Annotated in this window: 49 protein-coding genes and 1 pseudogene (2 of these 50 running past the window's edge); 24 read left to right on the top strand and 26 right to left on the bottom strand. The window is 67.3% G+C overall.

The genetic code is table 11. From position 1 onward, the window contains the following. Positions 1-115, top strand: partial view of a methionine biosynthesis protein MetW gene (gene metW / locus ASD87_RS24545; protein ID WP_056327562.1) — the end only. Its footprint begins 500 nt before the window's first position; 115 of the gene's 615 nt are visible here — the last part of the coding sequence; the start codon falls outside the window, past its left edge; the stop codon is at positions 113-115. 47 nt (positions 116-162) lie between these two features. Next, entirely contained in the window at positions 163-1,470 is a 1,308-nt protein-coding gene (locus ASD87_RS24540) for a muropeptide transporter (protein ID WP_230964960.1), read from the top strand. A gap of 64 nt (positions 1,471-1,534) precedes the next feature. On the opposite strand, the gene ASD87_RS24535 is transcribed toward ASD87_RS24540, so the two are convergent. Beyond that, the gene (locus ASD87_RS24535; RefSeq protein ID WP_056327561.1) at positions 1,535-2,398 is read right to left on the bottom strand and encodes a universal stress protein; all 864 of its coding nucleotides are present in this window, start codon (positions 2,396-2,398) and stop codon (positions 1,535-1,537) included. Between the two features lie 223 nt (positions 2,399-2,621). Between ASD87_RS24535 and ASD87_RS24530 the strand changes: the two genes are divergently transcribed. Continuing rightward, positions 2,622-3,260 (top strand): trimeric intracellular cation channel family protein, encoded by a 639-nt coding sequence (locus ASD87_RS24530; RefSeq protein WP_056327560.1) that lies wholly within the window; start codon positions 2,622-2,624, stop codon positions 3,258-3,260. Between the two features lie 151 nt (positions 3,261-3,411). Next, positions 3,412-4,083, top strand: a complete 672-nt coding sequence (locus ASD87_RS24525; RefSeq protein ID WP_056327559.1) for a GntR family transcriptional regulator — start codon at positions 3,412-3,414, stop codon at positions 4,081-4,083. Positions 4,084-4,105: 22 nt separating this feature from the next. On the opposite strand, the gene ASD87_RS24520 is transcribed toward ASD87_RS24525, so the two are convergent. Genes ASD87_RS24520 through ASD87_RS24505 form a run of 4 tightly spaced genes read right to left on the bottom strand, consistent with a single transcriptional unit; the run spans position 4,106 to position 7,066 of the window. After that, on the bottom strand, positions 4,106-4,873 hold the full coding sequence (locus tag ASD87_RS24520) for a LamB/YcsF family protein (protein ID WP_056327558.1): 768 nt from the start codon (positions 4,871-4,873) through the stop codon (positions 4,106-4,108). Positions 4,874-4,886: 13 nt separating this feature from the next. Further along, positions 4,887-5,879: a biotin-dependent carboxyltransferase family protein gene (locus ASD87_RS24515; RefSeq protein WP_056327557.1), complete on the bottom strand. Its 993-nt coding sequence runs from the start codon at positions 5,877-5,879 to the stop codon at positions 4,887-4,889. Continuing rightward, positions 5,876-6,610 carry a 5-oxoprolinase subunit PxpB gene (gene pxpB, locus ASD87_RS24510; protein ID WP_155721864.1) on the bottom strand — a complete coding sequence of 245 codons (735 nt, stop codon included), beginning with the start codon at positions 6,608-6,610 and terminating at the stop codon, positions 5,876-5,878. The genes ASD87_RS24515 and pxpB overlap by 4 nt, the downstream gene beginning before the upstream one ends. A gap of 24 nt (positions 6,611-6,634) precedes the next feature. Continuing rightward, a complete protein-coding gene (locus tag ASD87_RS24505) occupies positions 6,635-7,066 on the bottom strand; it encodes a VOC family protein (protein ID WP_056327555.1) in 432 nt (143 codons plus the stop codon). Positions 7,067-7,211: 145 nt separating this feature from the next. Between ASD87_RS24505 and ASD87_RS24500 the strand changes: the two genes are divergently transcribed. Continuing rightward, a complete protein-coding gene (locus ASD87_RS24500) occupies positions 7,212-8,141 on the top strand; it encodes a LysR family transcriptional regulator (RefSeq protein ID WP_235512814.1) in 930 nt (309 codons plus the stop codon). 42 nt (positions 8,142-8,183) lie between these two features. Here the strand turns inward: ASD87_RS24500 and serA are convergent, their stop codons facing one another. The 9 genes from serA to phoB all read right to left on the bottom strand — a co-directional run bounded on the left by serA (position 8,184) and on the right by phoB (position 17,383). Then, on the bottom strand, positions 8,184-9,383 hold the full coding sequence (serA, locus tag ASD87_RS24495) for a phosphoglycerate dehydrogenase (RefSeq protein ID WP_056327553.1): 1,200 nt from the start codon (positions 9,381-9,383) through the stop codon (positions 8,184-8,186). Between the two features lie 108 nt (positions 9,384-9,491). Then, positions 9,492-9,950 (bottom strand): DUF411 domain-containing protein, encoded by a 459-nt coding sequence (locus ASD87_RS24490; protein ID WP_082586421.1) that lies wholly within the window; start codon positions 9,948-9,950, stop codon positions 9,492-9,494. Positions 9,951-9,993: 43 nt separating this feature from the next. Beyond that, positions 9,994-10,938: a copper resistance protein B gene (locus ASD87_RS24485; RefSeq protein ID WP_056327552.1), complete on the bottom strand. Its 945-nt coding sequence runs from the start codon at positions 10,936-10,938 to the stop codon at positions 9,994-9,996. Between the two features lie 3 nt (positions 10,939-10,941). Continuing rightward, the gene (locus ASD87_RS24480; protein WP_056327551.1) at positions 10,942-12,675 is read right to left on the bottom strand and encodes a copper resistance system multicopper oxidase; all 1,734 of its coding nucleotides are present in this window, start codon (positions 12,673-12,675) and stop codon (positions 10,942-10,944) included. 1 nt (position 12,676) lies between these two features. Beyond that, the gene (locus ASD87_RS24475) at positions 12,677-13,162 is read right to left on the bottom strand and encodes a plastocyanin/azurin family copper-binding protein (RefSeq protein ID WP_056327549.1); all 486 of its coding nucleotides are present in this window, start codon (positions 13,160-13,162) and stop codon (positions 12,677-12,679) included. Between the two features lie 73 nt (positions 13,163-13,235). Further along, positions 13,236-14,627: a heavy metal sensor histidine kinase gene (locus tag ASD87_RS24470; RefSeq protein ID WP_056327547.1), complete on the bottom strand. Its 1,392-nt coding sequence runs from the start codon at positions 14,625-14,627 to the stop codon at positions 13,236-13,238. Then, on the bottom strand, positions 14,624-15,313 hold the full coding sequence (locus ASD87_RS24465) for a heavy metal response regulator transcription factor (RefSeq protein WP_056327546.1): 690 nt from the start codon (positions 15,311-15,313) through the stop codon (positions 14,624-14,626). The genes ASD87_RS24470 and ASD87_RS24465 overlap by 4 nt, the downstream gene beginning before the upstream one ends. Before the next feature lie 51 nt (positions 15,314-15,364). Next, positions 15,365-16,672: a phosphate regulon sensor histidine kinase PhoR gene (phoR, locus tag ASD87_RS24460; RefSeq protein WP_056327544.1), complete on the bottom strand. Its 1,308-nt coding sequence runs from the start codon at positions 16,670-16,672 to the stop codon at positions 15,365-15,367. Between the two features lie 12 nt (positions 16,673-16,684). Beyond that, the gene (phoB, locus tag ASD87_RS24455; RefSeq protein WP_006227196.1) at positions 16,685-17,383 is read right to left on the bottom strand and encodes a phosphate regulon transcriptional regulator PhoB; all 699 of its coding nucleotides are present in this window, start codon (positions 17,381-17,383) and stop codon (positions 16,685-16,687) included. A 161-nt stretch (positions 17,384-17,544) separates the two neighbouring features. Here phoB and ubiE point away from each other — a divergent pair, with 161 nt between their 5' ends. From ubiE to ASD87_RS24425, 6 genes are all read left to right on the top strand, one after another. Then, entirely contained in the window at positions 17,545-18,321 is a 777-nt protein-coding gene (gene ubiE / locus ASD87_RS24450; RefSeq protein ID WP_056327543.1) for a bifunctional demethylmenaquinone methyltransferase/2-methoxy-6-polyprenyl-1,4-benzoquinol methylase UbiE, read from the top strand. A 177-nt stretch (positions 18,322-18,498) separates the two neighbouring features. Next, a complete protein-coding gene (locus tag ASD87_RS24445; protein ID WP_056327541.1) occupies positions 18,499-19,509 on the top strand; it encodes a Tim44 domain-containing protein in 1,011 nt (336 codons plus the stop codon). A 179-nt stretch (positions 19,510-19,688) separates the two neighbouring features. Beyond that, entirely contained in the window at positions 19,689-20,327 is a 639-nt protein-coding gene (locus ASD87_RS24440) for an SCP2 domain-containing protein (protein ID WP_056327539.1), read from the top strand. 3 nt (positions 20,328-20,330) lie between these two features. Then, on the top strand, positions 20,331-21,884 hold the full coding sequence (ubiB, locus tag ASD87_RS24435; RefSeq protein ID WP_056327537.1) for a ubiquinone biosynthesis regulatory protein kinase UbiB: 1,554 nt from the start codon (positions 20,331-20,333) through the stop codon (positions 21,882-21,884). 182 nt (positions 21,885-22,066) lie between these two features. Further along, positions 22,067-22,945, top strand: a complete 879-nt coding sequence (locus ASD87_RS24430) for a ferritin-like domain-containing protein (RefSeq protein ID WP_056327535.1) — start codon at positions 22,067-22,069, stop codon at positions 22,943-22,945. Between the two features lie 19 nt (positions 22,946-22,964). Beyond that, positions 22,965-23,453 (top strand): adenylyltransferase/cytidyltransferase family protein, encoded by a 489-nt coding sequence (locus ASD87_RS24425; protein ID WP_056327533.1) that lies wholly within the window; start codon positions 22,965-22,967, stop codon positions 23,451-23,453. 611 nt (positions 23,454-24,064) lie between these two features. Here the strand turns inward: ASD87_RS24425 and ASD87_RS24420 are convergent. The 6 genes from ASD87_RS24420 to ASD87_RS24395 form a co-directional block, all read right to left on the bottom strand. Next, positions 24,065-25,396 (bottom strand): TolC family outer membrane protein, encoded by a 1,332-nt coding sequence (locus ASD87_RS24420; protein ID WP_056327531.1) that lies wholly within the window; start codon positions 25,394-25,396, stop codon positions 24,065-24,067. Between the two features lie 80 nt (positions 25,397-25,476). Further along, entirely contained in the window at positions 25,477-26,157 is a 681-nt protein-coding gene (locus ASD87_RS24415) for a protein-L-isoaspartate O-methyltransferase (RefSeq protein WP_056327622.1), read from the bottom strand. 157 nt (positions 26,158-26,314) lie between these two features. Further along, complete coding sequence (gene thiD / locus ASD87_RS24410) at positions 26,315-27,157, bottom strand: bifunctional hydroxymethylpyrimidine kinase/phosphomethylpyrimidine kinase (protein ID WP_056327529.1); 843 nt, start codon at positions 27,155-27,157, stop codon at positions 26,315-26,317. Beyond that, positions 27,154-27,957: a thiazole synthase gene (locus ASD87_RS24405; RefSeq protein ID WP_056327527.1), complete on the bottom strand. Its 804-nt coding sequence runs from the start codon at positions 27,955-27,957 to the stop codon at positions 27,154-27,156. The genes thiD and ASD87_RS24405 overlap by 4 nt, the downstream gene beginning before the upstream one ends. A gap of 139 nt (positions 27,958-28,096) precedes the next feature. Then, positions 28,097-28,969: a cobalamin-binding protein gene (locus ASD87_RS24400; RefSeq protein ID WP_056327621.1), complete on the bottom strand. Its 873-nt coding sequence runs from the start codon at positions 28,967-28,969 to the stop codon at positions 28,097-28,099. 194 nt (positions 28,970-29,163) lie between these two features. Beyond that, positions 29,164-31,209, bottom strand: coding sequence for a TonB-dependent receptor (locus ASD87_RS24395; RefSeq protein WP_056327525.1), 2,046 nt, complete (start codon positions 31,207-31,209; stop codon positions 29,164-29,166). A 453-nt stretch (positions 31,210-31,662) separates the two neighbouring features. Here ASD87_RS24395 and metH point away from each other — a divergent pair, with 453 nt between their 5' ends. After that, on the top strand, positions 31,663-35,436 hold the full coding sequence (metH, locus tag ASD87_RS24390) for a methionine synthase (protein WP_056327620.1): 3,774 nt from the start codon (positions 31,663-31,665) through the stop codon (positions 35,434-35,436). Between the two features lie 43 nt (positions 35,437-35,479). On the opposite strand, the gene iaaH is transcribed toward metH, so the two are convergent. Next, positions 35,480-36,934, bottom strand: coding sequence for an indoleacetamide hydrolase (iaaH, locus tag ASD87_RS24385; protein ID WP_056327523.1), 1,455 nt, complete (start codon positions 36,932-36,934; stop codon positions 35,480-35,482). A gap of 151 nt (positions 36,935-37,085) precedes the next feature. Between iaaH and ASD87_RS24380 the strand changes: the two genes are divergently transcribed. The 4 genes from ASD87_RS24380 to ASD87_RS24365 are packed head-to-tail and all read left to right on the top strand — an operon-like array spanning position 37,086 to position 41,647. Continuing rightward, on the top strand, positions 37,086-37,808 hold the full coding sequence (locus tag ASD87_RS24380; protein WP_056327619.1) for a FadR/GntR family transcriptional regulator: 723 nt from the start codon (positions 37,086-37,088) through the stop codon (positions 37,806-37,808). Continuing rightward, the gene (locus ASD87_RS24375) at positions 37,808-38,845 is read left to right on the top strand and encodes an L-idonate 5-dehydrogenase (RefSeq protein WP_056327618.1); all 1,038 of its coding nucleotides are present in this window, start codon (positions 37,808-37,810) and stop codon (positions 38,843-38,845) included. Before ASD87_RS24380 ends, ASD87_RS24375 begins: the two co-directional genes overlap by 1 nt. 52 nt (positions 38,846-38,897) lie before the next feature. Further along, on the top strand, positions 38,898-40,109 hold the full coding sequence (manD, locus tag ASD87_RS24370; RefSeq protein WP_056327522.1) for a D-mannonate dehydratase ManD: 1,212 nt from the start codon (positions 38,898-38,900) through the stop codon (positions 40,107-40,109). Beyond that, entirely contained in the window at positions 40,097-41,647 is a 1,551-nt protein-coding gene (locus ASD87_RS24365) for a mannitol dehydrogenase family protein (RefSeq protein ID WP_056327520.1), read from the top strand. The genes manD and ASD87_RS24365 overlap by 13 nt, the downstream gene beginning before the upstream one ends. 36 nt (positions 41,648-41,683) lie before the next feature. Here the strand turns inward: ASD87_RS24365 and ASD87_RS24360 are convergent, their stop codons facing one another. Continuing rightward, a complete protein-coding gene (locus ASD87_RS24360) occupies positions 41,684-42,454 on the bottom strand; it encodes a class I SAM-dependent methyltransferase (protein WP_056327519.1) in 771 nt (256 codons plus the stop codon). 125 nt (positions 42,455-42,579) lie between these two features. On the opposite strand from ASD87_RS24360, the gene ASD87_RS24355 reads away from it, so the two are divergent. Further along, positions 42,580-43,404: a helix-turn-helix transcriptional regulator gene (locus ASD87_RS24355; protein ID WP_056327517.1), complete on the top strand. Its 825-nt coding sequence runs from the start codon at positions 42,580-42,582 to the stop codon at positions 43,402-43,404. Positions 43,405-43,441: 37 nt separating this feature from the next. Here the strand turns inward: ASD87_RS24355 and mutY are convergent, their stop codons facing one another. Beyond that, on the bottom strand, positions 43,442-44,524 hold the full coding sequence (mutY, locus tag ASD87_RS24350) for an A/G-specific adenine glycosylase (RefSeq protein ID WP_056327515.1): 1,083 nt from the start codon (positions 44,522-44,524) through the stop codon (positions 43,442-43,444). 226 nt (positions 44,525-44,750) lie between these two features. Between mutY and ASD87_RS24345 the strand changes: the two genes are divergently transcribed. Beyond that, the gene (locus ASD87_RS24345; RefSeq protein ID WP_056327513.1) at positions 44,751-48,365 is read left to right on the top strand and encodes an indolepyruvate ferredoxin oxidoreductase family protein; all 3,615 of its coding nucleotides are present in this window, start codon (positions 44,751-44,753) and stop codon (positions 48,363-48,365) included. A 597-nt stretch (positions 48,366-48,962) separates the two neighbouring features. On the opposite strand, the gene glpK is transcribed toward ASD87_RS24345, so the two are convergent. Next, positions 48,963-50,489, bottom strand: coding sequence for a glycerol kinase GlpK (gene glpK, locus ASD87_RS24340; protein WP_056327511.1), 1,527 nt, complete (start codon positions 50,487-50,489; stop codon positions 48,963-48,965). Further along, entirely contained in the window at positions 50,476-51,930 is a 1,455-nt protein-coding gene (locus tag ASD87_RS24335; RefSeq protein ID WP_056327509.1) for a DHA2 family efflux MFS transporter permease subunit, read from the bottom strand. Before ASD87_RS24335 ends, glpK begins: the two co-directional genes overlap by 14 nt. Positions 51,931-52,028: 98 nt before the next feature. Here ASD87_RS24335 and ASD87_RS24330 point away from each other — a divergent pair, with 98 nt between their 5' ends. From ASD87_RS24330 to ASD87_RS27535, 4 genes are all read left to right on the top strand, one after another. Next, positions 52,029-52,217, top strand: coding sequence for a DUF3460 family protein (locus tag ASD87_RS24330; RefSeq protein ID WP_056327507.1), 189 nt, complete (start codon positions 52,029-52,031; stop codon positions 52,215-52,217). Positions 52,218-52,233: 16 nt separating this feature from the next. Beyond that, positions 52,234-53,124, top strand: coding sequence for a ScpA family protein (locus ASD87_RS24325; protein ID WP_056327505.1), 891 nt, complete (start codon positions 52,234-52,236; stop codon positions 53,122-53,124). A 34-nt stretch (positions 53,125-53,158) separates the two neighbouring features. After that, on the top strand, positions 53,159-54,013 hold the full coding sequence (panC, locus tag ASD87_RS24320; RefSeq protein WP_056327503.1) for a pantoate--beta-alanine ligase: 855 nt from the start codon (positions 53,159-53,161) through the stop codon (positions 54,011-54,013). 136 nt (positions 54,014-54,149) lie between these two features. Next, positions 54,150-54,512 (top strand): response regulator transcription factor, encoded by a 363-nt coding sequence (locus tag ASD87_RS27535; protein ID WP_056327502.1) that lies wholly within the window; start codon positions 54,150-54,152, stop codon positions 54,510-54,512. A gap of 209 nt (positions 54,513-54,721) precedes the next feature. Here ASD87_RS27535 and ASD87_RS24310 read toward each other — a convergent pair whose 3' ends face one another. Beyond that, entirely contained in the window at positions 54,722-55,504 is a 783-nt protein-coding gene (locus tag ASD87_RS24310; RefSeq protein WP_056327500.1) for a copper resistance protein NlpE N-terminal domain-containing protein, read from the bottom strand. Between the two features lie 203 nt (positions 55,505-55,707). Between ASD87_RS24310 and ASD87_RS24305 the strand changes: the two genes are divergently transcribed. Together ASD87_RS24305 and coaE are read left to right on the top strand one after the other, a co-directional pair. Further along, positions 55,708-56,559, top strand: coding sequence for an A24 family peptidase (locus ASD87_RS24305; RefSeq protein WP_056327498.1), 852 nt, complete (start codon positions 55,708-55,710; stop codon positions 56,557-56,559). 10 nt (positions 56,560-56,569) lie between these two features. After that, positions 56,570-56,618, top strand: a pseudogene (gene coaE / locus ASD87_RS24300) (dephospho-CoA kinase); its annotated part runs 594 nt beyond the window's last position; the annotation flags it as partial.

The following is a 56,618-nucleotide window of genomic DNA, read 5'->3' as shown; positions in this document are numbered from 1 at the left end:
CGGCGAAGTGGGCCTGCGCATCCTGGAGCGCGCCACGTTCAACGAAGGCAAGGAAGTGAAGGCGTTTCCCAGCTGGCGCAGCACGCTGGCGGTATACCGCTTCGCATCCCCCTGACATTCCGACACGCATCCTCCTGACGGCGCGGGGCAACAGGCCCTAAAATGCCGGCACGCCCGCGGCCAGCACCTGCGACGCCGCCGGCCAAGTCTCAGGAGACCGTCATCACCGCTGTATCCAACGTCTACACCAGCCCGCGCGTTGCCCCCTTGCTGGTCCTGGGCTTTGCCAGCGGGCTGCCGCTGGCCCTGACCAGCGGCACATTGCAGGCCTGGGCGACCGTCGAAGGCGTGCCGCTGCAGGAAATCGGTTTCCTCACCCTGGTAGGCACGGCCTACACCATCAAATTTCTCTGGGCGCCGCTGGTGGACCGTTTTGCGCCGCCGCTGCTGGGCCGGCGACGCGGCTGGATGCTGGTCACGCAGGTGCTGCTGGCGGCGGCGATCCTGGCGATGGGCGCGCTGTCGCCGTCGTCGGCGCTGATGCCGCTGGCGCTCTTGGCCGTGCTGGTCGCCTTTCTTTCCGCCACGCAGGACATTGCCTTCGATGCCTATTGCACGGACGTGCTGCGCAAGGAGGAACGCGGGGCGGGCGCGGCCATCAAGGTCATGGGCTACCGGCTGGCCATGATCGTGTCGGGCGGCCTGGCGCTCATCATGGCGGATCAATGGATCGGGTGGGGCAACACCTACATGGTGATGGGCGGGCTGATGCTGCTGTGCGCGCTTGCCACGCTGTGGGCGCCCGAACCCGAACACGTCGCGCGCGCGCCCCGCAGCCTGCGCGAGGCGGTCGCCGAACCCCTGCATGAATTCTTCACGCGCCGCGGCGCGCTGTCGGTGCTGCTGCTGATCGTGCTGTACAAGCTGGGCGACGCGTTCGCCGGCGCGTTGTCCACCACCTTCCTCATCCGCGGCGCGGGCTTCACGCCCACCGAAGTGGGTACGGTGAACAAGGTGCTGGGACTGGCGGCGACGATCATCGGCGCGCTGGCGGGCGGATCCCTGATGGCGCGGTGGGGGCTGTACCGGTCGCTGATGGCCTTCGGACTCTTGCAGGCGGTGTCGAACCTGGCGTACTGGCTGATCGCCGTCAGTCCGAAGAACCTGTGGCTGATGGCCACCGGCGTGGGCATTGAAAACCTGTGCGGCGGGCTGGGCACGGCGTCTTTCGTGGGCCTGTTGATGGCCCTGTGCCGCCAGCGGTTCTCGGCCACGCAATTCGCGCTGCTGTCGGCGTTGTCAGCCGTGGGGCGCACCTACCTGGCCGGGCCGCTGACGCCGCCGCTGGTCAATCACCTGGGGTGGCCGGGGTTCTTCCTGCTGACGGTGGTGATCGCCATCCCGGGGCTGGTGCTGCTGAAGATCCTGCGCGGCACGATCGACACCATGGAAAAGCAGGGCGACGCGTAGCGCGTAAGTTGAAGGCAGGCCAAAAAAAGGCGGCGCGTGGGCGCCGCCTTTTGCTTGGCCGGGATTACTCTTCGCCGCTCAGCCGCACGATCAGCACGTCGCTGGGCAGGGATTCCAGCAGCCGCTCGGCCACGCTGCCGATGGCGGTGCGCAAGATGCCGGTGCGGCCATGGGTGCCCGTGACGACCAGGTCGGAGCGGTGGTTGAAGGAGTAATCGGCCAGCACGGTTTCGGGCTGGCCGGCTTCCAGCACCACCTTGGTCGGGCGGCCCTTGGGCAGTTCGGGCGTTTCGGCGATGAAGCGCTCGGCGCACTGTTCGGCGGTTCGGTAGAGGTTGTCCACGACCGCGTCGTCAGGCTTGGTCACGCCCTGAAACGGCACTTCGTAGGCGTTGAACAAGGTGATGTCGGCATTGGGCACCAGTTGCAGCGCGGCGCGCAGCGCCTGGCGCGAGCCGTCCGAGAAATCGGTGGCGACCAGCACGTCGCGGTAGGGGCGGCGCGGACGGTTCTTGACGACTAGTACGGGTTGGCGCGCCTGGCGGGCCAGTTTTTCGACGGTGGTGCCCAGCAGCAGCCGGCCCAGCGTTTCCTGGCGGGCAATGCCGGCCACGATCAGCGAGCAGCCGAAGGCGTCGGCGGTTTCCATGATGCTGGCGACGGGCTCGCCCTTGGTGACGACGACTTCGGCGGGCACGTTGGCGGCGGCCACGTCTTCGGCCAGTTCACGTTCGACGAGGGCCTTGTGGTCGGGCGACAGGCGGCGCCATACCGGCGTGGTGAGCGGCGTGGCATGGGATTCCATGACATGCAGCATGATCAGCTTGGTGTTCAGTTCCTTGGTCAACTGCAAGGCGCGGTCGAGGGCTCGGTCGCCGCGCGCACTGAGGTCGGTGGCCAGAAGGATGGGGCCAACTTGCTGTGTCATACCTAATCTCCCGGTTACGGCCAGAGAGGCGGCTCCCGCGTCCGCGCTGCCTGGCCCAATAGCGCCCGGTCGGGCACGTCTCCATTGTCTCGCCGCGAAACGAGATGGGGCTTGATCGCAATCAACACAGCTCCGAGGGTACGGGATGATGCGCGCGCAGGCAATGGCGCGCCCGCCGGCAAGGCTCAATACAATGAGGCCTGCCAACGCTACCGCCCAACCCATGTTCACCGATCTTTCGCCCGCCCTGCTGCACACGCTGTACCTGGTCGCCATCGTCGCCGAAGCCATGACGGCGGCCCTTTCGGCGGGGCGGCGCGACATGGACTGGATGGGCGTCTGCATCATCGCGTGCGTGACGGCGCTGGGCGGCGGTTCGTTGCGCGACGTGCTGCTGGGGCACTATCCGCTGACGTGGGTCGTGCATCCCGAATATCTGTGGATGACGGGCGGTGCGGCGATCCTGACCGCGCTGATCGCGCCGGTCATGCGCCGGCTGCGTAGCGTGTTCCTCTTGGCCGATGCGCTGGGGCTGGTGGCTTTCACGGTGATTGGCTGCCAGGTCGCGCAGATGATGCAGCTGCCGATCACAGTGGTGCTGATCAGCGGCATGATCACCGGGTGCGCCGGCGGGGTGCTGCGCGATGTGCTCTGCAACGAGGTCCCGCTGCTGTTCCGCAAGGAGCTCTACGCCAGCGTGTCGCTGGTGACCGGCGCGCTCTATCTGGGCTCGATGGCGCTCGGGCTGTCGGCCAATGCGTCGGTGCCCATTGCGCTGGCGGCGGGTCTGACCATGCGCCTGATGGCCCTGCGCTTCAATTGGCAAATGCCCAAGTTCGTCTACCGCGACGATTGGCACTGATCCCCCGCATCCTCAGAAAACGCCGTCCCTCGCGGGCAGGCACACGGCCGTCTTTTGAGTGTGAAACATTATTTCTACTTGTGTTTCAAGAGATTTCGAGTATCTTGTCACGGTCTCATGTCATGCGTAGTCGCAGTAAAAGGGGAGCCGATTGGACGTCAAAGCGCCCGCCACGATTCCGTATTTCCTACAGGAACAGATTCGTGAGTTGATAGTGAACGGCACTATCCGGCCCGGACAGCCGTTACGGGAACAGGAACTGGAGCAGCGCTTCGGCACCAGCCGCAGCCCCATCCGGGAGGCGCTGCGCCTGCTGGAGCTGAGCGGCCTGGTCACGCACATCCAGCGCAAGGGCTTCCGGGTCACGCTCTATACCGAAACCCAGATCCGCCATCTGTACATGCTGCGTGCGGAACTGGAGGCGTATTGCATCCGGCAGGTCGCCGAGATGCCCGACGTCGGGCCGCTGGTGGCCGAACTTGGCACGTTGCACGAGGCCATCGTCGCCGCGATGGGCCGTCAGGACGCGCGCGGTTTCATCTCGGCCTCGCGCGACTTCTATCTGGCCGCGGCGCGCTACACCGGCAACGCGCCGTTGACCAGCATGCTCAGCAAACTGTACGAACAGATCGAACCGCTGGGCTACATGCTGGCCCGGCAATCGCTCGAAGCCAATACGATCCCGTCCTACACGGAAGGCATCATCCAGGCGCTCGGCAGCCGGGATTTCGACCGCGCCGCCGGACTGACCCGCAAGTACGTGGTGGAAGTGCTGCCGGAGATCCTGGGCGCTTACCGCGAGGCGTCGCTGGACGCCGCGTAGGAAGAGGCCTGCGCCCGGGCCTTCAAGCCCGGGGCGGCGTGCGCACCTCGATGCCGGCCTGCGTCAAGGCGCGGCGGATGCCGTCGGCAAAGACCAGCGCATTGGGCTGGTCGCCGTGAATGCACAGGGTGTCGGCCTGCACCGGCACATCCTTGCCGTCAACCGACCGCACCAGGCCTTCGCGCGCCATGCGCACGACCTGTGCGACCGCGACGTCCACGTCCTCGATCATGGCGCCCGCGCGCGTGCGCGGCGTCAGCGAGCCATCATCCTGATAGGAGCGGTCCGCGAAGACTTCGCTGGCGCACGCAAGGCCGATGGCGCGGGCCGCGTCGATCAGCTTGCTGCCGGCCAGTCCGTACAGGATCAGCGACGCATCCACATCCTTGACCGCCTGGCAGATCGCCTTTGCCAGCGGCTCATCCTTGGCCGCCATGTTGTAGAGCGCGCCGTGCGCCTTCACGTGATGCAGGCGGGCGCCTTGCGAGGCCGCGACACCCGCCAGCGCGCCGATCTGATAGACGACGATGTCGTAGGCTTCGTCGGGGCTGATCTGGATGACGCGGCGGCCGAAACCGGCCAGGTCCTGCAGGCTGGGATGGGCCCCCAGCGCAACGCCCCGGGCCAGCGCGGCGGCCACCGTCTTGCGCATGGTGGCCGGATCGCCGCCATGGAAACCACAGGCAATGTTGGCTGAGCTGACGTACTGCAGCACGGCCGCGTCGTTGCCCATGGTCCAGGCGCCATAGCTTTCGCCCATGTCGCAGTTCAAGTCGATGCGGGTGGTCATGGCGGTTTCCTTTCTAGTTCAGCAGCGCGCGCAGCGGTGCAAGCGCGTCGTGCAATTGCGCAAACGCGCGTTCGCGCTCGCCGTCCAGGCGCTGCGCCTCGTCCAACTCGATCCGCTGGAAACGCAGCACCTGGCCGGGTGCGGACTGCGCCAGCGCGGGCAGGTCCACGGTGGCGATCTGCGCGATCTTGGGATAGCCGCCGGTGGTCTGCCGGTCGGCCATGAGAATGATGGCTTCGCCGCCCGAGGGCACCTGCACCGTGCCAAAGCAGGCGGCCTCGGACAGCATCTGCCGCGGCTGATTCATGGTCAGCGGCCGGCCAAGCAGGCGGTAGCCCATGCGGTCGGACTGCGGACTGATGCGAAATTCGGATTCCAAAAAGGCGCGGCGGCTGGATTGCGAGAATTCGGGCCAGTGCACGCCGGGCAGGAAGCGGATGAATTCGCGCTGCTTGTTGCCCAGCGCCGCGGGCAGGTATACGCGCACCTGCCACAGCGCCTTCTGCAAGGCGGCGGTATCGCAGTCCGGCTCCAGCGGGCGGCGCAGCGGAACGACGTCGCCCTTGGCCAGCGCGCGCCCCTGAAAACCGCCGAAACCGCTGCGCAGATACGTGGTCTCGCTGCCCATGACGGGCGTCAGCGCAAAACCGCCATGCACGGCCAGATACGCGCGCACGCCCGTTGCGGGCCGCGCCCCGAAGGCCAGCACGTCGCCGGGCCGCGCGATCAGCGGGCGCAGTTGGGGAATGTCCTGGCCGTTCAGCGTGGCGCCCAGGTCGGCGCCGGCCAGCGCAAAACAGGCCGGCGCGTCAAAGCGCAGCGTGGGGCCCGTCAGCGTGATCTCCAGCGTGGCCGGATCGCCTTCGTTGCCCGCCAGGGCATTGGCCAGCCGATGGGCGCGTTCGTCCATGGCGCCGGCCGCCGGAATGCCCTGATGCTGGTAGCCTTCGCGCCCGCGGTCCTGGAAGCTGGACAGCATGCCGGGCTTGATCACCGTCACGCTCATGGCCGGCTCCCCCGGATGCGGTCGAATTCGTCGGGCGTAATCGGCACGAACCGCACCGTGTCGCCAGGCTGCAGGAGGGCCGCGGGTTCCCGCGCGGGGTCGAACATGACGAGCGGCGTGGCGCCGATGATGTTCCAGCCGCCCGGCAGCCGGTTCGGGTAGATCACGGTTTGCCGGTTGGCGATGGCCACCGCGCCGGCAGGCACGGCGGTGCGCGGCGACGGACGGCGGGGAATGTTCAGTTTTTCGTCGTGCACGCCGAGATAGGCGTGGCCGGGCGCAAACCCCAGCATGAACACCATGCTGCGCGGTTCGCTGTGCAACCGGATGACGTCTTCGGGTTTGATTCGGGCCGCGCGCGCGACCTCTTCCAGGTCGGGGCCGTGTTCGCCGCCATAGCAGACGGGGATGTCGACCTCGCGTCCCCCCGCGTCGGCGGTCGGGATGCCCTCGGCAAGCAGGGCCTGGATGTGCTCGGAGAGCGCCGCGTACGTGGGCCCTTCGCCATGTCCGCCCGGCCGGTAGTGCACGGCCACGGCGACGAAGGAGGGCACCACGTCGGTAACGCCCGGCAGCCGCGCGTCGCGCAGCTTGCGGGCCGCCGCCAGACAGGTCCGGCCAATGGCGGCATCGATGCGCTCGCCGAAGGAGACGATCAGGCAGCGGTCACCCTGGGGCAGGATGCGCCAGCGGGTTTCGGCCGGAGAAAGCGAATTGGAATTGACGTTCAACGGCACGAAACCTGTAGTGACGGGTTACTTGGCGAACAACGAATCCATGTTCTTGAACGCCTTGAATTCAAGCGCATTGCCCGACGGATCCAGGAAGAACATGGTGGCCTGCTCGCCGACCTCGCCCTTGAAACGGATGTAGGGCTCGATGACGAATTCGGTACCGGCGTCGGTCAGGCGCTTGGCCATGGCTTCCCATTGTTCCATGGAAAGCACGGCGCCGAAATGGCGCACGGGCACATTGTGCGAATCCACCGCGCTGGTTGCCTTGTGGCCGCATTCGCTGGGCGCCAGGTGCGCCACGATCTGGTGGCCGTAGAAATTGAAGTCGATCCATTCGGACGAGCTGCGGCCCTCCGGACAGCCCAGCTTTTCGCCATAGAAGGCGCGGGCTTCGGCCAGGTCCCGCACGGGGAAGGCCAGGTGGAACGGCGGCAGGTTGGTTTGAGCGGACATGCAAGGCTCCCGGTCAGGCAAAAGAGGGTTATTCAGTTCAGCGAACGCCGCAATGTGTCGGCGTTATCACCAGGGCATAGTTTAGGTATTGTTTTTTTTATAGCAAAACGATATTTTTCGAGTCTTAGCATCGAAAAAATTGATTGTGCTCAAGGAATTCAAGACCTTTATTGCCGTGGCGCGGGACGGAACCTTTACCGGGGCCGGTGTCCAGCTTGGCCTGACGCAATCCGCGGTCAGCGCCCAGATCCGGCGGCTGGAGGAATACCTGGGCGTCGAGCTGTTCGACCGCGGTCCGCGCGCGGCGGCGCTCAACGCCCACGGGCGGGACATGCTGCCGCAGGCCGAGGAGCTGGTCGCCATGGCCGAGCGCATGGCGGCCTCGGCTGGCGCCGCGCACGTCAGCGGGCTGCTCCGCATCGGGGCCATCGCCTCCGTGCAGCAGGATCTGCTGGTCCATGCCGTGGGCGAGTTCCGCGCGGTCTATCCCGATGTGCGCGTGCGCATCGTGCCCGGCGTCTCGCTGTCGCTGCTGGGCCAGGTAGACGCCGGCGAAGTGGACCTGGCCGTGCTGATCCGCCCGCCCTTCGCCCTGCCGCCCGAACTGGGCTGGCAGCCGCTGATGACCGAGCCCGTCATGCTGGCCCTGCCCGAATCCATGCCGGTCGCCCCGTGGCGGGAGCTGCTGGCGACCCAGCCCTTCATCCGCTACGACCGCGCCTCATTCGGGGGCCGCGTGGTCGACGTGTTCCTGAAAAAGCACCGCATCACCGTGAACGAGGCCGTGGAGCTCGACGAGATCGAGGCGATCGCGGGGATGGTGCGGCATGGCCTTGGCGTGGCGCTGCTGCCGCGCCTGCGGCGGCTGGACATGACGGGTCTGCGGCTGCTGCCGCTGGGCGAACACGCGTTTCATCGCGAGATCGGCATCATCGGCCGGCTGCCGTTCGACGCAGGCAGCGTGCGCGAGAAGATCGCGCAGTGCCTGCACCGGGCGGCGGCTGAGCCGGATGGGCGTGACGGGCATGCATTGGTACGGTGTCTGACACCGTTCCAGGCAACTGCCGGGCAATAAAAAAGCCCCCGAAGGGGCCCTTGCTGCCTGGCGCTTGCTGCTTTACAGCCGGTCGCAGCGGACCGTGATCGGGTGATCGCGCAAGGCGGTCATGACGATGTCGTCGACCTGGCCTTCCACGTCGGTGATCACGTAGCCGATCTGCCCGCGTGTCTGCAAGGTCTGGCTGACGATGTTCAGGCCGTGCTGCGCCATCAGGTTGTCCAGCGTGCCCAGCGCGCCCGGCGCGTTGCGGTGCACGTGCAGGATGCGCGTGCCGCCGGCCTGCTCAAGGAAAGGCAGCTCGGGGAAATTGACGGCGCCCTTGGTGGTGCCGGCCTGCAGGAAGCGCACGAGTTTTTCGGCCACTTCGCGGCCGATGTTCTCCTGGGACTCTTGCGTGCTGCCGCCGATGTGCGGGGTCAGGATGACGTTGGGCATGCCGATCAGCGGGCTGGCCAGCGGTTCATCGGCGCTCTTGGGCTCGGTGGGGAACACGTCCAGCGCGGCGCCGGCCAGATGACCGGATTTGAGTGCTGCGTGCAGCGCGGCGATATCCACCACGGTGCCGCGCGAAGCGTTGATCAGGATCGCGCCACGGCGCATGCGGCCGATGGTCTCGGCGTTCATGATGTTTTCGGTGGACTTGCCGCCGGGCACGTGCAACGTCACCACGTCGGCCTGCTCCAGCAGTTCGTTCAGCGTGCCGGCGGGCCGGGCGTTGCCCAGCGGCAGCTTGGCTTCCACGTCGTGATAGATGACGCGCATGCCCAGGCTTTCGGCCAGCGTGCTGATCTGCGAGCCGATGTTGCCGTAGCCGACGATGCCCAGCGTCTTGCCGCGGGTCTCAAAAGCGCCCGCGGCGCTTTTATCCCAGTGGCCCAGATGGATGCGGGCATTCTTTTCGGGAATCCGGCGCAGCAGCAGGATGGCCTCGCCCAACACCAGTTCGGCCACCGAGCGCGTGTTCGAGAACGGCGCATTGAAGACCGGAATGCCGCGCTGCATGGCGGTGTCCAGGTCGACCTGGTTGGTGCCGATGCAAAAGCAGCCCACCACGCGCAGGTCGGGGTTGCCGGACAGCAGGGCGGCATCCAGGTGCGTGCGAGAACGGATCCCCGCCACTTGCACGCCGCGCAGGGCGTCGTGCAATTGCGCCGGCGGCAGAGCCGCGGCATGCGTGACGATATCGGTGTAGCCGGCGGCCTCGAAGACGGCGCGGGCGCTCGGGTGGATGTTCTCGAACAGGACGATTTGTGCCATGACTGCCAAGGGGTGGGTGAGAAACGCTTTTATTTATTGTGGACCATTTTTGCTGCGGTGCAAGGAGTAGCCATTGAAGCGTTGTGGATGAATTGTTTCAGGCCAGCCTTAGCGATAGGCCTGAAAAACCTGGGCGCCGCCACGTTTGTCGACCAGCACCACGTCGTGCGGCGTCTTGCGTCCGCCGTATTCCGGCCCGTCCATGCCGGGCGATCCGAGCGGCATGCCGGGGGCGGCCAGACCCGCTGCGTCGGGCTTTTCCAGCAACAGTCGGCGCACGTCGCTGGCGGGCACGTGGCCTTCGACCGCATAGCCCTCGACCATCGCGGTGTGGCAGGAGCCGTAGTTGGACATGCCCGCGTTGCGGCGGATGGGCCCGGTGTCGTCGACGTCATGCGTGGTCACGGCAAAGCCGTTGTCGCGCATGTGCTTGACCCAATCCTCGCAGCAGCCGCAGGTAGGCGTCTTCCAGACCTCGACTTTCACGGGCGCCTGCGCGGCGGCAATCGCGGGGATGCTGAGGGCCGCGGCAAGGACGAGGCGGCGCGTAAGACGGGAAACGTTCATGATGCTCCGGGGGATAAAGGGGGGATGTTCAGGCGCGGGCCGGTCAGAACCAGAACTGCACGCCCGCGATGACAGCAGCCTGCGATCGGCCTTCGCCGGCGTCCGAGGCATAGCTCGCCGTCTGGCCGAACTTCCGTTCAAAGGATACGCCAACGTAGGGGGCGAATTCGCGCGTGACCTCGTAACGCAGGCGCAGGGACAGGGATCCCTGCGACAGACCGGAACCGATGCCGCGTTGCGGGTCGTTCTTGCCGTAGACGCTGGCTTGCAGTTCGGGCGTGAATATCAGGCGCTGGGTCAGCAGCAGATCGTACTCGGCCTTCAGCGCCAGGGCGCTGCGGCCTGACGGGCCGGCATAGGCGGTGGCCGTCAGTTCGATGTTGTAGGGCAGCAAGCCCTCGACGCCGACCGCGGCCCAGTTGCGCTTGGGGCCTGCGCCGATATCCCGGCGCGCACCCAGTTGCAGATCCCAGAAGGGCGAGATGGCGTGGCTCCAGAAGGCCTCGACCTTGCCGTCCGACCCGCCGCCGCTTTGGCGCTCGCCCTCGCTCTTGACGAGCAGGCGGTCCGTGGCGGTGCCGAACCAGAAGCGGCCATCCCATTCGAGCGCGTTCTGCCCGTCGCGATTGCGCGATGCGCCGAATTTGTCGAACAGCACCTGCCACGTGGGCGCGTTGTCCATCATGTGCGGATGGATGCCGTAGCTGTCGTAGCCGCGCGGGCCTTCGCCATCGCTTGCAGGCAGGCTGCCGACGGGCGGAGCGTCTGCGGCGGGCGCGTCATGGTTCGCCTCTGCATGGTCCATTCCCTGGTGGCTTTCCGGGCTGTCCGGTGACGGCGCCTGGCCATGGTCCATCGAGCCGTGGTCCATCCCGGTCATGCCGGCATGATCCATTTGTGACGCTTGCGCCGCGGCCAGGGGGGGCGTCAGCGCGAGGGCGATGGCGCAAAGGGCCGGCGCGTGTTTCTGGAAACTGATCGGCTTCATCGTTTACTCCACCACGACCGCCCTGAACATGCCGGCCTCCATGTGATACAGCAGATGGCAGTGGTAGGCCCAGTTCCCACGCGTGTCGGCGCTGACGCGATAGCTGATGCGCTGCGCCGGGTTCAATGAGATCGTGTGCTTGCGGACCTGAAACGCGCCGTCCGGGGATTCCAGGTCGCTCCACAGGCCGTGCAGATGGATGGGGTGCGTCATCATCGTGTCGTTGACCAGCACGAAGCGCACGCGCTCGCCGTGGCGCAGCACGATGGGCCGCGCGTCCGAGAACTTCACGCCGTTGAACGACCACATGTAGCGCTCCATGTTGCCCGTCAGGTGCAGCTCGATCTCGCGCGAGGGCGCGCGGTTGTCGTCGGGCTCCCGCACCGACCGCAAGTCCGCATACGTCAGCACGCGGCGGCCGTTGCCGCGCAGTCCGGGGCCGGGATCGTCCAGGCGCGTCGACACCACGTCAGGCAGCATGGAATTGCCCACGCCGCGCTCGGCGGGATAGGGGTGCCTGACCTCGACCATGCCACCCTGGTCCGGGTCCGCGCCCGTGTCCGCGCCGTGCCCGGCGTGTCCGGCCGGCATCGGTTGCGACCCGCTCATGTCGTGGGCCATGCCCATGTCCATCATGCCCAGCACCTGCACACGGTCCATCTCGGGCACGCTTGCCTGCATGCCGGCGCGGGGCGCCAGCGTGGCGCGTGCATAGCCCGATCTATCCATGGCTTGCGAGAAGATCGTGTAGGCGCGGTCCTGTGAAGGTTCCACGATCACGTCATAGGTTTCCGCGACGCCAATGCGAAATTCCTCGATATCGACTGGGCGGACATCCTGGCCATCGGCGGCCACGACAGTCATCGTCAGGCCCGGTATCCGGACGTCGAAGTACGTCATGGCCGAGCCGTTGATGAACCGCAGCCGCACCCGCTCGCCCGGCTTGAAAAGGCCCGTCCAGTTGGCCGCGGGCGTGGCGCCGTTGGTGAGGTAGGTGTAGGTTGCGCCGGACACGTCGGCCAGATCCGTCGGATTCATGCGCATGCGTTCCCACATCAGCCGGTCGGCAAGCGCCGCGCGCCATCCCTTGTCCCCGGCGTTGTCCGCCAGGCTTTGCATGCTGGGCTGGATGCGATTGTAGTAATCCGGCATCACCTTCAGCTTGTCGAACACGCGCATCGGGTCTTCGTCCGTCCAGTCCGACAGCAGCACCGTGTAGTCGCGGTCGGAGGCGATGGGATCGCGGTGGCGCGGGTCGATGACGATGGCGCCGTACAGGCCCGTCTGTTCCTGAAATCCCGAGTGGCTGTGATACCAGTAGGTGCCGCTTTGGCGCACGTCGAATCGGTACGTGAACGTCTGGCCGGGGTCGATGCCGGCAAAGCTCAGGCCGGGCACGCCATCCATGCCGGTGGGCAGCAGGATGCCGTGCCAATGGATGGAGGTCTGCTCGCGCAGCCGGTTGGTGACGTGCAGTGTCACCGTATCGCCCTCGCGCCAGCGCAGCAGCGGCGCGGGCAGGCGGCCGTTGACCGTGGTGGCCACGCGCGCGGCCCCCGTGAAGTTCACGGGCGTCTCGCCGATCTCCAGGTGAAACTCGGTGCCGCGCAGTTCGGCGGCCGCGGCTGCGCCGGACTGGGCCGATGCCCGGCGCCAGCCGCCCAGGGCGGCGAGCGCGCCGCCGGCGGCCAGGCCCTGCACGAAGCGGCGGCGGGTCGTGAGCGTGTGCGCCGTCATGTCACAGCACCGAGACGGCGCCCTTCATGCCGGCGCCGTAATGGCCTGGCTCCAGGCAGCCGAAGGACACCGTGCCGGCCTTGCCGAAGCGCCAGACGATCTCGCCGCTTTTGCCGGCGTCCAGCGACACCGCGTTGGGTTCATCGTGACGCATGCCGGGGTCCTTCATCATCATGGCGTAATGCGCCTTCAGGTCGGCGTCGGTGCCCAGCACGAGTTCGTGCCGGATCTTCCCGGAATTGCGCACGTTCAGCCGCACGGTCTCGCCGGCCTTGACATCGATGCTGGCGGGCGTGAAGCGCATGGCGTCGGTCATGTCGACGTCAATGGTGCGCGTGACGCGGGCGGGATCGCCCGGCGCGCCGATGGGCGCGGCCGCCGCGGACGGCGCGTGGCCGCCGTGCGCATGGTCGCCTGCGGCGAACGCGGCGCCGGACATCATCAGCGCCAATGCGGCGGCGCAAGTGCGTAACTGGGTGCCTTTCACGGGAATCCTTGCAATGGGAATGGGCGTGATGACACTGTAGGAAGACCGGGGTGACCCGATCCTGTCGCGCAGATTACGTTTTTGTAATGTTCGCGGCCGGCGCCGGGTTGTTGAAGGTGATGCCGACCACGGTGCCGGCGGCGCCGGACGCCGCATCCACGTCGCCGCCATGCATGCGCGCAATGGCGCGGACGATGGCCAGGCCCAGGCCGTGACCTTCGCTGCGTGGCGCGCGCGTCTGGCCGGAGCGGAAAAAGCGGTCGAAGATCCGGGGCAGGTCCGCGGCCGGGATCGGCGTGCCGGGGTTGTGGACCGTGACCCGCGCCCCGCGCGCGGTGGGGGTGCACGTCAGCACGATCTCGCCGCCCGGGGGCGTCGCCTTGATGGCGTTGGAGATCAGGTTGGCCAGCGCGCGGCGCGCCAGCCCCCGGTTGGCGGCCACGGTGGCGTCGCCCACACAGCGCAGGCGCACGGCGTGTTCTTCCAGCGTGGCCTCGTAATATTCGGCCACCCGCCGGGCTTCGGCGGCCAGCGACACCGGCGCCAGGTCGGCGGCGCGCTCGCCGCGGTCGGCCCGCGCCAGGAACAGCATGTCGTTGACCAGCGTCTTCAGGTCTTCCAGTTCTTCCAGGTTGGATTCCAGCGCATCTCGCAGCTCGGCCGCATCGCGCGGCGACGACAGCATGACCTGCGTGCCATTGATGAGGGTCGCCAGCGGCGTGCGCAGTTCGTGCGCCACATCGGCGTTAAAGCCCTCCATCTGCTGGTAGGCGGCTTGCAGCCGGTCCAGCGTGCGGTTGAAGGACCGCACCAGTTCATGCAGCTCGCGGTCGGTGTCTTGCAGCGGCAGGCGGCGCGCCAGATTGTCGGGCTGGATGGCCGCGGCCTGCCCGGACAGCCGCCGCGCGGGCGCCATGCTGCGCCGCACGGCCCACGCGGCCAGGACGACCGTCGCGCCTACCCACAACGCGCAGATCAGCGCCAGCGCCGTGCCGTAGGCATAGAGGAATTGCGCGCTGGTGCGCGTGCTGACCGCCACGGTCAGTTGCGCCCCGGGCAGGATGCGATCGTTCATGGCAACGCGCAGGCCGCGCATGCGCCCGCCATCCGGCGTCTGCAAGAGGACCTGCCGGCCATCCGTGGTTTCCAGCGTTTCGGGCGCGGCGCCGCCATAGACGGCCTGGCCCTGCGCGTCCACGATCCAGATGCCAAGCTGACCCTGGCCCGCGCGCATCTGATCGAAGGTGGCCGCCAGGTCGTGCAAGCCGCTTGCGCTGTTCTGCATGTCGATCAAGTGGTCGATGAGCTCGAGCTTGCCGCTGACTTCGGTGATCTCCTGGCGCTCGACTTCGCGCTTGAGCGCCCAGAAAAGGGTGGCGCCCGCCACGCTGGAAACGAACAGCGCGATGGCGCCCAGCAGCAGCGTCAGCCGCGCCTGCATGGAGCGCACGCGGGGGCGGCTCATCCGGCGTGGCCGTCAGCGGGGCGCGATTCCAGCACGTATCCCATGCCGCGCACGGTGTGCAGCAGTTTCGTGGCGTAGGGATCGTCCAGCTTGCCGCGCAGGCGCCGCACCGCGACGTCGATGACGTTGGTGTCGCTGTCGAAGTTCATGTCCCAGACCTGTTCGGCCAGGGTGGTGCGCGACAGCACCTGCCCCTGGCGGCGCAGCAGAAGCGCCAGCAGGCTGAATTCCTTGGCGGTCAGGTCCAGCCGCTGGCCGCCGCGCTGGGCGCGCCGGCGCGCCAGATCCAGCTCCAGGTCCGCCAGCCGCAGCAGCGTGGGCTCCTGCGAGCGGCCGCGGCGCAGCAGCGCGTGCACCCGCGCCAAGAGCTCCGAGAACGCAAAGGGTTTGACCAGGTAGTCGTCGGCGCCGCCTTCCAGGCCGCGGACCCGGTCTTCCACCGCGTCTCGGGCCGTCAGCATCAGGATGGGAGTGTCTTTTTGCGCGCGCACCGAGGCCAGGATCTCGAAGCCGTCCACGCCGGGCAGCATCACGTCCAGCACGATGAGGTCGTACGCGCCTTCGAGCGCGAGGTGGCGGCCGTCCACGCCGTCGCGCGCCACGTCCACGACGTGGCTTTGCTCCGACAGCCCCTTCTTCAGGTAGTCGGCCAGTTTGGGTTCGTCTTCGATGACCAGGATGCGCATGGCCAAAAATTTACCACCCGCGCGCCGCCGTCAGCGGGCAGGCGGGCGGAATCACGCCGTTTCGGCGATGGCGATGCGGTCGGCGGGAAAGCGCAGCGAAAAGACGCTGCCCTTGCCGGGTTCGCTGGTGATGAGCAGTTCGGCGTCGTGCCGCATGGCGATGTGCTTGGTGATCGCCAGCCCCAGCCCGGTGCCGCCGACGGCGCGCGAGCGGCCCCGGTCCACGCGGTAAAAGCGCTCGGTCAGGCGCGGCAGGTGGCGCGCCGGGATGCCGATGCCGGTGTCCTGCACGCTGTAGCATGCGCCGCCTTCGGGGTCGCGTTCCCAGCGGACGGTGATGGTGCCGCCGTCCGGCGTGTAGCGCACGGCGTTGGTCAACAGGTTGGAAAGCGCCGAGGTCAGTTCGTTTTCGGCGCCCAGCACGTCCAGGGTTTCGTCGATGTGCCAGACCAGTTGATGACGGCCGCCCGACAGCGCCTCGATCTGCTGGCGCGCCTTTTGCAGCAGCGCGCCCATGTTGACGGCGCGCGGATCGCTGCCCGGCGACGATTCCAATGTGGACAGCGTCAGCAGGTCTTCCACGATGGCCTGCATGCGGTGGGCCTGCTCGTACATCATGTCGATGTATTGTTCGCGCTGCTCTTTGGGCAGCGCCTCGTCGGGCATGTCGCGCAGCGTTTCCAGAAAGCCCGCCAGCACCGTCAGCGGCGTGCGCAATTCGTGCGACACGTTGGCGACGAAGTCGCGGCGCGTGGTTTCCAGGCGTTCGATCTGCGTGACGTCGCGGGTGATGAGCAGGCGCTGGTTGCTCGCGTATGCAGTGAGCTGCATCATCATCAGCCGTTCCTGGCCTTGCTGACCCAGCCGCACCAGAATGGGCTCGGGCCAGGACGGACGATGCGCGTATTCCACAAATTCCGGGGCCCGCAGCAGGTTCAGCAGATTGTGGCCGCGGTCGGCCGGCAGGCGCAGGCCCAGATGCTGGCGCGCCATGCGGTTGCACCAGTCGATCTGGAAATCCTCGTTCAGCGTGACGGCGCCGTCGGGCAGGGCCTGGGCAGCCGCCAGCATCCCTTGCATGGTGTCGCGGGTTTCAGCCAGCTCGCGCGCGCGGGCGCGGGTGTACCGATAGAGCGGGGCAAGAATGTCGTCCCACGGGCCCACGGAGGCCGGCGGGGCGGAATCCGGGTGATTGGCCCATTTGGACACCAGCGACAGGCGCCAGCTGCGCCAGAGCAGCATGGCACACAGTGCTACCGAAAACACGATCCAGCCCGCGGGGTCTCCAATGAGCCATTGCGCCAACAAGGCAAATGCCGCCCACAGGACGACCAGAATAAGGGTGCGCAGCCAGATCATCGTGCGCACGTTTTACCGCGTCGGGAGCTGTGCCGTAAACCGATAGCCGCTGCCGCGGACCGTTTCGACGTGCGCGTCATGGCCGCTGGGTTCCAGGGCCTTGCGCAGGCGGCGGATGTGCACGTCGACCGTGCGCTCTTCGACAAAGACGTGGTCGCCCCACACCTGGTCCAGGAGCTGCGAACGGGAGAACACGCGCTCGGGGTGCGTCATGAAGAAGTGGAGCAGGCGGAATTCGGTGGGGCCGATCTGCAGGGACTGGCTGTTGCCCGACAGGCGATGCGTCACCGGATCCAGCTTCAGGCCGCCGACGTCGATGACGTCGTCCGTGAGCTGGGGCGCGCGGCGGCGCAGCACGGCCTTGATGCGGGCCATCAGCTCCTTGGGCGAGAAGGGCTTGGTGATGTAGTCGTCGGCGCCGGCTTCCAGGCCGTCGACCTTGTCCTGCTCGGAGCCCTTGGCGGTCAGCATGATGACCGGGACGGCGCGGGTGCGCTCGTCGTTGCGCAGCTTGCGGGCCATGGCCAGGCCAGAGGTGCCGGGCAGCATCCAGTCCAGCAGGATCAGGTCGGGAAGCTCGGCACGGATCAGCGTCTGGGCCTGGTCGGCGTCGAAGGCGCGCAGCACCTTGTGGCCGGCGAAGGACAGGTTGACGGCGATCAATTCCTGGATGGCGGGTTCGTCTTCGACGACGAGGATAGTGCTGGACATATCGAATTGGGCACACTTCGGAGCGCCGGCGCGGCGCGAACATTGCGATAGTATGGCCGCAATATTTCAGGTATGTGACCGCGGCGCGCCATCTGGCGGGCTCGTCCGCCGCAGGCGCGCGCCCGATAGGCTACCATTGAACGATATATCGGGAATACACCATGCAAAACCCCTCCGAATCGCAACAATCCGCCGGCGCCGGCTCGACCTCCACGCACTTCGGCTTCCAATCGGTCCCCGAAAGCGAAAAGGCCCGCAAGGTTGCCGAAGTGTTCCATTCGGTCGCCCAGCGCTACGACGTCATGAACGATTTCATGTCGGCGGGCCTGCACCGCGTCTGGAAGGCGTTCACGATCGGCCGCGCGGCCATCCGCCCCGGCATGAAGGTGCTGGACATTGCCGGCGGCACGGGCGACCTGGCGCGCGCGTTCGCCAAGCGCGCCGGCCCCACGGGCGAGGTCTGGCTGACCGACATCAATGATTCCATGCTGCGCGTGGGCCGCGACCGGCTCACCGACGCCGGCCTGCTGGTGCCCGCCGCCGTGTGCGACGCCGAGCGCCTGCCGTTCCCCACCGGTTACTTCGACCGCGTCAGCGTGGCCTTCGGCCTGCGCAACATGACTCACAAGGACCGCGCGCTGGCCGAAATGACCCGCGTGCTCAAGCCGGGCGGCAAGCTGCTCGTGCTGGAGTTCTCGCGCATCGCCAAGCCCCTGTCCCCGGCATACGACTGGTATTCCTTCAACGTGCTGCCGTGGCTGGGCAAGAAGATCGCCAAGGACGAGGCCAGCTATCGTTACCTGGCCGAATCGATCCGCATGCACCCGGACCAGGAAACCCTGGCCGACATGCTGCGCACCGCCGGCCTGGAGCGGGTGCAGTACTTCAACCTGACGGCGGGCATCGCCGCGTTGCACGAAGGTGTGCGCCTGGGCTGACGCCCGGCGACCACGGCGGATTCCGCCACCCCGCGGGGAACTTGTGGGGCGGCAGCTTGTCCGTTATTCTTACGCCATTCAGATTACTGTAAGAAAAGTCGCGCAGATGGCCCCGCGCATTGCGGGGCCCTCCCGTTGCTCGGGGCAGCGGGGGCGCGAGTACGAGGGAGCAAACTCATGTCTAAATTCAGTCTTTCGCGCTTTGTCGCCGCGGCGCTCATCGCCGTTTCGGGCGCGGCGCTGGTGACGGCGTCGTTTGACGCCGAAGCTCGCCGCGCAGGCGGCGGCGCCAGTGTCGGCCGCCAGTCCTCCAATGTCACGACGCAGCGCCAGGCCACCACGCCGCCGGCTGCCACCAACAACACCGCGGGCGCCACCGCAGCACCGGCAGCTGCCGGTGCTGCCACGGCCGGCGCGGCAGGCGCCGCCGCCAAGAGCGGCGCCTCGCGTTGGCTGGGTCCCATCGCCGGCATCGCCGCCGGCCTTGGTATCGCGGCGCTGCTCTCCAGCATGGGCCTGTCCGGCGCGTTCCTGGAGTTCCTGTCGTCCGCGCTGCTGATCGCCGCCGTGGTCTTCGCCGTCATGTTCATCATCCGCCGCCTGCGCGGCGCCGGTCCGCGCACTGCCACGCAGGGTGCATTCGGCGGGCCCAACAACGCCTCGGGCCAGCAACAGCAGCCCATGTGGCGTGAATCGCTGAAGCCGGGCGCCGCCGCGCCTGCCGCCGCTGCCGCTCCGGTGGCCGCCGCGCCGGTCGAGCCGCCGGCCGTCCTGCCCAAGGCGGGCGACGACAACAACTGGTTCGTGCCGGGCGATTTCGACACGCCGAACTTCCTGAAGCAAGCCAAGGAACAGTTCGTCCGCATCCAGGCGGTCTGGGACAGCGGCAGCACCGACGGTCTGCGCGAATTCCTGACCGACGACCTGATCACCGAGCTCAAGCCGCAGCTGGCCGAGCGCGGCGCGGCGCCCAACAAGACCGAAGTGGTCCTGCTGAACGCCGAGATGCTGGGCATCGAAACCGTCTCCGACGGCCACCTGGCCAGCGTGCGCTTCTCGGGCATGCTGCGCGAGGCGCCGGGCGCCGAAGCGTTCCGCTTCGAAGAAGTCTGGAACCTGTTCAAGCCGGCCAATGGCGGCTGGTTGCTGGCCGGCATCCAGCAGATCCCGGTGGAACACGCCAGCTAATCCTGGCGGTCCGGCTCGACCGGCCATCTGCCGCGGGCGCCGTAAGGCGTCCGCCTGAACCGGCCCCCAGAGGGCCGGTTTTTCAATGTGCCTACGCAAAACAGGCTCCCATCTAACCCGTTACACTCCCGATTTACCCATCAACTTCGGCAAGCCCTCTCAGGGTCCTTGCAACCGCCATGCTGCCTTTTTCGTTCCTGCCCACACCGAAGCGTCTGGCCATCAGCGCCCTCAATGCCTTGCTGCGGCGCGAGGACTGGGCGCGCGAACGCCTGGCTCGGCATGCCGGCAAGACCGTGCGGTTTGCCATGGGCGGCTTCACGCTGGGCCTGTCCATCGATAGCGAAGGGCTGGCGGATCAGGCTGATCCGGCCGTGGTGCCCGACGTGACGCTGACAGTGTCGCCCGAGAAGCTGCCGCTGCCGCGCCTGGGCGCCGGGCACGAGAAGCCGGATTTTGCCGAGGCCACGCATATTTCAGGCGACGCGGCGCTGGCCCAGGTGGTTGCCGACTTGTCCAAGCAGTTGCGCTGGGATCCGGAGGACGCGTTGGCCCGCGTGGTGGGCGACATCGCCGCGCTGCGCATCGTGGGCGGCGCGCGTGCCGTGTCGGATGGCGCGCGCACGGCGGGCAAGCGCCTGGCCGAAAACGTATCCGAATACCTGTCCGAGGAAAGCGGTGTGCTGGCGGGCCGTCCGGCCCTGGAGCAATGGCGCCTGGACCTGGCCGACCTGAACACCCGCGCCGACGCGCTGGCGCGTTCCGCGGCTGCGCTGCAAACCCGCCTGGCCACGGCCGGCGCAAAGCGGGGCGCCTGATCCATGTTCCCCTTGCTGCGCCTGTTTCGCATCATCGTCGTCTCGCTGCGCTACGGCCTGGACGAGCTGGTGCTGTCCAGCCTGAATCATCCGCTGGCCACCTGCCTGCTGCGCGTCATGCGCCTGGGCACGCGCCCGCGTTCGCCGCGCGGGCAACGGCTGCGACTTGCCCTGGAATCGCTGGGCCCGATCTTCGTGAAGTTCGGGCAGGTGCTGTCCACCCGCCGAGACCTGATCCCCGCCGACATCGCCAACGAACTGGCGCTGCTGCAGGACCGCGTGCCGCCGTTCCCGTCGGCGCAGGCAGCGGCCTGCATCGAGGCGGCGCTGGGCGCGCCGCCCGAAAAGCTGTTCGCGCAGTTCGATGTGGACCCGGTGGCGTCGGCGTCGATCGCGCAGGTGCACTTCGCGGTGCTGCACGACGGCCGTGAAGTCGCCGTGAAGGTGCTGCGTCCGGGCATGCTCAGCATCATCGAAAAAGACATGTCGCTGCTGAAGGTGGTGGCGCGCATCATCGAGCGCCTGGGCCCGGACGGCCGCCGCCTGAAGCCGCGCGAGGTCGTGGCCGAATTCGACAAGTACCTGCACGACGAGCTGGACCTGGTGCGCGAGGCCTCCAATTGCAGCCAGCTGCGCCGCAACTTCGGTCCGGAATCGGGGCGTGGCGACATGCTGATCGTGCCCGAGGTGATCTGGGAATACACGGCTTCCACCGTGTTCACGATGCAGCGCATGTACGGCATGCCGGTGGGCCAGGTCGAGCGCATGCGCGAGGCCGGCATCGACATTCCGACGCTGGCGCGCACGGGCGTCGAGATCTTCTTCACGCAGGTCTTTACCGACGGCTTTTTCCACGCCGACATGCACCCGGGCAACATCTACGTGTCGGACCGCCCGGACACGCTGGGCAGCTACATCGCGCTGGATTTCGGCATCGTGGGCTCGCTGTCCGAGTTCGACAAGAACTACCTGGCGCAGAATTTCCTGGCGTTCTTTCACCGCGACTACCGCCGCGTGGCGCAACTGCATATCGAATCGGGCTGGGTGCCACCGGATACGCGCGAGGAAGAACTGGAAGGCGCGGTGCGCGCCGTCTGCGAACCCTATTTTGACCGGCCGTTGTCGGAGATCTCGCTGGGGCAAGTGCTGCTGCGGCTCTTCCAGACCTCGCGCCGGTTCAACGTCGAGATCCAGCCGCAGCTGGTCCTGTTGCAGAAGACCCTGCTGAACGTCGAGGGACTGGGGCGTCAGCTCGATCCCAACCTCGATCTCTGGAAGACCGCCAAGCCCTATCTGGAACGCTGGATGCGCCAGCGTGTCGGATTCAAGGGCCTGCGGCAAAGCCTGGAAAAAGAGGCAGCGCAGTGGTCGCAGATGCTGCCCGCCCTGCCCAGGCTGGTCCATGACCATCTGAGCCGCCCCAATGTCTCGCCGGCGATGCTGGCCGAGATGATGCAGCTACGTCGCGCACAAGAGCAGAACAACCGGCTGGTTGCAGCGCTGGTTGGCGTGCTGGCGCTGGCGGTGGGGGTCGCGATATGGGCGCTGACCCGATAGGCGGCGCGATGATCTAGACCTTACTGTCATGTTTCATTCATGAAACGGTCATCATAGCTTCGCGGGAGACGGCGAAAAATAGCGCTGCGAGAGGTGGCATGCAGCGCCGACGCCTATAGGAACGCGCGCGCCATTCATCAATTTTCATAGCCCCACTAGCGGGACGAATACAAGGGCAGAACATGCTTTATCCTGAACTCTTCAAGACCATGGAAGCCGTGCGCTGGAACATGGCGCACGATATTCCCTGGGGCGATTTCGACCGCAGCAAGCTCTCGGACGAGCAGGCCCACACGATCAAGATGAACGCCATCACGGAGTGGGCGGCGTTGCCGGCCACCGAGATGTTCCTGCGCGACAACCGCGGCGACAGTGATTTCTGCGCGTTCATGTCGGTCTGGTTCTTTGAAGAACAGAAGCATTCCCTGGTGCTGATCGAATATCTGCGCCGCTTCCGGCCGGATCTGGTGCCCACCGAAGAAGAGCTGCACAACGTGCGCTTTGAATTCGATCAGGCGCCGGAACTCGAAACGCTGATGCTGCATTTCTGCGGCGAGATCCGCCTGAACCACTGGTACCGCCGCGCGGCCGACTGGCACACGGAGCCGGTCATCAAGGCGATCTACAAGACGGTGGCGCAGGACGAGGCCCGTCACGCGGGCGCCTACCTGCAATACATGCGCCGTGCGCTGCACGACCGCGGGCAGGAAACGAGCGAGCAAGCCCGTCTGGCGTTCTCGAAGATCGGGGTGCTGATGGCTTCGGCGGGACGCACGCAGCAGGCGCTGCATCCGACGAATCTGCACGTGAACAAGGATCTGTTCCCGAACGACACGGTGCAGTCGCGCCTGCCGGAGCCGGGCTGGCTGGAACACTGGCTGGACACGCAGATCCGCTTTGACGGCGTGTGGGAGCAGAAGGTGGCCAGCCGCATTCTGCACATCCTGTCCAAGCTGATGGATCGCAGCTTCGAGACGGTGAAGGATCTGAACCGCTACCGCAAGGAAATGACGGCGCTGATCGTTCCGAAGGACAAAGAGATCATCCTGGCGGGCAGCTGATCCCTCCTATAATCGCCGCATGCCTGCCGCCCGTTTCGAATCCAAGGTCCTGTCCCGCGACGAACTCGTCGCCGCCGTCGCCGCTGGCCGCTTTCCGCGGCCGCTGGTGTTCACGAACGGGGTGTTCGACATCCTGCATCGGGGGCACGCGACGTATCTGGACCAGGCGGCGCAGTTGGGGGCGACGCTGATTGTCGCCGTGAATACCGATGAGTCGGTGCGGCGGCTTGGCAAGGGGGCGGAGCGCCCGCTCAATCGCATGGAAGATCGGGCGGCGTTGCTGGCGGCGTTGGGGTTTGTGTCGGCGGTGACGTCGTTTTCCGAGGATACGCCTGAGGCGTTGATCGGGGAACTGAGGCCGGATCTGATCGTCAAGGGTGGCGATTACGACATGGAGACGTTGCCGGAGACGGCGTTGGTGAAGACTTGGGGGGGGCGTGCGGTTGCGATTCCCTTTGAGTTCCAGCGGTCTACGACGGCGTTGGTGAAGAAGATTCAGGGCGGTTGAAGGCTTTGAATTTGATGTGCTGGATGAATGTGAGGCGGCCTGGGTGGCCGCCTTTTCTTTTGTGCTTTGGGCTTGGTAGGTTGGTGCCTTGGGCTTCGTAGGATGGTGCTGCAGGGCTTCGTAGGCCGGTGATGCCGGGCTTTGTAAGTCGGTGCTGCACGGCTTCGTGGGTCGGTGCCGCAGATCTTCGTAGGTCGCCCGGCGCCGCGGTCTTCGTCCGCCTTCGGCTCCCTTCAGATTCCCTCGGGCGCATCGACGGCGCTCGCACCCACGGTGACCGCGACGCCGTGCTGCCAGGGTCTTTGGTTTGGGGCGCTGTAAGACCTGTGGTCGGGGAAGGGGATCTGCGGGGCCGCCGAATTGCTGCCGCCCGGGCGGCGGCAATCGGCTTCTGGGCGGTGGGGCGTCGTGGCGGTGTGCGCTTGCGCGCTGGTGGGGCTGGTGATTAGGTGTCTGACACCCGTAGAGATGATCTTGGGTTCGAGACGGTGCTTAAAGGGTGTCAGACACCGGTGGCGCCATCGGTGGCGCGGGTTAGCTCAGTCAGACACCGGTGGCGCGACCTTGGCGCGACCCCGGGGCTAGGGTGTTCACCTTCGCCACTTGCTCGCTCAGCGCGGCGTGCGCAGCAGGCGGTTGATGGCTTCCAGGTCTGATTCCGCCAGGATGCCGCTGGTAGCCTTCAGGCGCAGGCCGGAGAGCACCGTGCTGTAGCGGGCGAGGGCCAGGTCGCGTTGGGTGGCGTAGAGCTGTTGCTGGGCGTTCAGGACGTCCAGGTTGATGCGGACGCCGACCTCGTAGCCGGTGCGGTTGGCTTCGACGGCGGCGCGGCTGGATTTTTCGCCGGCTTCCAGGGCCTGGATGCGGGCCAGGCCGCTGGTGACGCCGGTGTAGTACTGGCGGGTGGCTTGGACGGCCTGGCGGCGGGCGGTTTCGTAGTCGTAGCGGGCTTTTTGTTCCAGTTCGACCTTTTCCGTGACTTGCGAGGACACGCCGCCGCCGGAGTACAGGGGGATGGACAGGACCACGCCGATGGTGTTGTCGATGGGCTTGCCGGGGGCGGCGTTGCGCATGACGGCGTCGCTGGCGCTGCCGCTGGTGGCGCGCAGGTTCAGGGTGGGGTAGTGGCCGCTCTTGGCGATCTGGATTTCGCGGCCGGCGATGCGGGTCAGGAGTTGCGCGCGCAGGACTTCGAGGCTGGAGGTTTCGGCCTGGTTGCTCCAGTCGGCGATGCGGGCGGGCTGGGGGGCGGGCAGTTGCACGCCGTAGGGCAGTTCGGACAGGGCGCCGGGCTGCGTGCCGATGATCTTGGCCAGTTCGTCGCGGCGCACTTCCAGGTCGTTCTGCAGGCGCAACTCTTGGGCGACGACGAGGTCGTAGCGCGACTGCGCTTCGTACGTGTCGGTGATGGTGGCGTTGCCGAGTTCGAAGTTGCGCTTGGCCGATTCCAGTTGGCCGGCGACGGCGGCTTTTTCGGCTTCGGTGGCGGTCAGGGTGTCCTGGGCGTACAGGACGTTGAAGTAGGCGTCGGCAACGCGTAGCAGCAGGTCCTGGTAGGCCTGCTGCAGCTGGACTTCGACGTCGGCGACGATGAGCTTGGACTGTTCGAAGTTCTGCCAGCGGCCCCAGTCAAAGAGGGGCTGGGTGAGCGCCAGGTCCCAGACGCCGCGACCGCCGCTGTAGGCGTAGGACAGGCCACGGGTGCTGCGCGTTTCCTGGTAGGCGCCGCCGGCTTCGGCGGTGATCAGGGGCAGCAGCAGGGCGCGGGCCTGGGGTTCCTTTTCGAGGCCGGCGCGGTAGTTGGCGCGGGCTGCGGCATAGGTGGGGTCGTTGCCCAGCGCGGCCTGCCAGACCTGGACGAGGTTCTGGGCGGACGCAGTCAGCGGGCCGGCACTTGCGGCGCAGGTGAAAACCAGTAAAGCCGTCAGTGATCGGACGCGCATGATTTTTCAACGATACGCCGGGCCGCCGGACGCGACGCCGGCCCCAAGGGGGCCGGGCGGCAGGCGGCAGGTTTGCGGAGTTAGAACTTGAACTGCGACACCGTGACGCCGCGCAACGGCTTGATGACCGTTTCGAAGAGTTTGACGGTTTCGAAGCTGGCGGCAGTGGTGCGGGTGATGCGACAGGCAGTCATGATGGGCGCCTGGCCCACGACCACGACAAGGCGGCCGCCCACGCGCAGCTGGTACTTCAGCGCGTCCGGCACGACCGGCACGGAACCGGTGACCAGGATGGCGTCGTATTCGGTGGAGCCCCAGCCATTGCGGGCGTCGCCGGTTTCGACCTTGACGTTGGTGACGTTGTTCATCTGCAGGTTCTGCTGCGCGAAGGTCACCAGGCGGCTGTCGATCTCGACGGAGGTGACTTGTTGCGCCAGGTAGCCCAAGAGGGCGGCCTGGTAGCCGGAACCCGTGCCGATTTCCAGCACGCAGTCGGACTTGGTCAGCAGCAGTTCTTGCGCGAGGCGTGCTTCGACCTTGGGGGCGAGCATGTTCTCGCGGGTGTTGACCGCGTTGATCTCGAGCGGCAGCTCCAGGTCGGAAAACGCCAGGCCGCGCAGGGCCGGCGGAACGAATTGTTCGCGGCGCACATCGAACAGCGCTTGCAGCACGTTGGCGTCCAGGACGTCCCACGGGCGGATCTGCTGTTCCACCATGTTGAAGCGGGCTTGTTCTACGTCGGGCAGGGTCGAAGCGTTCATGACGGTCAGAAAAAACAGAGGAATCAACGGGCCATTGTACCGATTCGTAGCGTCCTGTGACGGCGTGCCCGCGCGGTAGATGTTTCAGGCGCGGCCCGTACCCCGGAAAAGCAGACGGCGCCTCGCGGGGCGCCGTCTGATGATGGGGCGGGCGTGCTTACCACCAGCCGTGGAAGTGGTGGACCGGACCGTGGCCCGAGCCGACCGACAGGCGCTCGGCGTGGCGGATGGCCTCAGTCAGATAAGCCTTTGCGCGCTTGGCCGACTCTGGTACGTCCCCGATTTGGGGCAGCAGCGCCACCAGCGCGGCCGACAGCGTGCAGCCGGTGCCGTGGGTGTTGGCGGTGTCGATGCGATGGCCGGGCAGTTCGATCATGCGGTCGCCGTCGTGCAGCAGGTCGATGGTTTCGCTGCCGGGCAGGTGGCCGCCCTTGACCAGCACCCAGCGCTCGCCCGAATGCGCCAGCTTGTTGCGCAGGCGCTCGGCCACGCGCCGCATTTCCTTTACGGTCTCGACGGGGCGCTCTTCGAGCAGCACGCCGGCCTCGGGCAGGTTGGGCGTGAGCAGGGTGGTCAGGGGGAGCATGGCTTCGCGCATGGCGCCGACGGCATCGTTCTCCAGCAGCAGGTCGCCGCTCTTGGCGACCATGACCGGATCCAGCACGATGTGCGCCGGCGTCCATTTGGCGAGCTTTTCCGCCACGACTTCGATGACCGGACGCTGGCCCAGCATGCCGATCTTGACCGCGTCGATGCGCACGTCGCTGAACAGGGTGTCGATCTGCAGGCCGACGAAGGCGGGCGGCACCGGCGAGATGCCCGTGACGCCCTGCGTGTTCTGCGCGGTGAGCGCGGCGATGATGGCGCAGCCATACGCGCCCAGCGCGCTCATGGCCTTGACGTCGGCCAGGATGCCGGCGCCGCCGGACGGGTCGACGCCGGCGATGGTCAGCGCGTTGGGGATGGGACGGCCGCTGGCGGCCGGCTGGCGCGAGTTCATTTGGCGGGACCGCCGGTGATCAGGCCTTCGGTGGGCGAGCTGGGCGCGCCGCTGTACAGCTTTTTGGGCATGCGTCCGGCCAGGAAGGCTTCGCGGCCGCTTTCCACGCCCTTTTTCATGGCGCTGGCCATCAGGACGGGGTCGCGCGCGGCGGCGATGGCGGTGTTCATCAGCACGGCGTCGCAGCCCAGTTCCATGGCGATGGCGGCGTCGGACGCGGTGCCCACGCCGGCATCGACCACGACCGGCACGCGGGCCTGGTCGATGATGAGGCGCAGGTTCCAGGGGTTCAGGATGCCCATGCCCGAGCCGATCAGCGAGGCGAGCGGCATGACGGCCACGGCGCCCATGTCTTCCAGCATGCGGCACTGGATGGGATCGTCCGTGCAATAGACCATGACCTTGAAGCCCTCATCGACCAGCGTCTTGGTGGCCTTGAGCGTTTCGGGCATGTTGGGGAACAGGGTGTGCGGGTCGCCCAGCACTTCGAGCTTCACGAGGTCGTGGCCGTCCAGCAGTTCGCGGGCCAGGCGCAGCGTGCGCACGGCGTCGTCGGCGGTGTAGCAGCCGGCGGTGTTGGGCAGCAGCGTGAACTTGGAGGTGGGAACGTAGTCCAGCAGGTTCGGTTCACCGGCGTTCTGGCCGATGTTGGTGCGGCGGATGGCGACGGTGACGATTTCCGTGCCGCTGGCGTCCAGGGCCGCGCGGGTCTGTTCGAAGTCCTTGTACTTGCCGGTTCCGACGAGCAGGCGCGACAAATAGGCGCGGCCGGCGATGGTGAGCGTGTCTTGTGTGGTCATGGCGGTGCTTCAAAGGGCGGGCGCGCACGATGCGAGGCCCGCGGGGACTGGCTGACTGATGCCGAATGATAAAGCAGGACGCCGGATGGCAGGGCGGGGGCGCTGGCCGGCGCGTTCCACTAATTGCGGAATGCGCGCGTCAGCGCACCCGGTCCAGGTCGGCGCAGAGGGTCTCGGCCGCGTCGATCAGCCGCGGGCCGGGCCGGTACAGCGCGTCGGCGTCGACACCGTAGACGTGGCCCTGGCGCGCGGCCGGCAGGCCCATCGCCTGCCAGGCGGCCAGGTTTGCCTGCGTGTCCTCGCGGCGCGAGACGCCGGCCAGCACGGCCTCGGGCCGGGCCGCCAGCACGCCTTCCAGCGTGACCTGCGGCGCCACGATGGGCGCCTGGCCGAAGACGTTGACGCCGCCGCACAGCCGCAGCGCATCGCTGACGATGCTGGCGTTGTTCAGGGTGTAGATCGGATCCAGGCCGGCCTGCACGAAGACCCGCACCGGACGCCGGCCGGCATAGCGGGCCTGCAGGGCCGCCAGCCGCGCGCGCATGTCCGCGGCAGCGGCGTTCGCCACGGACTCGGTGCCGAACAGCCTGCCCATGCGCTCGACCGCGCCGGGGATGGCGTCCAGCGTCAGCGGATCGCTGTAGAACACGGGCACGCCCAGCTTGTCCATCACGCGCGCCAGCGGTTCGGCGGCAGACGGTTGCCAGGCGATCAGAAGGTCCGGCCGGGCGGAGGCCACGCGCTCGGCATCGGGCTGCGTGCCGTCGCCGATGATGGGCAGCGCGCGGGCGGCGGGCGGGTAGTCGCTGCCCAGCACCGTGCCCACGATGAACCCGCCCGCGCCCGCGGCGTAGACGAGTTCGGTGGCATGGGGCGCCAGCGTGACGGCGCGCCGGGCGGGCGCCTGCAGCGCGACGGCGCGGCCGCGGTCGTCCTGCACCTGGATGGCAGGCGCGCCAAGGGCCGGCAGCGTAGACAGCGCCAACGTTGGCGCCAACACCAGCGCCAACATCCAGGCCGGCTTCGCACCCCGCTTCGGCGCAAGTTTCAGTACCCGCTTTTGCGCCAGTCCGGCGGTCGTCAGGACGCGATTGGAGGTCATGCGGCGGCTCCGTCGGGTGGGCATAAACGCGGGACAGGGCCTGCGCGGGACCTGCGCCTGGCGGAAAGGCGCATGCCGGCAGGCCCTGTCCCGTCAGGCGGCAATCAGTAGCGTAGCGTGAGCGACGCGTAGAAGTTGCGGCCGGGAGCAGGGTACAGGCTGTAGTTGGCGACGGGACCCAACATTTCGAACGAGGCGTTGCCGCCGCGGATGCCGTACGTGGCGTACTGGCGGTCGAAAATGTTGTTCACGCCCACGGCGCCTTCGATGTTGCGGGTGAACTTGTACGCGAGCTTGGTGTTAAAGAGCACGTACGCATCCAGCTGCTTGTCGAACTGGTTGGCCTGGTCGTTGTCCATGCGCGACTTGCCCACGTATTGCGCCGACACGTTCCACAGGAATGCGTCGGTGGGGCGCCAGGTGACGGCGGCGTTGGCCAGCCACTTCGGGGCGAGCGGCACGGTCTTGCCGGCCAGGTCCACGCCCGCGTAGGTGCCGGAGCGGAACTGCGCCTGCATCCACGTCACGTTGGCGTCCAGGCTCACGCTGCTGGACAGGGCGGTGTGGCCTTCCAGTTCGACGCCTTGGCGGCGGGTCGGATCCAGGTTGGTGTTGGCGCCGGTGCCGGGACCCCACAGGCCGTCGGCCAGCGGGTTGTACTGGATCTCGTTGGTCAGGTCATAACGGAAGTACGACAGGCGCGCGCTGCTGGATGCCGACTGCCACGTGACGCCGATTTCCTTGTCGGTGGAGGTCTGCGGCGCCAGCGGCGACTGGACCGACAGCAGTTCGTCGGCGTTCGGCAGGCGGAAGCTGCGGCCGATCTTGCCGTACACGCCGAAGCCGCTGGCCAGATCCTGGCGCACGCCGAGCTGCCAGGCGGTCAGGTGGTTGCTGCGATCAGACGCCGTGCCGGAACCCGAAATCACTTCCAGGTCGTCGGACGCGTACTGGCGGCGCACGCCCGCCGTGATGTAGGTGGTGTCGGTGGCGCGGATCTGGCCTTCGGCAAAGAGACCGTACTGGTGCTGGCGCGATTGCCACTTCGAGGGTTCGAAGTCGTAGTAGGCGTTCTGGTCGGCGGTGGTCTTGGCTTCCTGCGCGTCCGCGCCGAAGACGATGCTGTGGCCGCCGTTGATCGGCAGGCGGTAGCGCACGCTGGCGATGTTCTCTTCGAGCTTCTGGTCGCGCAGCGTGTCGCCGAAACCGTCATAGGTCACGCCGCTGAGCTTCTTTTCGCGGGTCGACAGGTCCGAGTACAGCACGCCGGCGCCGATGGCCTGTTCAAGCTGCAGGCCGAACGTGGTGGTGGTGGTCTTGACGTAGTCGACGTCGTTCTTGGCGCCGCGCGGATCGTCCTGGAATTCGTTCACGCCAGTGAACGGGTTGATCGTGCGCGGGCCGGGCAGTTCCAGCTTCTGCGTGGTCGTGCGGCCGTACAGGCGGATCGAGCCGTCGTCGTGGCGGAACGTGATGCCGCCGCCGCCGCCCTCGCGGCGCTCGCCGCTGTGGTCGCGGTAGCCGTCGCTGTGCAGCGACTGCATGTAGGCGTCCACGCCCACCTTCTCGTTGTTCATCGAGACGGCAGCGTCGTACTGGCGCAGGCCGTAGCTGCCGAAGGTGGCGGTGGCGCGGGCGCTTACCGGCTCCTTCGTGAAATCGGACTTGGTGATGATGTTGATCACGCCGCCGGTCGTGCCGCCGCCGTATTGCACGGAGCCGCTGCCGCGCACGATTTCGATGCGTTCGACCTGGTCGAGCGGCACCACGCCCAGGCTGGGCGCCGACAGGTCGTTGGTGTTCTGCTTGACGCCGTCGATCAGGATCAGCGTGTTGCTTGCGCCAGTGATGCCGAAGCCGCGCAGGTCCACGATGGCGTTGTCGCTGGAGCTGGTGGTGTTGATCAGGTTGATGCCGGACTGCGTGGACAGCAGGTCCTGCATGGTGCGGGCGCTGCTGGCCGCGATGTCCTCGGCGGTGATGACCGAGATCGACACCGGCAGCGTGCGGCCGTCGGTGGGCACGCGTTGCGCCGTGACGGTGATGCTGTCCAGTTCGGGGGCGGGGGAAGCGGTCTGCTGGGCGGCGGCAATGGCCGGAGCGGTACAGAGCAAGGCGCCGGCGTAGCGCCGGATGGAGCGGGCTTTCATCTACATAACCTCGAAGCGACCCGCGACCCCGCAGGCCATTCACGATGGGGAGAATGCCCGCGCGCCGGGCGGGCCGAAAGGCCGCGGGGCGGGGAACAGGCATCCTGGCGAGCGAACAGGCCGGTATCGGGCTGCCATGGGCGCGGATGCGCGCATGGGGACCGTTGCGGGGGCAGCACAGGCTGGACTTGCGGGGCAGCTGCGGCGGCCTTGTGGGCGGCGCGGCGCCCGTTGGCGGCGTCTTCCTGTTTCCCGTTTACCTTTCGCACGCGGCGGGCAAGTGTTGCGTCCTTGCCCAGCCTGTTGCGCCGAAAGCACCGGTTCGGGGCCGAAACTGTATCACCGCGAGGCGCGGGAAGGCCCATTTTGTTACGATCAGGGCTTGTTTTTTCAGCGTTTTTCGCTTTTTAGCCACAACCGCGCTGCCGTGGCCAACTCAATTTGGACCTGATCGTGTCGTATCCCCGCCTGCCGTACCCTCCCGAAGCCTATACCCGCGGCGGCGACTTTGCCCGCCTGCTGGGCAAGCGCATCCTGATCCTGGACGGCGCCATGGGCACCATGATCCAGCGCTACAAGCTGGGCGAAGCGGATTTTCGCGGCGAGCGCTTTGCCGATCACGGCAAGGACGTCAAGGGCAACAACGAGCTGTTGTCGCTGGTGCGGCCCGACGTCATCTCGGAGATCCACCGCCAGTACCTGGAAGCGGGCGCCGACGTCATCGAGACCAACACCTTCGGCGCCACCACGATCGCGCAAGGCGATTACGACCTGCCGGAACTGGCTTACGAGCTGAACCTGGTGTCGGCGCAGCTGGCGCGCGAGGCCTGTGACGCGTACAGCACGCCCGACAAGCCGCGCTTCGTGGCCGGCGCGCTGGGCCCGCAGCCCAAGACGGCATCCATCTCGCCGGACGTGAACGACCCGGGCGCGCGCAACGTCACGTTCGACGAGCTGCGCGTGGCGTACATCGAGCAGCTCAATGGCCTGCTCGATGGCGGCATCGACATCGTCCTGATCGAAACCATTTTCGACACGCTGAACGCCAAGGCGGCCATCTTCGCCACCGAGGAAGTCTTCGAGGAACGCGGCATCCGCCTGCCGGTGATGATCTCCGGCACGGTGACCGACGCGTCCGGCCGCATCCTGTCGGGCCAGACGGTCGAGGCCTTCTGGAACTCGGTGCGCCACGCGCGTCCCGTCACCATCGGCCTGAATTGCGCGCTGGGCGCGGCGCTGATGCGCCCCTATGTGGCCGAGCTGTCCAAGATCTGCGACACCTACGTCTGCGTGTATCCCAACGCCGGCCTGCCCAACCCCATGGCCGAGACCGGCTTTGACGAGACCCCCGCCGACACCTCGGCGCTGCTTGAGGAATTTGCGCGCGCGGGGCTGGTGAACATGTCGGGCGGCTGCTGCGGCACCACGCCGGATCACATCCGCGCGATCGCCGACAAGGTCACGGCGCTGACGCCGCGCGTCGTGCCCGACGTGCCGGTCAAGACCCGCCTGTCGGGCCTGGAACCCCTGAACATCGACGAGGACACCCTGTTCGTCAACGTGGGCGAACGCACCAACGTGACGGGCAGCAAGATGTTCGCCCGCCTGATCCGCGAAGAAAAATACGACGAGGCGCTGGCCGTGGCCCGCCAGCAGGTCGAGAACGGCGCGCAGATCATCGACATCAACATGGACGAGGCCATGCTGGATTCGGTGGCCTGCATGCACCGCTTCCTGAACCTGATCGCCTCCGAGCCCGACATCGCGCGCGTGCCGGTCATGATCGACAGCTCGAAGTGGGAAGTCATCGAGACCGGCCTGAAGTGCGTGCAGGGCAAGGCCGTGGTGAACTCGATCTCCATGAAGGAAGGGCTGGAGCCCTTCCGCCACCACGCGCGACTGTGCCGCCGCTACGGCGCCGCGGTGGTGGTGATGGCGTTCGATGAACTTGGCCAGGCCGACACGCTGGAGCGCCGCAAGGAAATCTGCGGCCGCGCCTACAAGATCCTGGTCGAGGAAGAAGGCTTTCCGCCGGAAGACATCATCTTTGACCCGAACGTCTTCGCGGTCGCCACCGGCATCGACGAGCACAATCACTACGCCGTGGATTTCATCGAAGGCACGCGCTGGATCCGCGAGAACCTGCCGCATGCCCGCATCTCGGGCGGCGTGTCCAACGTCAGCTTCTCTTTCCGCGGCAACGAGCCGATGCGCGAGGCCATCCACACCGTGTTCCTGTACTACGCGGTCAAGGAAGGCATGACGATGGGCATCGTCAACGCCGGCCAGCTGGGCGTGTACGCCGATCTGGACGCCACGCTGCGCGACTTGGTCGAAGACGTGGTGTTGGACCGCCCCGAGCCCGTGGGCAAGACCGACCCCGCCGACGAGCGCACGCCCACCGAGCGCCTGGTGCAGTTTGCCGACACCGTGAAAGGCTCGGGCGCGAAGAAGGAAGAAGACCTGGCCTGGCGCAATGCCGAGGTCGAGCAGCGTCTGTCGCACGCGCTGGTGCACGGCATCACCGCCTTCATCGTGGAAGACACCGAAGAGGTGCGCCAGAAGATCGCCGCGCGCGGCGGCCGCCCCATCGAAGTGATCGAAGGCCCGCTGATGGACGGCATGAACGTCGTCGGCGACCTGTTCGGCGAAGGCAAGATGTTCCTGCCGCAGGTCGTGAAATCCGCGCGCGTGATGAAGCAGGCCGTGGCGCATCTGATTCCGTTCATCGAGGAAGAAAAGCGCCAGATCGCCGCCGCGGGCGGCGACGTGCGCGCCAAGGGCAAGATCGTCATCGCCACCGTCAAGGGCGACGTGCACGACATCGGCAAGAACATCGTGTCGGTGGTCCTGCAGTGCAACAACTTCGAAGTCGTGAACATGGGCGTGATGGTGCCCTGCGCGCAGATCCTTGAAAAAGCCAAGGAAGAGAACGCCGACATCGTCGGCCTGTCCGGTCTCATCACGCCCAGCCTCGAAGAGATGGCGTACGTGGCCTCCGAGATGCAGCGCGACGAGTACTTCCGCAGCCGCAAGGTTCCGCTGATGATCGGCGGGGCGACCACCAGCCGGGTGCACACGGCCGTCAAGATCGCGCCCAATTACGAAGGCCCGGTCATCTACGTGCCCGACGCCAGCCGTTCGGTGGGCGTGGCCACCAACCTGATGTCCGACCAGTCGGAAGCCTATCTGGCGGAACTGGCCGAGGAATACGAAGACGTGCGCCGCCGCCATGCCAACCGCAAGGCGACGCCCATCCTGCCGCTGGCCGAGGCGCGCGCCTCGCGGCCGGCGATCGACTGGGACAGCTACACGCCGCCGCGCCCCAAGTTCATCGGCCGGCGCACCTTCAAGAGCTATGACCTGGCGGAAATCGCGAAGTACGTGGACTGGGGCCCGTTCTTTCAGACCTGGAGCCTGTTCGGCCCGTACCCGGCCATCCTGCAGGACAAGGTGGTGGGCGAGCAGGCGCGCAAGGTCTTTGCCGACGGCCAGGCCATGATGAAGCGCATCGTCGAGGGCCGCTGGCTGACCGCCAATGGCGTCGTGGGCTTCTATCCGGCCAATAGCGTCAACGACGAGGACATCGAGGTCTACAAGGACGAGACCCGCAGCGAGGTGCTGTTCACGTACCGCAACCTGCGCCAGCAGGGCGCCAAGCGCGAAGGGGTCAGCAACAAGTCTCTGTCGGACTTCATTGCGCCCAAGTCCAGCGGCAAGCTCGATTACATCGGCATGTTCGCCGTCACGGCCGGCCTGGGCATCGAGAAGAAGGAAGCCGAATTCGAAAAGGCGCTGGACGACTATTCCAGCATCATGCTCAAGTCGCTGGCCGACCGCCTGGCCGAAGCCTTTGCCGAGTGCCTGCACGCGCGCGTGCGCCAGGACCTGTGGGGCTACGCGCCCGACGAGTCCCTGTCCAACGAGGACATGATTGCCGAGAAGTACGTGGGCATCCGTCCCGCACCGGGCTACCCGGCCTGCCCGGAACACGTGGTCAAGACGGATATGTTCCGCGTGCTGGACGGCGAGGACATCGGCATGATGCTGACGGACAGCTATGCGATGTATCCGGCTTCCAGCGTGTCGGGCTTTTACTTCAGCCACCCGCAGTCGCAGTACTTCAACGTGGGCGTCATCGGCGAAGACCAGCTTGAAGACTACGCCCGCCGCAGCGGCCGCAGCATCGAAGACCTGAAGCGCACGCTGGCGCCCAACCTGGGCTGACGCGCCGGTCTACCGCTGAGGCCGAGGCGGGAGCAGGTTGGGGCTAAGGCAGGAACTGGGGCGCCGCGATGCGCCCCAGAATCTTTTCGACGGCCACGCCGATCGCGAGCACCTTGCGGTCCTCGCCTGGCAGGCCATCGATCTCCAGTCCCACCGGCAGACCCTGCGCCGACAACCCGGCCGGCACGCTCAGGCCGGGAAGGCCTGCGTTGCTGCCCGGGTCCACGTTGCGCGCCAGGCGCGCGAAGGTCTCGAAGCTGCTGGCCTCTGGCGTGGCCGCGGGCGGCGGGACGGGCACGGTCGGAAACAGCAGGCCGTCCAGCGCGTGTTCCTTGAACGCGCGGCGGTAGACGTCGATGAGTTCTCGGCGGCCGCTTGCGATGGCATGTTCGTAGAGCGGTTGCAGCGGCAAGACCTGGCCGTCCGGCGTGGGCAGCACGCCCGGCACGATCAGGTTGTCGAAGATGCCTTTCACGTCCGGGCTGGAAATCTGCGCGACCACCTCGTCAAAGCTCACGCCCACGTGATATCGCGCCAGATAGGCCGTCAGGTCGGGCTTCTGTTCGAACAGGCATAGCGGCATGCCCACTGCGGCGTTGGCGGCGGGTAAGTCGGGCATGTCCAGGTTTACCAGCGTCACGCCGGCCGCGCGCAGCGCGTTCAATGCGGCTTCGGAAATTGCCTGCACCTCGGGATCAAGCTCGGCCCAGAAATAGGCGGCCACGCCCAGGCGGATGCTGGCCGGCGGCAATGGCGCTAGCGGCTCGGTCTGGCCCGTCATAATCGAATCCAGCAGCACGATGTCTGCCATGCTCTTGGCGATGGGGCCTGCCGTGTCGCGCGTATGCGAGATCGGGGTGATGCCCGCGCCGTCGTAGCGGCCCACCGTCGGGCGAAAGCCTGCCGATCCATTCACCGAGGCGGGCAGACGCACCGAGGCGCCGGTATCGGTGCCCAGCGCGGCGGGCGCCAGCCGCGCACCCACCGCCGCGCCGCTGCCCGACGACGAGCCGCCGGCGATCAGACGCGCGTCATAGGCGTTGCGCGTGCCATCGCCGTCCGGTCCCGCAAAGGCGGTGTTGTAGCCGGACACCCCGAACGCCAGTTCATGCATGTTGGTCTTGCCCAGGATGACCGCGCCGGCTTCACGCAGCCGCTGCACAACGGGCGCGTCCTCGGCGGGACGGAAGTCCTTGAGCGCGGGCGTGCCGGCCGTGTTCGGCAGGCCGGCGACGTGGATGTTGTCCTTGATGGCGATGGGCACGCCGCCCAGCGGGCCGTTGCCGGGCGCCGCATCGTAGGCGCGCGCCTGCGCCAGGGCGCCGTCGCGGTCGACGGTGATGAATGCGTTCAGGTCCTGGCGGGCGTCGATGCGGTCTAGGCAGGCCTCGGTCAGGGCAACGCTGGTGAGGCGGCCCTCGCGGATGCGGGTTGCCGCCTCGATGACGGTCAGGTCCGCCAGGTCGGCGGGCAAGGGCTGGTCGGTCGGGCTGGGCATGGCGCTTATTCCTTGGGTGTCGGTCGATCCGTATCTATACAGGGGTGGCACGGGGGCTGTCGAGAGGTCTGCCGCGCCGCGCGTAGTGGAAAACCACGATGGCGAAAATTGGTGGACCAAATACGATTTGGTCAGACCAATTCAGGACGCCATGACGTTGCACTCGCTAGCCAAACCCGAGGTTGCCCCCAGCCGCTCCGCGCCCGACCGCGGTTACCTGCGGCTGGCCGCGCAGATCCATGCGCTGGTGGCGCAGGGTGAATTCGCCGCCGGCCAGCGGCTGCCGGCTGAACGCGCGCTGGCCGAGCGCTTTGACGTCAGCCGCACGTCCGTGCGCGAGGCCATCATTGCGTTGGAACTGCAGGGCGTGGTGGAGGTGCGGGGCGGCTCGGGCATCTACGTCTGCGAGCCGGATGCGAGCCGGCCGCCCACGATGCCGGAGGCGGGCGCCGGCCCCTTCGAGCTGCTGCGCGCGCGCTGCCTGATCGAATCCGAGATCGCCGCGCTGGCGGCCACCACCCGCACCGACGGGGACCTGGACCGCATCTTCGAGGCGCTGACGGCCATGCGCGACCGGATGACGGACAAGGACGCCAACGCCGAGGCCGACCGCCGCTTTCACCTGTGCATCGCCCAATCCACGGGCAACAGCGTGCTGCTGGCGACGGTGACGTCGATGTGGGACCAGGCCCGGGGTCCGGTCTGGGAAAAGATGGAACAGCATTTCCATACGCAGGCGTTGCGCCAGGCGTCGCAGGCCGATCACCAGCGCATCTTCGGCGCGCTGGTGGCCCGCGACGCGCGGCAGGCGCGCGAGGCGATGCACGATCACCTGGAACGGGTGATCGGCGAATTTGCACAAGGGTGGCGCTGATGCTCAATTGCACGATCCACGGGGCGCAAGACCTGCGCCTGGACACCTCCGATTCGCAGCCCTTGGGGCCGTCGCAGGTGCGTGTCGGCGTCAAGGCCGTCGGCATCTGCGGGTCGGACCTGCATTACTTCCGGCACGGCCGGGTGGGGGATTTTGTCATCCGCGAACCGCTGACGCCGGGGCACGAGGCGTCCGGGCAGGTGCTGGAGGTGGGTGCGGACGTGACGGCCGTCAAGCCGGGCGACCGCGTTGCCTTGGATCCGGCGCGCACGTGCGGCGTGTGCCGCTATTGCCGGCAGGGCGATTCCAATCATTGCGAGGCCGTGCATTTCTTCGGCAGCGCCAGCCGCTATCCGCACATGCAGGGCGCGATGCGCGAAGAGGTGGTGGTGCACGAGCGGCAATGCGTGCCGGTGCCGGATTCGCTGTCCTTCGAACTGGCCGCGTTTGGCGAGCCGCTGGCGGTGGCATTGCACGCGGTGCGCAGCGCGGGATCGCTGCTGGGCAAGACGGCGATGGTGGTGGGCGCGGGTCCCATCGGCGCGCTGATTCTGATGGCGGCGCGGTTGGCAGGCGCCAGCCGGGTCATCGTGGTGGACATCGTGGACCAGACGCTGGCGGCGTGCGCGCGCGTGGGCGCGTCGCAAACCATCAACGCGGCCACGGACCCGGGCGCGCTGGACGCGCTGGCGGCGGGCAAGGGATCCGTCGACGTGTGCTTCGAGGCATCGGGCAGCTACGCGGGGCTGGCAAGCTGCCTGCGCGCCGCGCGTCCGCGCGGCGTCGTTGTGACGGTGGGTACGCTGTCCGGCAGCAGCGAGGCGTGCCCATTCAACCAGATCATGGTCAAGAGCCTGACGTGCGTCGGCAGCTTCCGATTTGTGGACGAATACGCGATGGCCGTGGATTGCCTGGCGCGCGGCCTGATCGATGTGTCGCCGCTGCTGACGGCGGCCGTGCCGGTTGCGCGCGTGCACGACGCCTTCGCGCTGGCGGGCGATCGCAACCAGGCGATGAAAGTGATGGTGACGTTCTGACTCCGCGGCCGCCTCGCGCGGCCGTCCCTCTCTCCTGTAGCCGGAAGCCAAGATGAAGATTACGAATGCACGCGTGATTGTCTGTTGTCCGGGCCGCAACTTCGTGACCCTGAAGATCGAAACCGACCAGGGCCTGACCGGCATCGGCGACGCGACGCTGAACGGGCGCGAGCTGGCGGTGGCGGCCTACCTGACCGAGCATGTCATCCCGTGCCTGATCGGGCGCGACGCGCATCAGATCGAGGACATCTGGCAGTACCTGTACAAGGGCGCATATTGGCGGCGCGGGCCGGTCACCATGACCGCCATCGCGGGCGTGGACACGGCGCTGTGGGACCTGAAGGCCAAGGCTGCCGGCATGCCGCTGTATCAACTTCTGGGCGGCAAGAGCCGCAGCGGCGTGATGGTCTACGGCCACGCCAACGGGTCGGACATCGAGCACACCGTGGACGAAGTGCTGCGCTACGCCGACATGGGTTATCGCGCCATCCGCGCGCAAAGCGGCGTGCCGGGGTTGGAGAAGGTGTACGGCGTGGGCCGGGGCACGTTGTTCTACGAGCCCGCCGACGCAGACCTGCCCAGCGAGCATGACTGGTCCACCGAAAAGTATCTGCGCCACGCGCCGCAGCTGTTTGAACGCATCCGCGAGAAGCTGGGCTTCGAGCACCATCTGCTGCACGACGTGCATCACCGGCTGACCCCCATCGAGGCCGCGCGCCTGGGCAAGTCGCTGGAACCCTACAACCTCTTCTGGATGGAGGACGCCACGCCCGCCGAGAACCAGGAGGCGTTCCGGCTGATCCGTCAGCACACCACCACGCCGCTGGCGGTGGGCGAAGTCTTCAACGCGATCTGGGACTGCAAGGATCTGGTGCAGAACCAGCTTATCGACTACATCCGCACCACGGTCGTTCACGCGGGCGGCATCACGCATCTGCGCCGCATTGCCGACATGGCCTCGCTCTACCAGGTGCGCACCGGCTGTCACGGCGCCACGGACCTGTCGCCGGTGTGCATGGGCGCGGCGCTGCACTTTGACCTGTGGGTGCCGAATTTCGGCATCCAGGAGTACATGCGGCATACCGACGAAACGGATGCCGTCTTCCCGCACGCCTACACGTTCGAGCAGGGCATGCTGTATCCGGGCGAGGCCCCGGGCCACGGCGTCGACATCGACGAGAAGCTGGCGGCGCGGTACCCCTATCAGCGCGCGTACCTGCCCGTGAACCGGTTGCAGCACGACGGCACGCTATGGAACTGGTAGGCGAGGGCGGCCGGCTGAGCGCGGGGACGCTGGACGCCTTGCCCGCGCACGTGGCGCGTCCTGGTTTTGACCGGGCCGCGCTGGGCATCGGCATCGTGCATCTGGGCCTGGGCGCCTTTGCGCGCGCGCATCTGGCTGCCGTGAACGACGCCGCGCTGCGCGCGGGCGCGAGTGCGGATTGGGGCATTTGCGGCGTGTCGTTGCGCCAGACCGATACGCGCGACGCGTTGGCGCCGCAGGACGGCCTTTACGCGCTGGCGCTTCGCGATGCCGACGCCAGTGGCGCGCTCCGGCAACGCCTTGGCGTGATCGGCTGCCTGCGCGAGGCGCTGGTCGCGCCCGAGGATCCGCAAGCCGTGCTGGACCGCATTGCGGCGCCCGGCACGCGCATCGTCAGCATCACGGTCACCGAGAAGGGCTATTGCCACGATCCGGCCAGCGGCCGCCTGAATCCGGACCATCCCGACATCGTGCACGACCTTGCGCACCCCACGACGCCGCGCGGCGTAATCGGGTTTCTCGTGCACGGCCTGCAGTTGCGCCGCGCGGCGGGCTTGGCGCCGGTCACGGTGATGTCGCTGGACAACCTGCCCGCAAATGGCCACCTGCTGCGCGCGCTGGTGCTCACGTTCGCGGCACGCGTGGACGCCGGGTTAGCCGAATGGATCGCGTCGGCGTGCACGTTTCCGTGTTCGATGGTCGATCGCATCGTGCCGCGTACGACGGACGCGGACCGCCAGGCGATCGCTGCGGCGCTGGGCGTGCGAGACGCTTGGCCGGTGGTGGCAGAGCCCTATCTGGAATGGGTCGTCGAAGACCGGTTTGCGGCGGGCCGGCCGGACTGGACCGCGGGCGGCGCGCGCTTCGTGGCGGACGCGGCGCCGTTTGAAACGCTGAAGCTGCGCATGGTCAACGGTGCGCATTCGGCGTTGGCGTATCTGTCGGTAATGGCGGGGTGGGCCACCGTGGACGAGGCGATGGCGCAGCCGGGCATGCGGCGGTATCTACGCGCGCTGATGGGCCAGGAGATCGAGCCGACGCTGCCGCCGCTGCCGGGGCTGGATCTGGCTGCGTACGGGGAAGGGCTGCTGCATCGGTTTGCCAATCCGGCGCTCAGGCACCAGACGCGGCAGATCGCGATGGACGGTTCGCAGAAATTGCCGCAGCGGCTGCTCGGCACCGTGCGCGACCGGCTGGCGGCGGACGCGCCGATCCCCGGGTTGGCGCTGGCGGTGGCGGGATGGCTGCATTTCCTGCGCGGGGCGGATGAGGCGGGGCGCGTCTACGAGATCCAGGATCCGATGGCCCAAGCGCTGGCGCATCGGCGTGAGCTGGCCGAGCAGGCGGCGCGGCAGGCGGGCGAGGGACCGGCGGCGATGCTGGCCTGGGCGGGCGTGATGACGGGCTTTGAACCGGTGTTCGGAGACCTGGGGCAGGAGCCGCGATTCGTGCGGGCGGTAGGCGCGGCTGCGCAGTTGCTGCGCAGCCTGGGTGTCGCGGGCACCTTGTCCGCGATGCATCGCGCGTCGGCGGGCTGACGCGGCCGCGCCTGCGGGCCGACTCAGTCTTGCCGTTCAGCCCGGCTTGCGCACCACGATGGTCGCCGTGTCGCTGGTGAACGAGGCATCGTCGCGCACGTCGAAGTGCGCGCGCACGACGTCCGGCGCGATGCCGAACATGTGGCGCAGCGCGGCCACCAGCGTGTCGGGCGTGCGCATGCGCGTGACCCACGACTGAAATTCCAGCGGCAGGCGGCGCGGCGCCAGTTCCTGCAGCGTGAAGCCGGCCTCGGTAAGCATGCGGGTCCATTCGGCCACCGAGTAGTCGCGCACGTGCGAGGTGTCACGCAGCACCTCGATGGTTTGCAGCCAGGTGTCCAGCAGCGGCTCGCCCGGCGACACCACGTCGGCGAACACGGCAATGCCGCCCGGCTTGAGCACGCGGAAGGCTTCGCGCAGCCCGCGCCCGGCGTCCTGCCAGTGGTGGGTGGAGTAGCGCGACATCACCAGGTCGAATTCGCCGTCGCCAAAGGGCAGGTACTCGGCCTTGCCTTGCCGGGTGATCAGATTGGCAAGGCCACGCTTGGCGGCTTCGGCGGCGACGACATCCAGCATCTGCTGCGACAGGTCGTAGGCGGTCACCTGCGCCACGTGCGGGGCCACGTGAAAGCTCACGTGGCCGCCGCCACAGCCCAGATCCAAAACGCGCGCGGCGGGGTGCTGGCCGGCAATGGCGGCCATCTGAACCAGGTCTTCGCCTTGCGCGTGGACGGCGCTGGTCAGGTAGGCGGCGGCGCGGGGGCTGAATTGGCGGTCGACGGCGGCGTCGTGGGTGCTGGCGGTCATGAGGGGTCCTTGTGTCGGGAACGCGGCGCGGATTGTTGCCGGGAATCCATTCGGGATTGCGAAAGGGTGCAGGCGCTAAGATAGGCGGGCCCGTATACACGTACAAGCCCATTGCTCATCCTGGTATGAATACTTCCCCCCAGCCCGTCACGCCCGGCCACGAAGGCTCTCATCTGCGCCGCCACGCGCTGGGCGAGTTCGTGCGCAGCGCCCGGTCGCGCATCACGCCGCAGATGGCCGGCCTGCCCGAGGGATCCCGGCGGCGAACGCCGGGGCTGCGGCGCGAAGAGGTGGCGCAGCTTTGCGGCATCAGCGTCACCTGGTACACGTGGATCGAGCAGGGGCGCGAGGTGTCGGTGTCGCCGTCGGTGTGGTCGCGCATCGCTGGCGTGCTGCAACTGGCGCGGGCGGAACGCGCCTACCTCTTCGACCTGGCCGATTGCGCCGACCCGCAGCACGCCCGCGACGACGCCGGCGGCGCGCCGGGCCCGCTGCAGGAATGCGTGAACGCGATCAATGCGCCGGCGTATGTGCTGGACCGCGCCTGGAACGTGCTGGCGTGCAATGCGCCGCTGGTCGACCTGTTCGACCACTGGCCCGAACGCGACCCCGCCCCGAACCTGCTGCGATACATCTTCCTGGACCCCGCCGCGCGCGAACTGGTGGTGGATTGGGACCAGCGCGCCCGCCGCGTGGTGGCCGAATTTCGCGCCGACGCGGGCGCGCACCTGGACGAACCGGCCGTGCTGGCGCTGCTGGACAGCCTGAGCCGCCAGAGCGTCGTCTTCTCACACTGGTGGACCCGCCACGCGGTGGTCGAACGCGAAGGCGGGCTACGCGAATTCCTGCACCCGCGCCGCGGCAAACTGGCGTATCAGCAGATCACCTTCCGCCTGGCGACGCACCCGGATCTGAAGCTGGTGATGCTGCTGAGCGGGGCGGGGGTCTGACACCGCTCAAGCCCACACCGGCCAACCCGTCCGGTCTCTACGCCGCGTTTTCCTCGTCAAACAGGCTGTCCTGCATCCCGGCATCCACCAGTCCTTGCAGCAGCTTCTTGACCGGCGCGGGCAGCGCCATCGTCCCCAGCTTGTCCGCCGGCACCCAGCGCTCGGGCAGGGCCGGTTCCCGCAGCGCGACCGCGCGCACGGGCACGAGCCACGGACGGATGTGCAGCCGGTAGTGCGTGAACGTGTGGGCGAAAGCGGCAAGTTCGAAGCGCTGCTCCGGCTCCAGCCCCAACGCGCGTGACGCGCTGTCGGGGTCGCCTGCCGCGTCGAACTCCGGCAGGCTCCACAGCCCGCCCCAGATGCCCGGTTCGGGGCGCTGCTGCAGCAGGAAAGCGCCCTGGTGCCGCAGCACCAACATACAGGTCTCGCGCTCGGGGATGGCCTTGCGCACTTTGGGCGTGGGCAACTCGGCCTGGCGGCCTTCTCGGCGCGCGACGCAAGTGTCCGCGACGGGGCATCTGTCGCAGGCGGGCTTGCCGCGTGTGCAGAGCGTGGCGCCCAGGTCCATCAGCCCCTGCGTGTACGCCGCCATGTCCAGCCCGGGCGCGGCGTCCACCTGCGCATGCGCCAGCGCCCAGAGACGCTGCTCGACCTCGCGCTTGGCCGGGTCGCCCGCAATGCCGAAGTGACGGGTGAACACGCGCTTGACGTTGCCGTCCAGGATGGGTGAACGCTCGCCGTTCGAGAACGCGGCAATGGCCGCGGCGGTGGACCGGCCGATGCCGGGCAGGGTGGCGATGGCCTCGGCGGTGGGCGGAAAGCGGCCGTCCCAGTCGCGCATGATTTCCTGGGCGCAGCGGTGCAGGTTGCGGGCGCGGGCGTAATAGCCCAGGCCGGCCCAGAACGGCATCACGTCTTCCTGCGAGGCGGCGGCCAGCGCCGCGACGTCCGGAAAGCGTTGCAGAAAGCGCTCGTAGTAGGGGATGACGGTGGCTACCTGGGTCTGCTGCAGCATGATTTCGGATAGCCAGATCCGGTAGGGATCCCGGGTGTTCTGCCAGGGGAGATCGTGGCGGCCGTGCTGGCGCTGCCAGGCGACGATGCGAGGGGCGAAGTCCATGCCGGCAATTATCGCATCGCCCTATTGCCCGCCTGTGGGCCAGGGGGTACAACCGAAAGGACTAGCGTCAGCTGGCCCTATTTTTTGGCCAGCCGGCGCGGCAAGCGCGATTCGGCCCGCAGAAGGCGTGAACGCATCAGGACTTCACTTTCACGGCCCTTGCTGGCCCGCGTGCGTTCTGTGGAGCTGCGCGCCGCTTGCTGGGGCATCCGATGTTGGAGTAGACATGAATGCCCCCCTCACGCCCGCCGTCCGCGCGGCGCTCGAATCCGTTCAGCTCGACGACAAATACACCCTGCAATCCGGCCGCGCCTGGATGAGCGGCATCCACGCGCTGGTGCGGCTGCCCATGATGCAGCGCGTTCGCGATGCGCAGGCAGGGTTGAACACGGCGGGATTCGTGTCGGGGTACCGGGGCTCGCCGCTGGGCGGCGTCGATCAGAACATGTGGAAGGCCGCCGCGCATCTGAAGGCGCACCACGTCGAGTTCCAGCCGGGCATCAATGAAGACCTGGCCGCGACGGCGGTGTGGGGCACGCAGCAGGTGAACCTTTTTCCCGGCGCCAAGTACGACGGCGTGTTCGGCATGTGGTACGGCAAGGGGCCGGGCGTGGACCGCTGCGGCGACGTCTTCAAGCATGCCAACGCGGCGGGCACGGCGCGCCATGGCGGCGTGCTGGTGGTGGCGGGCGATGACCACCCCGCCAAGTCGTCGACCCTGCCGCATCAGAGCGACCACATCCTGAAGGCCTGCATGATCCCGGTGCTGTTCCCGTCCAGCGTGCAGGAGGTGCTGGACTACGGCCTGCACGGCTGGGCGATGAGCCGGTACGCGGGGGTGTGGGTCGGCATGAAGTGCATCACCGACATCGTGGAGGTATCGGCGTCGGTGGACGTGGATCCGCACCGGGTGCGCATCGTGCTGCCCGAGGATTTCCAGTTGCCGCCGGACGGCCTGAACATCCGGCTGCCGGACACGCCGTTGCAGCAGGAAGCGCGGCTCTTGGACTACAAGCTGTACGCGGCGCTGGCCTATGCGCGCGCCAACGGGTTGAACCGGGAGCTCTGGGAGGTGCCGCAGCAGGCGGCGCGCTTCGGCATCATGACTTCGGGCAAGGCCTATCTGGACACGCGCCAGGCGCTGTCGGACCTGGGGCTGTCCGAAGACGTGTGCCGGCGCATCGGCGTGCGGCTGTTCAAGGTGGGCATGGTGTGGCCGCTGGAGTCCGCGGGCACGCAGCGTTTCGCGGAAGGGCTGGACGAGATCCTGGTCGTGGAGGAAAAGCGCCAGGTGCTGGAGTACCAGCTGAAGGAGGAGCTGTTCAGCTGGATCGGCAGCGGCAAGAAGATTCCTCGGGTGGTGGGCAAGTTCGACGACAAGGATGGCGGCGAGTGGTCGGTGCCGCAGGGCAACTGGCTGCTGCCGGCGCATTACGAGTTTTCGCCCGCGATGGTTGCCAAGGCGATCGGGGCGCGCCTGTTGCGTTTCGCGTTGCCGGACGACGTGCGCGCGGGCATCGAGGCGCGGCTGGAATTCATTCGAGCCCGCGAAGCGGCGCTGGCGCGTCCGCGCGTGGTCGAGGAGCGCAAGCCCTGGTTCTGTTCGGGCTGTCCGCACAACACGTCGACGCGCCTGCCGGAGGGGTCTCGCGGCATGGCGGGCATCGGCTGCCACTACATGGTGCGATGGATGGACCGCGGCACGGACGTTTTCACGCAGATGGGCGGCGAGGGCGTGCCGTGGCTGGGGCAGGCGCCGTTCACCGAGGAAAAGCACGTGTTTGCGAACCTGGGCGACGGCACCTACTTTCATTCGGGGCTGCTGGCGATTCGGGCAGCGGTGGCGGCCAAGGCGCCGATCACATACAAGATCCTGTTCAACGACGCGGTCGCGATGACGGGCGGGCAGCCGGTGGACGGCCCGATCAGCGTGCCGATGATTACGCGCCAAGTGGCGGCCGAGGGCATCGAGAAGATCGTGGTGGTGACGGACGATCCGCGCAAGTACGTGGAGGTGTCGGACCTGGCGCCGGGTGTGCCGGTGCGCCACCGCGACGAGCTGGACGCGGTGATGCGCGAGCTGCGCGAGCATCCGGGCGTGTCGGTGCTGATCTACGACCAGACCTGCGCCACGGAAAAGCGCCGCCGCCGCAAGCGCAATGCCTATCCGGATCCGGCGCGCCGCGTGGTCATCAATGAACGGGTGTGCGAGGGGTGCGGGGATTGCTCGGCGAAGTCGAACTGTCTTTCGGTGGAGCCGCTGGAGACCGAGTTCGGGCGCAAGCGCAAGATCAACCAGTCGAGCTGCAACAAGGATTTCTCCTGTTTGAAGGGCTTTTGCCCGAGCCTGGTGACGGTGGAGGGCGGCAAGTTGAAGAAGCCGCCAGCGTTGGCGCAATCGGGCGGTGCGCCGGACGAGGATGTGCCGGCGCCTCGTTTGCATAGTCTGGATGTGCCTTATGGCGTCTTTATCGCGGGGGTCGGCGGCACGGGCGTGGTGACGATCGGCCAGTTGCTGGGCATGGCGGCGCACCTGGAGGGCAAGGGCTGTTCGGTGCTGGACATGGCGGGGCTGGCGCAGAAGGGCGGCGCGGTGTTTTCCCATGTGGTGCTGGCAGGCTCGCCGGATCATTTGCTGAACACGCGGGTGGCGATGGGCGAGGCAGACCTGCTGCTGGCGGGCGATCTGGTGGTGGCGACGAGTCCGGAGGCGATGGCCCGGGTGACGCCAGGGCGCACGCATGTGTTGCTCAATAGCGATACGGCGCCGACGGCGGCGTTCGTGTCGAACCCTTCGTGGACGCTGCCGGGCGCGAACTTGACGTCGGATCTGCAAAGCGCGTGCGGCAAGGACAACCTGGCCGCTATGGACGCAGCCGCGATGGCGGTGGTGCTGCTGGGCGATGCGATCTACTCAAATCCGCTGATGATGGGCTACGCATTCCAGAAGGGCTGGATACCGCTGTCGCGCGAGGCGCTGTTGCGGGCGATCGAACTGAACGGCCAGCAGGTGGCGAACAATCTTGCGGCATTCGCATGGGGACGCCGCGCGGCGCACGAGCCGGCGGCGGTGGCGCGTCTGATGGCCAACGGCGGCGTGTCGCCCGCGCAGCCGGACGACATCATCGAGATCACGCGGCCGCGGGCGCCGACTCCCGTGGCGGACTTGAAGCAGCCGGCGGGCGAACTGGCGCGAATGGTGGCGGTGCGCGAGGCGTTCCTGACGCAGTACCAGGACGCGGCGTATGCAAAGCACTACACGGACCTGGTGAACAAGGTGGCGCGGGCGGAGCGGGAGGCGACGGGCACGAACCGATTGGCACTGGCAGTGGCGCGCTATTACTTCAAGCTGATGGCCTACAAGGACGAGTACGAAGTCGCGCGGCTGTACTCGGACGGGGAGTTTGTGAAGCGGGTGGGTGAGCAGTTCGAGGGGGATTGGAAGCTGCGCTTTCACCTGGCGCCGCCGGTGTTTGCGCGGCGGGACAAGGACGGGCATCTGGTGAAGCGGGCTTACGGGCCGGGGATGCTGAAGGTGTTTGGCGTGGTGGCGCGGATGCGGTTCTTGCGCGGGTCGCGGTTCGATCCGTTCGGGTATACGAAGGAGCGGCGGGCGGAGCGGGCGTTGATCCAGGAGTATCGGGAGACGATGACGGCGATCTTGGGGAAGTTGAATCGCGGGAATCTGGATAAGGCAGTGGCGCTGGCTAGCGTACCCGAGGAGATTCGCGGGTACGGGCATGTGAAGGAGGCGTCGATGGCGCGGGCTGAGGCGACGCGGGAGGAGTTGTTGAAGGGGTTCACTGCGAGGGTGGTGGCGATTGGGGTTCGGGCTGCTTGAGTGGCTGACCTCTGTTTCCCTTGACTGGCTTCTACGGCTCGCGTGTTTGTGAATGGGATTTGCGCTTGAATGGTGATGGCTGCTGGCTGCTGGCTGCTGGCGGTGGGCGGGGTTCTTTAGACGCCCGGCGCGTCGTCGGCCTGGGGCGCGCGGGGCTACGATTGCGGTCCGGAGCCTTCGCTCCGGACTGCCCCGTCGTCATCGTCGTTGTCGCCTGCGGCGACTGCCTTCCGATTCCCTCGGGCGCATCTACACGCCCCGCGCACCCCAGGCCGACGCCGCACCGGGCTCGAGTGGCCTGAGCTTGGTGGGCGCTGGGTCGGGTGGAGTACTTGAGGTGCTTTTCGACGGCAGCGTGGTTTTGAAGCAGTTTGCGCTGCCCGTCACCGTTCGGCCGCGCGGGCGGCCTCCGGTGACTTACGCGGTGTCTTGCGTCGTGGCGATGACGCTTCGCGTGTGGCGGCTTGGTTTTTGAGTTCTTGCCGCAGCGTAGGTGTCTGCGTAGGTGTCTCTGCGTAGGTGTCTGACACCCTTGAAATGACGGCCCAACTTGCCGCGGTGTCACTGGGTGTCTGACACCGGGTTCTCAAATCGCCCTTACTTGCCGGCCCCAGCCGACCAGCCTTTCGACAACTCCACCGCCTGCCGCCACCGCTTCATTCGCGCTTCTCGGACAGATTCCGGCCAAGTCGGGCTGAAGGTGCGTTCGGCTTGCCACTTGGAGGCAAATTCATCCTGGCTGGACCAGAATCCCACGGCCAAGCCTGCCAGGCCCGCTGCACCGAGGGCGGTGGATTCAGGGACCCGCGGACGCACGACCGGAACGCCCAGGATGTCAGCCTGCATCTGCATCAGCAAGTCATTGCGGGCGGCGCCGCCGTCGACGCGCAGTTCCGTCAGGGCGATGCCGCTGTCGGCGTTCATGCAGGTGAGAAGTTCCGCGCTTTGCAGGGCGATGGATTCCAGCGTGGCGCGGGCGATGTGGGCGCGGGTGGTGCCGCGGGTCAGGCCGACGAGGGTGCCTCGGGCGTAGGGGTCCCAGTGGGGGGCGCCCAGGCCGGCGAAGGCGGGGACCATGAAGACGTCGTCGGTGTCGGAGACGCTGGCGGCCAGGGATTCGATGTCTTCGGAGCGCTGGATGATGCCCAGGCCGTCGCGCAGCCATTGGACGGCTGCGCCGGCGACGAAGACGCCGCCTTCTAGCATGTAGGCGGGCTTCCATTTGTCGTGGCCGGGTTGGGGCAGGCCCCAGCCGACGGTGGACAAGAGGTTGTTGCGCGATTCGACGGGTTTGTCGCCGACGTTCATGAGCATGAAGCAGCCGGTGCCGTAGGTGTTCTTGGCCATGCCGGGCGTGAAGCAGGCCTGGCCGAAGGTGGCGGCCTGCTGGTCGCCGGCGACGCCGGCGATGGGCACGGAGCCGCCCAGCCATTCGGGCAGGGCGTCGCCGACGATGGCGCTGCTGGGCGCAATCTGGGGCAGCACGCTGCGCGGGATGTTGAGCAGCGCCAGGATGTCGTCGTTCCAGTCCTGCGTGTGCAGGTCGAAGAGCATGGTGCGCGAGGCGTTGCTGGGGTCTGTGCTGTGGACGGCGCCGCCGGTCAGTTGCCAGATGAGCCAGGTGTCGACGGTGCCGAAGGCCAGTTCGCCGCGTTCGGCCATGCTGCGCGCGCCGGGCACGTGGTCCAGTAGCCAGGCGAGCTTGGTGCCGGAGAAGTAGGCGTCGACGACCAGGCCGGTGCGCGCCTGCAGGAAGTCGCCATGGCCGTCCTGGCGGAGCTTGTCGCACAGGGGCGCGGTGCGGCGGTCTTGCCAGACGATGGCGCGGGCAAGCGGACGGCCGGTGGCGCGTTCCCAGATGAGGGTGGTTTCGCGCTGGTTGGTGATGCCGATGGCGGCGATGTCGGCGGCGGCCGCGCCGGCGTTGCGCAGGGCTTCGCGGGCGACGTCGAGCTGGCTGTGCCAGATTTCGTTGGCATCGTGCTCGACCCAGCCCGGGCGCGGATAGTGTTGGCGGAATTCGCGTTGGCCAACGCCGCGTACGACGCCTTCGCGGTCAAAGACGATGGCTCGGGAGCTGGTCGTGCCCTGGTCCAGGGCTAGGACAAATTCATTCGTCGTCACTGTTTTTCGCGCCGTTCAGGTGTGCCCCGGCCAGCGGGTCGAGGCGTCTAAAGGAGAAGGTCGATGCCATGCACAGCAGGCCGATGACGACGAAGCCGGCGACCACGTCGCTGATGGCCAGCGTTTCGGCGCCGCGCAGCGACATGCTGATGTTCAGCGTGACCGCGGCCACCCCGACGCCCAGCGTGATGCCCAGTTGCTGCGCCATGGCCGAGAAGCTGCTGGCGCGGCTCATCTTGGCGGGCGGGATGTCGGCATAGGTTAGCGTATTTACCCCGGTGAACTGCAACGACCGGAAGAAGCCGCCCACCAGCAGGATGGCGATCATCAGCCAGACGGGCGTGGCCGGGTTGAAGGCGCCGCAGACGATGATGAAGCCGCCGGTCAGGATGGCGTTCAGGGTCAGCACGCGGCGAAAGCCGAAGCGCTGCACGATGGGCGTGGCGACAAATTTCATCAGCAGCGCGCCGGCGGCGCTGGCGAAAGTGATGAGGCCGGCCGAGAACGGCGACAGCCCAAAGCCCACCTGCAGCAGCATGGCCAGGAGGAAGGGCGTGGCGCCGACGGCGAAGCGGCACAGGTTGCCGCCCAGCGTGGAGATGGCGAAAGTGGGAATCCGCATCAGGGACAGGTCGATGATGGGATGTTCGGTGCGCCGCGCGTGCACGCCGTACAGCAGCCCGCAGACGATGCCCACGCCGATGAGACTGAGCAGGATGGGCAGCGGCATGACGTCGCGGCCGATGGCCTCGAAGCCGGTGACCAGGGTGGCCAGGCACACCGAACTGAGCAGGAAGCCGATCCAGTCCAGGCGGGGCGTGCCGGTTTCGCGGATTTCCGCGACAAAGCGCAGGACCAGGAAGATGCCCAGGATGCCGATCGGGATGTTGATCAGGAAGATCCAGTGCCACGACATGTACGTGACCATGAAGCCGCCCAGCGGCGGTCCGATCACCGGTCCCAGCAGGGCCGGAATGGACAGGAAGGACATGGCCTTGAGCAGATCCTGCTTGGGCACGGTGCGCAAAAGGATGATCCGCCCCACGGGCACCATCATGGCGCCCGCCATGCCCTGCACGATCCGCGCCAGCACGAGCTGTTGCAGGTCCTGCGACAGGGCGCAGGCGACGGAACTGAGCGTGAACAGGCCAATCGCGGTGATGAAGACGCGCCGGGCGCCGTAGCGGTCGGCCGCCCAGCCGCTGATGGGCACGAAGACGGCGACGGCCAGCAGGTAGGAGGTGATGGCCACGTTGAGCCGCACGGGGGTGGACCCCAGGGCCCGGGCCATGGCGGGCAGGGCGGTCGCCACGACCGTGGCGTCCAGCATCTGCATGAAGAGCGCGCATCCCACGATGAAGGGGATCATGCGCGCCGCGCGCACCGCGTCCGGGGTTGAGGGCGGAGCGGGATTGGCTGCGGCTGCGGATTCTGCGGACATGTCGGAAGGCTGCAATGAGAGCCTGACGATTGTAACGCCGGGGATCCGCCCGCCGTGAAGTAAACTCGCGACATCTGCAACCTAATGAAATTGGTGCCATGGCGACCAACTACGAATCCGAGATCACCCAGTTCCTGAAGGACTACAAGAAATCCCACCCTGGCACGGAAGAGCGCCAGCGCGAGGGACGCGCCCGTCTCTGGGACAAGCAGCAGGACCAGGAACTGCTTGAAGGCTTCCGCGCGGCCCGCGTGGCGCAAAAGCCGTACGTGTATCAGGCCGACTGATACTTTTGCGGCACACATGGTCCAGAACCCCTCGGTGCCAGGCGACGCCCTGGCCAAGCTAGTGGAACCGTCCGTCGACAGCACGCCCGACACCATCGATAGCGTGGCGTTTGCGCGTCTGTACGGCGAGCCGCTGTTCCAGATGCCGACGGATCTGTACATTCCGCCCGATGCGCTGGAAGTCTTTCTCGAAGCCTTCGAAGGGCCGCTGGACCTGTTGCTTTACCTGATCCGCAAGCAGAACTTCAACGTTCTGGACATCCCCATGGCGGATGTCACGCGGCAGTACCTGTCGTACGTGGATCAGATCCGCATTACCAACCTCGAACTGGCCGCCGAATATCTCTTGATGGCGGCCATGCTCATCGAGATCAAGTCGCGCATGCTGCTGCCGGTCAAAAAGACCGACACCGGCGAAGAGCCCGAGGATCCGCGCGCGGAACTGGTGCGCCGCCTGCTCGAATACGAGCAGATGAAGCTGGCCGCCCAGAAGCTGGACAAGCTGCCGCAACTGGGCCGCGATTTCGTCAGCAGCCAGGCCGTGGCCGACCTGAGCGTCGAGCGCGCGCTGCCGGACGTCAGCGTGGACGACCTGCGCGCGGCGTGGGCCGACATCATGAAGCGGGCCAAGCTGAACCAGCACCACCACATCACGCGCGAGCAGCTGTCGGTGCGCGATCACATGACGCACATCCTGCGCCGCCTGAACGACGTGCGTTTCATGGAATTCGGCGACCTGTTCATGGAGCGCGTCCGCGAGGGGGCGCCCGCCGCGGTCGTTGTCGTGCATTTCATCGCCATGCTCGAGCTGGCGCGCGAATCGCTGCTGGAGATCACGCAGGCGGAGCCTTATGCTCCCATCTACGTGCGCCTGGCGTATACCAGCGTGGCAGCGGTCGCGGCCTGATCCTGACCGGGCGCCACTCCCCCGGAGATTTCCCTTGAAAGTCGTACACACCATCCAGGAATTGCGCGATCACCTGCGCGGACAGAACCGCGTGTCGTTCGTGCCCACCATGGGCAACCTGCACGAAGGCCACCTCGCGCTCATGAAGCTGGCGCGCCAGCACGGTGATCCCGTCGTGGCCAGCATCTTCGTGAACCGCCTGCAATTCGGCCCGAACGAGGACTTCGACCAGTATCCGCGCACCCTGGCCGCCGACATCGAAAAGCTTGAAGCGGCGCGCGACGTCTACGTGCTGTTCGCGCCGAACGAGCGCGAGATGTACCCCGAACCGCAGAATTTCCGCATCCAGCCGCCCGACGACCTGGGCGACATCCTGGAAGGCGAGTTCCGTCCGGGGTTTTTCGCCGGGGTCAGCACGGTCGTGCTCAAGCTGTTCTCGTGCGTGCAGCCGCGTGTGGCCGTGTTCGGCAAGAAGGACTACCAGCAGCTGATGGTGGTGCGCAACATGTGCCGCCAGTTCCAGTTGCCCGTCGAGGTGCTGGCGCATGAAACCGTGCGCGCGGACGACGGGCTGGCGCTGTCCTCGCGCAACCGCTACCTGAGCGAGGCCGAACGTGCCGAAGCGCCGGCGCTGTACGCCGAACTGCAAGAGATCGGCCGCCGCCTGGCCCGGGGCGAGCGCGACGCCGCCGCCCTGGAGAACGATGCCGTCCAGCGTCTGACGCAGCGCGGCTGGAAGGTGGATTACGTGGCCCTGCGCCGCCAGCGCGATCTGAAGCGCCCCGAGGCCGCGGACCTGCAGGCCGGCGAACCCGTCGTGGTGCTGGCTGCCGCCAAGCTGGGCGCCACGCGGCTGATCGACAACCTGGAACTGGACTACACCGCCTGAGGCAGGCGGAAGGCGGGCTAGCCGCGGGCGCATGATGCGGGGTGTTTTGGTCACCCCCTATCAGAATTGTCAGCTTACGCCGGCTGTGACACCGGGGCAGACTGTTTGCAATCCTACATTGCAAGCGAGCTGCCCCATGTCTTTTCCTCACCCCGAACTCGACGCCGTCCTGTCCTCCCTGACCGCCCGCGAACGCCAGATCGTCGATTACGTGGCGGCCGGGCGGGCCAACAAGGTCATCGCCATCGACCTGGGCATCTCCCTGCGCACGGTCGAGGCCCATCGCGCCCGCATCTTCGCCAAATTAGGCGCCCGAAACGCCATGCAGCTTGCGTGCCGGTTGTGTGCGCACGGGCAGTCAGGCGCCTCGCCCGTCCCGGGCGCGCAGTGGCGCCCCAGCCCGATGCCGCCTCCGGGCGGTGCCAGCGCGCCCGCCCAGGTGCTGCACGAACCCGCCGGCGCGTATGGCGCATGCCCATCAAAACCGGTGCCTCCCTGACGTTGCCGCCACGCCTGTCGCGTCCGTCGGGCCTGTCGCGCCTGTCGTGCTCGGCGTGCTCGGCGTGCTCGGCGTGCTCGCCGCGCCGCCCCAATGCCGTCGCCCAATGAATTCGGGCCTGACGAACAGGGTGTTCGTCAGGCCCGGGAAGGGGTGCGGCGGCGTGGTGTCCGGCGGCGTTCAGTCGCCGCGGGCGGACAGCCTTGCGATCAGGGGCACTTGGGCGCGGCGGCGTTTGCCAGCTCGTCGATGGGGTCCAGATCCGGCTGGCGGGTCAGGTTGTAGTTCAGGTTGGGCGTCTGGCCGCCAATCGAGCGCACGCGCAGCACGTTGTTGGCCGCAACCAGGAATTCCACCCGGACGTTGCCCTGGCCGTCCATCAGGATGACGCGCGGCGGACGTTCGTCGGTGGCGTCCCAGCAGCCTTGCTCGGACACGGGCGGACCCTTCTTGGGATCGTTGTCCAGGTAGGCGGTGCGGCCGCGCCACCGGCCATTGGGGGCCAGCGTCAGCGTCACGCGCTGGGCCGTGCATTGCATGGCGGGCGAGAAACACGGCAGCGTGCCCATGTAGGTCTGAGGTTGCGGCACCAGGCTGTGGGTGATGCCGCTGGGCGCGGCGGCAGGCGCCGCGGCGGGAGCAGGCGCCGATTTGCCCGATCCGCCCGAGCCGCCTTCGGCGCCTTCGGGCACGGCTTGGCCGTCTTCGGTGGTCTGGCCCGCGGCAACGGCCTGCTGGTTCTGGTTCTGCTGGCGGCGCGCGTCGGGCTTGAGCTCGATCTGCACTTGCGACGGCGCGCGGATGATGTTGCGGTAGCCGGCGCCCGAGCCCTGGTACTGCGCGTCGGTCACGGTGCTTTCCGCCGGCAGGTCGTAGTAGCCTTCGGCCTTCTGCTTGGCGCAGCCGGTAGCGCCTATCACGGCGCCCGCTAACAGCAGCCCCATGACGCCGAGTTTGGGGGAGCGGGAAACGATATCGACGCGCGCGGCCATGGCAGCTTATCCGTGAATTGAGTCTGTCTCCGATTTTACGCACTTATGCGAAGATTCGATACGTTCCCCTTAGCCGTTCCCGGGCATCTGCCGCACTTTATGCACAAATTACGACATGGCCGCGCGCGGCCCCTCATCCCTTGCGCCATCCCCGGCCTGTCGGATGGGCAGCCGTGTCCGGGCCACGCGGGGCGTTGACGGCGATGTGGCAAATCCTTGATCTGCCCCTGGGCGTCTTCATCGGCGCGGCGGCGCTGGCCGGCTTGTTCGTGGGCAACTGGCTGACGGTGCTGACCCATCGGCTGCCGCGCATGATGGAGCGCGAGTGGCAGGCGCAGTGCATGGACGCGGCCGGCAAGCCGCGGCCGCCGGGCCACTATGGCCTGTGGTCGCCGGCCTCGCATTGCCCCGCCTGCGAGGCGCCCCTGGACCGCATGGCGCGGATTCCCCTGCTCGGCTGGCTGTTGCTGCGCGGCCGGTGTGCCGCCTGCCATGCGCCCATCGGCTGGCGCTATCCCGTCATCGAACTGCTGACCTGCGCGCTTTTTGCCGGCTGCGCGCTGCGCTTTGGCGCGACGCCGATCGCGCTTGCCGCCATGGGCCTGTCGGCCACGCTGGTGGCGCTGGCCTGGATCGATTTCGAAACGACGCTGCTGCCCGATGTGCTGACCCAGCCGCTGGTGTGGGCGGGTCTGCTGGTGAACCTCTTCGATGCGTTCGCCAGCGTGCAGATGGCAGTGGTCGGCGCCGTGGCGGGATATCTGTTCCTGTGGGTTATCTTTCATGTGTTCCGCCTGCTGACCGGGCGCGAAGGCATGGGGCAGGGCGACTTCAAGTTGCTGGCCGCGCTGGGCGCGTGGTTCGGCATCGAAGCCTTGCCGATGCTGCTTTTGAGCGCATCGCTGGTGGGCGTGCTGATTGGCGGCGCATTGACGTTGACCGGCCGTGCCCGGCGCGGCCAGCCCTTGCCCTTCGGACCCTATCTGGCGCTGGCCGGGCTGGTCATGCTGCTATTGGGCGGCGAGCATGGCGTATTGCAATTCATGAGCACATGAGGAAAGGCGCATGTTCAAGATTGGTCTGACGGGCGGCATCGGTTCGGGCAAGTCCCGCG

It is taken from the genome of Achromobacter sp. Root170 (genome assembly GCF_001428165.1).
Taxonomy (GTDB): Bacteria; Pseudomonadota; Gammaproteobacteria; order Burkholderiales; family Burkholderiaceae_B; genus Achromobacter; species Achromobacter mucicolens.
The sequence above is the reverse complement of the archived record's forward strand: the minus strand, read 5'-3'. Positions and strand labels throughout refer to the sequence as shown.

Excerpts from the sequence above, each read along its gene's own strand:
- ASD87_RS24540 (WP_230964960.1), top strand. The coding sequence starts at position 163 with ATGCCGGCACGCCCGCGGCCAGCACCTGCGACGCCGCCGGCCAAGTCT.
- ASD87_RS24535 (WP_056327561.1), bottom strand. The coding sequence starts at position 2,398 with ATGACACAGCAAGTTGGCCCCATCCTTCTGGCCACCGACCTCAGTGCG.
- ASD87_RS24530 (WP_056327560.1), top strand. The coding sequence starts at position 2,622 with ATGTTCACCGATCTTTCGCCCGCCCTGCTGCACACGCTGTACCTGGTC.
- ASD87_RS24520 (WP_056327558.1), bottom strand. The coding sequence starts at position 4,873 with ATGACCACCCGCATCGACTTGAACTGCGACATGGGCGAAAGCTATGGC.
- ASD87_RS24515 (WP_056327557.1), bottom strand. The coding sequence starts at position 5,879 with ATGAGCGTGACGGTGATCAAGCCCGGCATGCTGTCCAGCTTCCAGGAC.
- ASD87_RS24505 (WP_056327555.1), bottom strand. The coding sequence starts at position 7,066 with ATGTCCGCTCAAACCAACCTGCCGCCGTTCCACCTGGCCTTCCCCGTG.
- serA (WP_056327553.1), bottom strand. The coding sequence starts at position 9,383 with ATGGCACAAATCGTCCTGTTCGAGAACATCCACCCGAGCGCCCGCGCC.
- ASD87_RS24490 (WP_082586421.1), bottom strand. The coding sequence starts at position 9,950 with ATGAACGTTTCCCGTCTTACGCGCCGCCTCGTCCTTGCCGCGGCCCTC.
- ASD87_RS24485 (WP_056327552.1), bottom strand. The coding sequence starts at position 10,938 with ATGAAGCCGATCAGTTTCCAGAAACACGCGCCGGCCCTTTGCGCCATC.
- ASD87_RS24480 (WP_056327551.1), bottom strand. The coding sequence starts at position 12,675 with ATGACGGCGCACACGCTCACGACCCGCCGCCGCTTCGTGCAGGGCCTG.
- ASD87_RS24470 (WP_056327547.1), bottom strand. The coding sequence starts at position 14,627 with ATGAGCCGCCCCCGCGTGCGCTCCATGCAGGCGCGGCTGACGCTGCTG.
- ASD87_RS24465 (WP_056327546.1), bottom strand. The coding sequence starts at position 15,313 with ATGCGCATCCTGGTCATCGAAGACGAACCCAAACTGGCCGACTACCTG.
- phoR (WP_056327544.1), bottom strand. The coding sequence starts at position 16,672 with ATGATCTGGCTGCGCACCCTTATTCTGGTCGTCCTGTGGGCGGCATTT.
- phoB (WP_006227196.1), bottom strand. The coding sequence starts at position 17,383 with ATGTCCAGCACTATCCTCGTCGTCGAAGACGAACCCGCCATCCAGGAA.
- ubiE (WP_056327543.1), top strand. The coding sequence starts at position 17,545 with ATGCAAAACCCCTCCGAATCGCAACAATCCGCCGGCGCCGGCTCGACC.
- ASD87_RS24445 (WP_056327541.1), top strand. The coding sequence starts at position 18,499 with ATGTCTAAATTCAGTCTTTCGCGCTTTGTCGCCGCGGCGCTCATCGCC.
- ASD87_RS24440 (WP_056327539.1), top strand. The coding sequence starts at position 19,689 with ATGCTGCCTTTTTCGTTCCTGCCCACACCGAAGCGTCTGGCCATCAGC.
- ubiB (WP_056327537.1), top strand. The coding sequence starts at position 20,331 with ATGTTCCCCTTGCTGCGCCTGTTTCGCATCATCGTCGTCTCGCTGCGC.
- ASD87_RS24430 (WP_056327535.1), top strand. The coding sequence starts at position 22,067 with ATGCTTTATCCTGAACTCTTCAAGACCATGGAAGCCGTGCGCTGGAAC.
- ASD87_RS24425 (WP_056327533.1), top strand. The coding sequence starts at position 22,965 with ATGCCTGCCGCCCGTTTCGAATCCAAGGTCCTGTCCCGCGACGAACTC.
- ASD87_RS24420 (WP_056327531.1), bottom strand. The coding sequence starts at position 25,396 with ATGCGCGTCCGATCACTGACGGCTTTACTGGTTTTCACCTGCGCCGCA.
- ASD87_RS24415 (WP_056327622.1), bottom strand. The coding sequence starts at position 26,157 with ATGAACGCTTCGACCCTGCCCGACGTAGAACAAGCCCGCTTCAACATG.
- thiD (WP_056327529.1), bottom strand. The coding sequence starts at position 27,157 with ATGAACTCGCGCCAGCCGGCCGCCAGCGGCCGTCCCATCCCCAACGCG.
- ASD87_RS24405 (WP_056327527.1), bottom strand. The coding sequence starts at position 27,957 with ATGACCACACAAGACACGCTCACCATCGCCGGCCGCGCCTATTTGTCG.
- ASD87_RS24400 (WP_056327621.1), bottom strand. The coding sequence starts at position 28,969 with ATGTTGGCGCTGGTGTTGGCGCCAACGTTGGCGCTGTCTACGCTGCCG.
- ASD87_RS24395 (WP_056327525.1), bottom strand. The coding sequence starts at position 31,209 with ATGAAAGCCCGCTCCATCCGGCGCTACGCCGGCGCCTTGCTCTGTACC.
- iaaH (WP_056327523.1), bottom strand. The coding sequence starts at position 36,934 with ATGCCCAGCCCGACCGACCAGCCCTTGCCCGCCGACCTGGCGGACCTG.
- ASD87_RS24380 (WP_056327619.1), top strand. The coding sequence starts at position 37,086 with ATGACGTTGCACTCGCTAGCCAAACCCGAGGTTGCCCCCAGCCGCTCC.
- ASD87_RS24375 (WP_056327618.1), top strand. The coding sequence starts at position 37,808 with ATGCTCAATTGCACGATCCACGGGGCGCAAGACCTGCGCCTGGACACC.
- manD (WP_056327522.1), top strand. The coding sequence starts at position 38,898 with ATGAAGATTACGAATGCACGCGTGATTGTCTGTTGTCCGGGCCGCAAC.
- ASD87_RS24365 (WP_056327520.1), top strand. The coding sequence starts at position 40,097 with ATGGAACTGGTAGGCGAGGGCGGCCGGCTGAGCGCGGGGACGCTGGAC.
- ASD87_RS24360 (WP_056327519.1), bottom strand. The coding sequence starts at position 42,454 with ATGACCGCCAGCACCCACGACGCCGCCGTCGACCGCCAATTCAGCCCC.
- ASD87_RS24355 (WP_056327517.1), top strand. The coding sequence starts at position 42,580 with ATGAATACTTCCCCCCAGCCCGTCACGCCCGGCCACGAAGGCTCTCAT.
- mutY (WP_056327515.1), bottom strand. The coding sequence starts at position 44,524 with ATGGACTTCGCCCCTCGCATCGTCGCCTGGCAGCGCCAGCACGGCCGC.
- ASD87_RS24345 (WP_056327513.1), top strand. The coding sequence starts at position 44,751 with ATGAATGCCCCCCTCACGCCCGCCGTCCGCGCGGCGCTCGAATCCGTT.
- ASD87_RS24335 (WP_056327509.1), bottom strand. The coding sequence starts at position 51,930 with ATGTCCGCAGAATCCGCAGCCGCAGCCAATCCCGCTCCGCCCTCAACC.
- ASD87_RS24330 (WP_056327507.1), top strand. The coding sequence starts at position 52,029 with ATGGCGACCAACTACGAATCCGAGATCACCCAGTTCCTGAAGGACTAC.
- ASD87_RS24325 (WP_056327505.1), top strand. The coding sequence starts at position 52,234 with ATGGTCCAGAACCCCTCGGTGCCAGGCGACGCCCTGGCCAAGCTAGTG.
- ASD87_RS27535 (WP_056327502.1), top strand. The coding sequence starts at position 54,150 with ATGTCTTTTCCTCACCCCGAACTCGACGCCGTCCTGTCCTCCCTGACC.
- ASD87_RS24310 (WP_056327500.1), bottom strand. The coding sequence starts at position 55,504 with ATGGCCGCGCGCGTCGATATCGTTTCCCGCTCCCCCAAACTCGGCGTC.
- ASD87_RS24305 (WP_056327498.1), top strand. The coding sequence starts at position 55,708 with ATGTGGCAAATCCTTGATCTGCCCCTGGGCGTCTTCATCGGCGCGGCG.